Source organism: Amycolatopsis sp. NPDC051102, assembly GCF_040682815.1.
Lineage (GTDB): Bacteria > Actinomycetota > Actinomycetes > Mycobacteriales > Pseudonocardiaceae > Amycolatopsis.
The window spans coordinates 57672-113415 of record NZ_JBFBBT010000004.1 but is presented as its reverse complement, the minus strand read 5'-3'; the positions used below and the strand labels follow the sequence as shown (position 1 = coordinate 113415).

52 protein-coding genes and 1 pseudogene (2 of these 53 only partly in view) are annotated in these 55744 nt (G+C 71.4%); 29 read left to right on the top strand and 24 right to left on the bottom strand.

What is annotated here, in order from left to right; genetic code table 11:
• Positions 1 to 1314 carry the 5' portion of an alpha-glucan family phosphorylase gene (glgP, locus tag AB0M93_RS14900; protein WP_364273186.1) on the bottom strand. The gene continues 1215 nt to the left of window position 1, outside the view, so 1314 of the gene's 2529 nt are visible here — the first part of the coding sequence; it begins with the start codon at positions 1312 to 1314; the stop codon falls past the left edge of the window.
• Positions 1315 to 1447: 133 nt separating this feature from the next.
• On the opposite strand from glgP, the gene AB0M93_RS14895 reads away from it, so the two are divergent.
• Positions 1448 to 2881, top strand: coding sequence for a neutral zinc metallopeptidase (locus AB0M93_RS14895; RefSeq protein WP_364273184.1), 1434 nt, complete (start codon positions 1448 to 1450; stop codon positions 2879 to 2881).
• A 53-nt stretch (positions 2882 to 2934) separates the two neighbouring features.
• On the opposite strand, the gene AB0M93_RS14890 is transcribed toward AB0M93_RS14895, so the two are convergent.
• Complete coding sequence (locus AB0M93_RS14890) at positions 2935 to 3909, bottom strand: tetratricopeptide repeat protein (protein WP_364273181.1); 975 nt, start codon at positions 3907 to 3909, stop codon at positions 2935 to 2937.
• 342 nt (positions 3910 to 4251) lie between these two features.
• Here AB0M93_RS14890 and AB0M93_RS14885 point away from each other — a divergent pair, with 342 nt between their 5' ends.
• Complete coding sequence (locus AB0M93_RS14885) at positions 4252 to 4659, top strand: hypothetical protein (protein WP_364273178.1); 408 nt, start codon at positions 4252 to 4254, stop codon at positions 4657 to 4659.
• A gap of 43 nt (positions 4660 to 4702) precedes the next feature.
• Here the strand turns inward: AB0M93_RS14885 and AB0M93_RS14880 are convergent, their stop codons facing one another.
• Positions 4703 to 5011, bottom strand: a complete 309-nt coding sequence (locus tag AB0M93_RS14880) for a thiamine-binding protein (RefSeq protein ID WP_364273175.1) — start codon at positions 5009 to 5011, stop codon at positions 4703 to 4705.
• A 79-nt stretch (positions 5012 to 5090) separates the two neighbouring features.
• Between AB0M93_RS14880 and AB0M93_RS14875 the strand changes: the two genes are divergently transcribed.
• Complete coding sequence (locus AB0M93_RS14875; protein WP_004562932.1) at positions 5091 to 5591, top strand: MarR family transcriptional regulator; 501 nt, start codon at positions 5091 to 5093, stop codon at positions 5589 to 5591.
• 71 nt (positions 5592 to 5662) lie between these two features.
• Here AB0M93_RS14875 and AB0M93_RS14870 read toward each other — a convergent pair whose 3' ends face one another.
• The 3 genes from AB0M93_RS14870 to AB0M93_RS14860 all read right to left on the bottom strand — a co-directional run bounded on the left by AB0M93_RS14870 (position 5663) and on the right by AB0M93_RS14860 (position 11922).
• Positions 5663 to 6028 carry a DUF3817 domain-containing protein gene (locus AB0M93_RS14870; RefSeq protein WP_103350428.1) on the bottom strand — a complete coding sequence of 122 codons (366 nt, stop codon included), beginning with the start codon at positions 6026 to 6028 and terminating at the stop codon, positions 5663 to 5665.
• Between the two features lie 215 nt (positions 6029 to 6243).
• Positions 6244 to 8628 (bottom strand): GH92 family glycosyl hydrolase, encoded by a 2385-nt coding sequence (locus AB0M93_RS14865; protein ID WP_364273172.1) that lies wholly within the window; start codon positions 8626 to 8628, stop codon positions 6244 to 6246.
• Positions 8629 to 8697: 69 nt separating this feature from the next.
• Positions 8698 to 11922: a GH92 family glycosyl hydrolase gene (locus AB0M93_RS14860; protein WP_364274331.1), complete on the bottom strand. Its 3225-nt coding sequence runs from the start codon at positions 11920 to 11922 to the stop codon at positions 8698 to 8700.
• Positions 11923 to 12236: 314 nt separating this feature from the next.
• On the opposite strand from AB0M93_RS14860, the gene AB0M93_RS14855 reads away from it, so the two are divergent.
• The 12 genes from AB0M93_RS14855 to AB0M93_RS14800 all read left to right on the top strand — a co-directional run bounded on the left by AB0M93_RS14855 (position 12237) and on the right by AB0M93_RS14800 (position 23978).
• The gene (locus AB0M93_RS14855) at positions 12237 to 13220 is read left to right on the top strand and encodes a LacI family DNA-binding transcriptional regulator (protein WP_364274328.1); all 984 of its coding nucleotides are present in this window, start codon (positions 12237 to 12239) and stop codon (positions 13218 to 13220) included.
• Positions 13217 to 14254 (top strand): class I mannose-6-phosphate isomerase, encoded by a 1038-nt coding sequence (locus AB0M93_RS14850; RefSeq protein WP_364273169.1) that lies wholly within the window; start codon positions 13217 to 13219, stop codon positions 14252 to 14254. Before AB0M93_RS14855 ends, AB0M93_RS14850 begins: the two co-directional genes overlap by 4 nt.
• Entirely contained in the window at positions 14251 to 15015 is a 765-nt protein-coding gene (locus tag AB0M93_RS14845) for an ATP-binding cassette domain-containing protein (protein ID WP_364273167.1), read from the top strand. Before AB0M93_RS14850 ends, AB0M93_RS14845 begins: the two co-directional genes overlap by 4 nt.
• Positions 15012 to 16064, top strand: coding sequence for an ABC transporter permease (locus AB0M93_RS14840; protein ID WP_364273164.1), 1053 nt, complete (start codon positions 15012 to 15014; stop codon positions 16062 to 16064). The genes AB0M93_RS14845 and AB0M93_RS14840 overlap by 4 nt, the downstream gene beginning before the upstream one ends.
• A 40-nt stretch (positions 16065 to 16104) precedes the next feature.
• The gene (locus AB0M93_RS14835; protein WP_364273162.1) at positions 16105 to 17100 is read left to right on the top strand and encodes an ABC transporter substrate-binding protein; all 996 of its coding nucleotides are present in this window, start codon (positions 16105 to 16107) and stop codon (positions 17098 to 17100) included.
• 199 nt (positions 17101 to 17299) lie between these two features.
• A complete protein-coding gene (locus AB0M93_RS14830; protein WP_364273160.1) occupies positions 17300 to 17992 on the top strand; it encodes a hypothetical protein in 693 nt (230 codons plus the stop codon).
• A gap of 44 nt (positions 17993 to 18036) precedes the next feature.
• Positions 18037 to 19089 carry a histidine kinase gene (locus tag AB0M93_RS14825; RefSeq protein ID WP_364273158.1) on the top strand — a complete coding sequence of 351 codons (1053 nt, stop codon included), beginning with the start codon at positions 18037 to 18039 and terminating at the stop codon, positions 19087 to 19089.
• Positions 19086 to 19841, top strand: coding sequence for a LytTR family DNA-binding domain-containing protein (locus AB0M93_RS14820; protein ID WP_364273155.1), 756 nt, complete (start codon positions 19086 to 19088; stop codon positions 19839 to 19841). The genes AB0M93_RS14825 and AB0M93_RS14820 overlap by 4 nt, the downstream gene beginning before the upstream one ends.
• A gap of 31 nt (positions 19842 to 19872) precedes the next feature.
• Positions 19873 to 20220 (top strand): hypothetical protein, encoded by a 348-nt coding sequence (locus tag AB0M93_RS14815; protein WP_364273152.1) that lies wholly within the window; start codon positions 19873 to 19875, stop codon positions 20218 to 20220.
• Positions 20220 to 21944 (top strand): cation acetate symporter, encoded by a 1725-nt coding sequence (locus tag AB0M93_RS14810; RefSeq protein ID WP_364273149.1) that lies wholly within the window; start codon positions 20220 to 20222, stop codon positions 21942 to 21944. Before AB0M93_RS14815 ends, AB0M93_RS14810 begins: the two co-directional genes overlap by 1 nt.
• 70 nt (positions 21945 to 22014) lie before the next feature.
• Positions 22015 to 22374 carry a DUF485 domain-containing protein gene (locus AB0M93_RS14805; RefSeq protein ID WP_364273147.1) on the top strand — a complete coding sequence of 120 codons (360 nt, stop codon included), beginning with the start codon at positions 22015 to 22017 and terminating at the stop codon, positions 22372 to 22374.
• Positions 22371 to 23978 carry a cation acetate symporter gene (locus AB0M93_RS14800; protein ID WP_364273145.1) on the top strand — a complete coding sequence of 536 codons (1608 nt, stop codon included), beginning with the start codon at positions 22371 to 22373 and terminating at the stop codon, positions 23976 to 23978. The genes AB0M93_RS14805 and AB0M93_RS14800 overlap by 4 nt, the downstream gene beginning before the upstream one ends.
• 75 nt (positions 23979 to 24053) lie before the next feature.
• On the opposite strand, the gene AB0M93_RS14795 is transcribed toward AB0M93_RS14800, so the two are convergent.
• Positions 24054 to 24791, bottom strand: a complete 738-nt coding sequence (locus AB0M93_RS14795) for an isocitrate lyase/phosphoenolpyruvate mutase family protein (protein WP_364273142.1) — start codon at positions 24789 to 24791, stop codon at positions 24054 to 24056.
• Positions 24788 to 25249 (bottom strand): carboxymuconolactone decarboxylase family protein, encoded by a 462-nt coding sequence (locus tag AB0M93_RS14790; protein WP_364273139.1) that lies wholly within the window; start codon positions 25247 to 25249, stop codon positions 24788 to 24790. Before AB0M93_RS14790 ends, AB0M93_RS14795 begins: the two co-directional genes overlap by 4 nt.
• 46 nt (positions 25250 to 25295) lie before the next feature.
• On the opposite strand from AB0M93_RS14790, the pseudogene AB0M93_RS14785 reads away from it, so the two are divergent.
• Positions 25296 to 26680: pseudogene (locus tag AB0M93_RS14785) on the top strand (PLP-dependent aminotransferase family protein).
• A 200-nt stretch (positions 26681 to 26880) separates the two neighbouring features.
• Here AB0M93_RS14785 and AB0M93_RS14780 read toward each other — a convergent pair.
• The 3 genes from AB0M93_RS14780 to AB0M93_RS14770 form a co-directional block, all read right to left on the bottom strand.
• The gene (locus AB0M93_RS14780; RefSeq protein ID WP_364273136.1) at positions 26881 to 27606 is read right to left on the bottom strand and encodes a peptidylprolyl isomerase; all 726 of its coding nucleotides are present in this window, start codon (positions 27604 to 27606) and stop codon (positions 26881 to 26883) included.
• 260 nt (positions 27607 to 27866) lie between these two features.
• Entirely contained in the window at positions 27867 to 28832 is a 966-nt protein-coding gene (gene meaB, locus AB0M93_RS14775) for a methylmalonyl Co-A mutase-associated GTPase MeaB (protein WP_364273133.1), read from the bottom strand.
• Positions 28833 to 30020: an acetyl-CoA C-acetyltransferase gene (locus tag AB0M93_RS14770; protein WP_364273130.1), complete on the bottom strand. Its 1188-nt coding sequence runs from the start codon at positions 30018 to 30020 to the stop codon at positions 28833 to 28835.
• A 137-nt stretch (positions 30021 to 30157) separates the two neighbouring features.
• Between AB0M93_RS14770 and mce the strand changes: the two genes are divergently transcribed.
• The gene (gene mce / locus AB0M93_RS14765) at positions 30158 to 30613 is read left to right on the top strand and encodes a methylmalonyl-CoA epimerase (protein WP_354808123.1); all 456 of its coding nucleotides are present in this window, start codon (positions 30158 to 30160) and stop codon (positions 30611 to 30613) included.
• A 321-nt stretch (positions 30614 to 30934) separates the two neighbouring features.
• Here the strand turns inward: mce and AB0M93_RS14760 are convergent, their stop codons facing one another.
• A complete protein-coding gene (locus AB0M93_RS14760) occupies positions 30935 to 31507 on the bottom strand; it encodes a TetR/AcrR family transcriptional regulator (RefSeq protein WP_364273126.1) in 573 nt (190 codons plus the stop codon).
• Between the two features lie 17 nt (positions 31508 to 31524).
• Positions 31525 to 31893, bottom strand: a complete 369-nt coding sequence (locus AB0M93_RS14755; RefSeq protein ID WP_364273123.1) for an SPW repeat protein — start codon at positions 31891 to 31893, stop codon at positions 31525 to 31527.
• A 194-nt stretch (positions 31894 to 32087) separates the two neighbouring features.
• On the opposite strand from AB0M93_RS14755, the gene ccrA reads away from it, so the two are divergent.
• The 5 genes from ccrA (at position 32088) to AB0M93_RS14730 (ending at position 38598) form a co-directional block, all read left to right on the top strand.
• Complete coding sequence (gene ccrA, locus AB0M93_RS14750) at positions 32088 to 33428, top strand: crotonyl-CoA carboxylase/reductase (RefSeq protein WP_364273120.1); 1341 nt, start codon at positions 32088 to 32090, stop codon at positions 33426 to 33428.
• A 155-nt stretch (positions 33429 to 33583) separates the two neighbouring features.
• Positions 33584 to 34804: a chromosome segregation protein gene (locus tag AB0M93_RS14745; protein WP_364273118.1), complete on the top strand. Its 1221-nt coding sequence runs from the start codon at positions 33584 to 33586 to the stop codon at positions 34802 to 34804.
• Between the two features lie 90 nt (positions 34805 to 34894).
• Entirely contained in the window at positions 34895 to 35347 is a 453-nt protein-coding gene (locus AB0M93_RS14740; protein WP_086838234.1) for a universal stress protein, read from the top strand.
• 3 nt (positions 35348 to 35350) lie between these two features.
• A complete protein-coding gene (locus AB0M93_RS14735; RefSeq protein ID WP_364273115.1) occupies positions 35351 to 36487 on the top strand; it encodes an adenylate/guanylate cyclase domain-containing protein in 1137 nt (378 codons plus the stop codon).
• A gap of 344 nt (positions 36488 to 36831) precedes the next feature.
• A complete protein-coding gene (locus AB0M93_RS14730) occupies positions 36832 to 38598 on the top strand; it encodes a toll/interleukin-1 receptor domain-containing protein (RefSeq protein ID WP_364273112.1) in 1767 nt (588 codons plus the stop codon).
• A 2-nt stretch (positions 38599 to 38600) separates the two neighbouring features.
• Here the strand turns inward: AB0M93_RS14730 and paaE are convergent, their stop codons facing one another.
• From paaE to paaZ, 6 genes are all read right to left on the bottom strand, one after another.
• Positions 38601 to 39653, bottom strand: a complete 1053-nt coding sequence (gene paaE, locus AB0M93_RS14725; protein WP_364273109.1) for a 1,2-phenylacetyl-CoA epoxidase subunit PaaE — start codon at positions 39651 to 39653, stop codon at positions 38601 to 38603.
• Position 39654: 1 nt separating this feature from the next.
• Entirely contained in the window at positions 39655 to 40143 is a 489-nt protein-coding gene (gene paaD / locus AB0M93_RS14720) for a 1,2-phenylacetyl-CoA epoxidase subunit PaaD (RefSeq protein WP_364273106.1), read from the bottom strand.
• Positions 40137 to 40994, bottom strand: a complete 858-nt coding sequence (paaC, locus tag AB0M93_RS14715) for a 1,2-phenylacetyl-CoA epoxidase subunit PaaC (RefSeq protein WP_364273103.1) — start codon at positions 40992 to 40994, stop codon at positions 40137 to 40139. The genes paaD and paaC overlap by 7 nt, the downstream gene beginning before the upstream one ends.
• On the bottom strand, positions 40991 to 41275 hold the full coding sequence (paaB, locus tag AB0M93_RS14710; RefSeq protein WP_167384962.1) for a 1,2-phenylacetyl-CoA epoxidase subunit PaaB: 285 nt from the start codon (positions 41273 to 41275) through the stop codon (positions 40991 to 40993). Before paaB ends, paaC begins: the two co-directional genes overlap by 4 nt.
• Positions 41276 to 41343: 68 nt before the next feature.
• Positions 41344 to 42276 (bottom strand): 1,2-phenylacetyl-CoA epoxidase subunit PaaA, encoded by a 933-nt coding sequence (gene paaA / locus AB0M93_RS14705; protein ID WP_364273100.1) that lies wholly within the window; start codon positions 42274 to 42276, stop codon positions 41344 to 41346.
• Positions 42273 to 44303: a phenylacetic acid degradation bifunctional protein PaaZ gene (paaZ, locus tag AB0M93_RS14700; RefSeq protein ID WP_364273098.1), complete on the bottom strand. Its 2031-nt coding sequence runs from the start codon at positions 44301 to 44303 to the stop codon at positions 42273 to 42275. The genes paaA and paaZ overlap by 4 nt, the downstream gene beginning before the upstream one ends.
• Positions 44304 to 44469: 166 nt before the next feature.
• On the opposite strand from paaZ, the gene paaI reads away from it, so the two are divergent.
• The 3 genes from paaI to AB0M93_RS14685 are packed head-to-tail and all read left to right on the top strand — an operon-like array spanning position 44470 to position 46750.
• Positions 44470 to 44886, top strand: a complete 417-nt coding sequence (gene paaI / locus AB0M93_RS14695) for a hydroxyphenylacetyl-CoA thioesterase PaaI (RefSeq protein WP_364273095.1) — start codon at positions 44470 to 44472, stop codon at positions 44884 to 44886.
• Positions 44883 to 46160 carry a phenylacetate--CoA ligase PaaK gene (paaK, locus tag AB0M93_RS14690; protein WP_364273092.1) on the top strand — a complete coding sequence of 426 codons (1278 nt, stop codon included), beginning with the start codon at positions 44883 to 44885 and terminating at the stop codon, positions 46158 to 46160. Before paaI ends, paaK begins: the two co-directional genes overlap by 4 nt.
• Complete coding sequence (locus AB0M93_RS14685; RefSeq protein WP_364273089.1) at positions 46157 to 46750, top strand: TetR/AcrR family transcriptional regulator; 594 nt, start codon at positions 46157 to 46159, stop codon at positions 46748 to 46750. The genes paaK and AB0M93_RS14685 overlap by 4 nt, the downstream gene beginning before the upstream one ends.
• Before the next feature lie 42 nt (positions 46751 to 46792).
• Here AB0M93_RS14685 and AB0M93_RS14680 read toward each other — a convergent pair whose 3' ends face one another.
• Positions 46793 to 47356 carry a TlpA disulfide reductase family protein gene (locus AB0M93_RS14680; RefSeq protein ID WP_364273086.1) on the bottom strand — a complete coding sequence of 188 codons (564 nt, stop codon included), beginning with the start codon at positions 47354 to 47356 and terminating at the stop codon, positions 46793 to 46795.
• A gap of 20 nt (positions 47357 to 47376) precedes the next feature.
• Positions 47377 to 47688 (bottom strand): hypothetical protein, encoded by a 312-nt coding sequence (locus AB0M93_RS14675; RefSeq protein WP_364273084.1) that lies wholly within the window; start codon positions 47686 to 47688, stop codon positions 47377 to 47379.
• 192 nt (positions 47689 to 47880) lie between these two features.
• Here AB0M93_RS14675 and AB0M93_RS14670 point away from each other — a divergent pair, with 192 nt between their 5' ends.
• The gene (locus AB0M93_RS14670) at positions 47881 to 48552 is read left to right on the top strand and encodes a helix-turn-helix domain-containing protein (RefSeq protein ID WP_364273081.1); all 672 of its coding nucleotides are present in this window, start codon (positions 47881 to 47883) and stop codon (positions 48550 to 48552) included.
• Here AB0M93_RS14670 and AB0M93_RS14665 read toward each other — a convergent pair.
• On the bottom strand, positions 48473 to 49528 hold the full coding sequence (locus AB0M93_RS14665) for an AraC family transcriptional regulator (protein WP_364273078.1): 1056 nt from the start codon (positions 49526 to 49528) through the stop codon (positions 48473 to 48475). The two genes, AB0M93_RS14670 and AB0M93_RS14665, sit on opposite strands and share 80 nt — an antisense overlap.
• Positions 49529 to 49608: 80 nt before the next feature.
• On the opposite strand from AB0M93_RS14665, the gene AB0M93_RS14660 reads away from it, so the two are divergent.
• Entirely contained in the window at positions 49609 to 50703 is a 1095-nt protein-coding gene (locus AB0M93_RS14660) for a winged helix DNA-binding domain-containing protein (RefSeq protein ID WP_364273075.1), read from the top strand.
• On the opposite strand, the gene AB0M93_RS14655 is transcribed toward AB0M93_RS14660, so the two are convergent.
• Entirely contained in the window at positions 50681 to 51364 is a 684-nt protein-coding gene (locus AB0M93_RS14655; RefSeq protein ID WP_364273072.1) for a barstar family protein, read from the bottom strand. The two genes, AB0M93_RS14660 and AB0M93_RS14655, sit on opposite strands and share 23 nt — an antisense overlap.
• Positions 51365 to 51451: 87 nt before the next feature.
• Here AB0M93_RS14655 and AB0M93_RS14650 point away from each other — a divergent pair, with 87 nt between their 5' ends.
• Together AB0M93_RS14650 and AB0M93_RS14645 are read left to right on the top strand one after the other, a co-directional pair.
• Complete coding sequence (locus AB0M93_RS14650) at positions 51452 to 52915, top strand: NAD(P)/FAD-dependent oxidoreductase (protein ID WP_364273069.1); 1464 nt, start codon at positions 51452 to 51454, stop codon at positions 52913 to 52915.
• Positions 52915 to 54576 carry a GMC family oxidoreductase gene (locus AB0M93_RS14645; protein ID WP_364273066.1) on the top strand — a complete coding sequence of 554 codons (1662 nt, stop codon included), beginning with the start codon at positions 52915 to 52917 and terminating at the stop codon, positions 54574 to 54576. Before AB0M93_RS14650 ends, AB0M93_RS14645 begins: the two co-directional genes overlap by 1 nt.
• Before the next feature lie 49 nt (positions 54577 to 54625).
• On the opposite strand, the gene AB0M93_RS14640 is transcribed toward AB0M93_RS14645, so the two are convergent.
• On the bottom strand, positions 54626 to 55744 hold the 3' portion of the coding sequence (locus AB0M93_RS14640; protein ID WP_364273063.1) for a glycosyl hydrolase family 18 protein. The gene runs 366 nt beyond the window's last position; the window shows 1119 of its 1485 coding nt (coding positions 367–1485); its start codon lies beyond the right edge, outside the window; it ends in the stop codon at positions 54626 to 54628.

Below are 55744 nucleotides of genomic sequence, written 5' to 3'. Positions count from 1 at the left end.
CGGCCCCTCGCCGACGTCGAGCCCCCACTCGCGTCCAAGCAGCGTGCTCAGCTCGCGCGCCACCCACGTCGGGCCGTGGACGCCGTTGGTGACCGACGAGATCGGCACCTCGTCGTGGTCGAACCCCGGCCACAGGCGGGAGAACATCTTGCGCGTGACGCGCCCGTGCAGCTGGGACACACCGTTCGCGCGCTGCGCCAGCCGCAGGCCCATGTGCGCCATGTTGAACAGGCCCGGGTTGTCCTCGGCGCCGAGCGCGAGGACGCGGCGCGGGTCGATGTCCGGGACGAGCCTGCCGTCGGCGAAGTAGCGCTGGACCAGGTCCACCGGGAACCGGTCGATGCCCGCGCTGACCGGGGTGTGCGTGGTGAACAGCGTCCCGGCGCGGACCGCGGGCATGGCCTCGTCGAACGCGAGGCCGTCGGCCTGGACGATCTCGCGGGCGCGCTCGAGGCCGAGGAACCCCGCGTGCCCCTCGTTCGTGTGAAACACCATGGGCTGGGGGTGGCCGGTCAGCTCGCAGTACTTCCGCACCGCGCGGAACCCGCCGATGCCGGCCAGGATCTCCTGCCGCAGCCGGTGGTCGGCGTCGCCGCCGTAGAGCCGGTCGGTGACGCCGCGCAGGTCTTCGTCGTTGGCTTCCAGGTCGGTGTCGAGCAGCAGCAGCGGCACCCGCCCGACGCGGGCCTGCCAGATCTGCGCGCACAGGTCGCGCCCGCCCGGCATCGCGACGCCGATCAGCACCGGCCGGCCGCCGGCCGTCAGCAGCTCCAGGGGGAACGCGTTCGGGTCGATCACCGGGTAGTGCTCGACCTGCCAGCCGTCCAGCGACAGCGACTGCCGGAAGTAGCCGTTGCGGTAGAGCAGCCCGACGCCGACCATCGGCACGCCCAGGTCGGACGCGGCCTTGAGGTGGTCGCCGGCCAGCACGCCGAGGCCGCCGGAGTAGTTCGGCAGCGCTTCGGTGACGCCGAACTCCATCGAGAAGTAGGCGACCGCCGACGGCAGGTCGTCGTCTTCGCGGCGCTGGTACCAGCGCGGCTCGGACAGGTACTTCTCCAGGTCCTCGGCCGCGGTTCTCGCGCGCTCGAGGAAGTCGTCGTCGACGGCGAGCTCGTCCAGGCGGGCCGGCGGCAACGCGGTGAGCATCCGCAGCGGGTCGCGTACGGCGTTGAACAGCTCGGCGTCCATCGACGCGAACAGGTCCCGGGTCGGCGGGTGCCACGTCCAGCGCAGGTTGGTGGCCAGCGCACCCAGGCCGGCGAGGGAGTCCGGGAGGCTGGCGCGGACGGTGAACCGGCGGACTGCACGCATGGGAAGCGACGATATCGGGCCGCGGTCCGCGATGCGCAGGGAGGAGTTGAGGGATTACGTGCACATCCCGCGTATGCCCTGGGTAGGGTCCTGCGCGTCGGGTACCGGGTGGGCACGAGAGCGAGTTGGACAGATGATCCCAGGGGGAGGACGGCGGGCGCTGGTCGCGCTGCTGGCCGTCGCGGCGGTCGCCGTGAGCGGGTGCAACAGCAAGGGCGGTGCGAACGGGGACCCGGCCAAGGACACCGGCGCGGGCTCGGTCTCCGGGCTGCCGGTGACGCACTTCGAGAGCGGCCTCAAGCCGGGCGCGCCGTCGCCGGACCTGAACGTCCGCAACGCCGACGGCGGGGAGGACGACAAGCTCGCCACCGCCGCGATCGCCGACGTCCAGGCGTACTGGAGCGAGATGCTCCCGGCGAACTTCGGCCAGCAGTTCGAGCCGGTCAAGTCGCTGCTGTCCTACGACGCGCAGACCGACACCGAGCAGACCGGCTGCGGCAGCGTGAAGAAGCTCGTGAACGCGTTCTACTGCCCGAACGACGACTCGGTGGCCTGGGACCGCGGCGTGCTGCTGCCGATGCTGCGCCAGCGGTTCGGCCCGATGTCGGTGGTCGTCGTGCTCGCGCACGAGTTCGGCCACGCCGTCCAGTACCGGCTCGGCGACAAGGCGGGGGTGAGCAAGAGCACGCCCACCGTGGTCAAGGAGCAGCAGGCCGACTGCTTCGCCGGCGGCTACTTCCGCTGGGTCGCCGAGGACAAGAGCAAGTTCTACCGCGTGTCGACGTCCGAGGGCCTGAACCAGGTGATGGCGTCGATGTTCCTGATCCGCGACCAGGCCGGCACCAGCGCCGCCGACAAGGGCGCGCACGGCACGGCGTTCGACCGCACCTACGCGTTCCAGGCCGGGTTCGAGAAGGGCCCCAAGGAGTGCGCCGGGATGACCGCGGAGAACGTCAAGGCACGGCTCACCGAGCGCCCGTTCGACAAGGGCGACAAGGGCAAGGGCGACGCGAAGTTCAACGCCCAGGCCGTCGAGCTGCTGAAGAAGAGCCTCGACGAGGCGTTCAAGGGCGCCGGGGTGGCCGCGCCGGAAATCTCCGACAGCGGCAGCTGCCAGACCACGCCGCCGGCGTCCTACTGCGCGGGCGACAACACGGTGAGCATCGACCTGGCCAAGCTGGCGCAGCTGGCCCAGCCGATCGACCGCGAGGCCGAGATGAAGGGCCAGGACCCGGGCGGCATGGGCGACTTCGCGGCGTTCTCCGAGGTCGCGTCGCGGTACGCGCTGGGCATCCAGAAGGGCGTCGGCGCGTCGATCGACAACGCGAACGCGGGCCTGCGCACGGCTTGCCTGGTCGGCGCGTGGGCGGCGTTCACCAACCGCCCGGGCGACCTGCGGCTGTCGGCGGGCGACCTCGACGAGGCCATCGCGGACCTGCTGCAGCCGGAGAGCCTCGTCTCGGCGGACGTCAACGGCAAGCGCCCGGACAGCGGTTTCGACCGGGTCGAGGCGCTGCGCCGCGGGTACCTCGAGGGCTCGTCGGTCTGCTCGAAGCAGTACGCCTGATCACGGCGTGAAAAGGGGCCCTCACCGCGGTGGGGGCCCCTTTTCGCCTGCGGTCAGAACAGGGCGCTCGCGAGGTCGCGGCGGGCCTTCATGACCCGGTCGTCGGCCGGATCGAACAGGTCGAACAGGGCCACCAGGTGCTCGCGCACCTTGTTGCGGTCCTCGCCCGCCGTGCGGCGGACGGTGTCGATCAGGCGCTTGAAGCCCGCCTCGACGTCGTTCTCCGCGATGTCCAGGTCGGCCGCGTCGAGCTGGGCCGCCAGGTCCGACGGGTCCGCGTCGGCCTTGGCGCGCGCGTCCGGGTCGGCGCTTTCCGCGCGGGCGGTGAACTTGACCTGGGCCAGGGCGTTCTTCGCCAGTTCGTTGGCCGGTTCGACGTCGAGGATGCGCTCGTACGCGGCCTGCGCGGCCGCGAAGTCACCCCGTTCGAAGGCCTCTTCCGCCTCGGTGAAGCGCGGGTCCTCCGGCTCCTCGACCGGGCCGCCGGCCGCCTCCGCGTCGCGGATGCCCGGCAGCTTGTCGCGCAGGGCGTCCAGGAGCGCGTTGATCCACTTGCGGATCTCGGGCTCGGGCAGCGCGCCGGAGAACGCGTCGACCGGCTGGCCACCGGCGATCGCGACGATCGTCGGGATCGACTGCGCGCCGAACAGCTGCGCGATCCGCGGGTTGGCGTCGACGTCGACCTTCGCCACGACCCACGCGCCGCCGGACTCGGCGGCCATCCGCTCCAGCACCGGGGACAGCTGCTTGCACGGGCCGCACCACTCGGCCCACAGGTCGACGACCACGAGCTGGTGCAGGGACCGCTCCACGACCTCGGCCTGGAAGGTGGCCTCGGTGACATCGATCACGGCGTCGCCCGGCGCCGGCCGCGGCGGGCCGTCGCCCCCGGCCGGGCCGGCTGGCGGGGCCGCCGGCTGCCTCTGCGCCGCTTCGGCGCGGGCCTTGAGCGCGGACAGGTCGACCGCGCCGGAAAGGGCGGCGGACAAGGCCGCTGACTTCGCTGCAGATCCGCGTGGTTGTGTCACGGTTCCATCCTGGCACGCGCACCGGAGAAGTTTCACGGGGTGCCCGGCCCGTCCACGGTGTGGCCGGTCCGGGCGCCGACGACGGCTGCGGCGCGGGTTCGAAAGCCACGGGCGGGTCGCGGGCGGCGAGCTGGTGCCGGCCTCCGGCCCCCGGTGTCCAGCTTACCGACCGGCACCGACGATTCCGGGCCGCGCGCGCAGCCCCGGGGAACTGTCGGTGGTCACCGGTAGCGTGGAAACGGGGCTTGCTCAGCGGGGTGACCGGGCCGATCCGCGGGGTTTCCGCACGCTCCCCGGCCCGTCCGCTTGGCAGGACGGCACCGCTGGGGCAGGCTCGGCCGGGTGCACATCCGGCGTGACGTGAAGGTGGGCCTGTCGGTCGCGGCCGCCGTCGTCTGGATCGGCGCGGTGACGCTGCTCATCGTGCACGAACCGGACCCGGGCGCGACCAGCCCGGCGGAGCTGCGCGACCGGCTCGCCTCGGCGCTCTCCGGCCACGACGCCGACGCCTTCGCCGACCTCCTCGACTACCCCGGTTCGGGCGGCGGCGACTTCGCGAAGGACTACGTCTCGGTGCTGGCCGACCGCGGTGCCCACGACGTGCACGTGGACCTGGGCCCGGACGCGGCCGCCCCGACCCGCGCCACGGTCACCGGCGCCCTCGGCGACGGCCGGCCGTTCAGCTACCCGCTGACGGTGACGAGCGAAGACGGCCGCTGGACGATCGCCTTCACCCCGCCGCTGCCCTGACCCCCTCGTGAGTGGCAAGGCGAGTTAGAACTCGCCTTGCCACTCACGACCCGTCGCGGAGGTGGGCTTCCACCCGGTCCACCTTGGCCGCCAGCTGGCCGGAGAAGCCCGGCCGGATGTCCGCTTTCAGGACCAGGCTGACGCGGGACGAGCCTTCGCCAGCGGCCTCGACCGCGCGCTTGACCACGTCCATCACCTCGTCCCAGGACTCGCCCTCGATGTTGGTGAACATCGCGTTGGTCGAATTGGGCAGCCCGGAGTCGCGGACCACCTTCACCGCGCGGGCCACGGCTTCGCTCACCCCGCCGTCGGGGTCCCCGCCGGACGGGCTCACGCTGAACGCGACGATCATGCTCGGAAGTCCCTTCTTCGGTGGTCATTTCCGCCAGTCGTGCGACACCCGCCGGTACCCGCTGGTAACTTCGCGTGTCATGAACCGTCCGCTGCCGTTCGACCCGATCGCCCGCGCGGCCCGGATCTGGGAGGACCGCATCGGGCCCTCCGGGACCATGGCCGCGGTGACCGGGGTGATGCGGGTCCAGCAGATCATCCAGTCCGCGGTGGACGGCGCGCTCAAGCCGCACGGCTTGACCTTCGCCCGGTACGAAGCACTGGTGCTGCTCACCTTCGCCCGCAGCGCCAGCCTGCCGATGCGGGTGATGGGCGAACGGCTCCAGCTGCACCCCACCAGTGTCACCAACATAGTGGACCGGCTGGAGCGCGACGGGCTCGTGAAGCGCGTGCCGCACCCGACCGACCGCCGGACGACGCTGGTGGAGATCACCGACGAGGGCCGCAAGCGCCGCGAGGCCGCGACGGAGGCCGTCACCGCGATCGACTTCGGGCTGAGCGGGCTGACCGAGCGGCAGACCGAGCAGCTGACGGACCTGCTGACGAAGGTGCGCCGCGCCGCCGGGGACTTCAGCGAGTAAACGCCCGGCCGCGCACTGTCCAAAGCAGAAAGGCCCGCGCCGGAGCGCGGGCCTTTCTCACGTTCTGGGAATCAGGCGGCGACGGGTTCCTTCACCTGGAACAGGCCGACACCGCCGTGGGACAGCCGCTGCGGGCCGTCGAGCTTGCCGTTGCGCAGCGCCCACTTCTCGAACAGCCACGTGAACAGCGGCGGGATGCTCGCGAGCAGGGCCAGGACCAGCGTCTTCGGGCGCCAGCCGAGCGGCTTCGCCACGGACAGGGAGACGACCACGTAGAGGACGAAGATCACGCCGTGCACCATGCCGATGACGGGCACGCCGCCCTCGCCGGAGGAGTGGACGACGTACTTGAGGAACATCCCGACCAGCAGCGCGGCCCAGGACAGGGCTTCGGCTACTGCGGCCACGCGGAACACTAGAGCGGCCTTGCTGGACACTGCTTCCTCCTGTGGGGTCTCACCACGTTCGTACTGGCACGAGAAAACGCCCGACACACCGTCCAAGACGGACTCGTCTCGGACGTCAACGGCGCTGTCGGACGTACTGATACCCAGTGTGAGGCGTGACGGCGCTCACCGGAACACCGGGGCCCGTGACCCTGCTCACGACCGTGGTCCATTGTGGTCTGGACCACGGCCGTGAGCGTGCGCGTCTACTCCGCGCAGGGAGAAACCGGCGCGGACGAGGGTGACGTCCCCCACTTCGCCGTGGCGTCGGCGGTCAGCCCGAAGTCGAGCGTCGTGCCCCGCTTCAGCTGGTCCACGTTGACGTACACGCGATCACTGGCGCGCGAGTCCACCTTCAGGCCCGAGACGTACTGCAGCTTCGAGCCGTCGGCGCCGGGCGCCTTGATCGTGATGTCGCGCCCGTTCTCCAGGTGCAGGACGGACTTCGCGAAGCGCGGCGCGTTGAGCACGAAGTTCCCAGTCCCTGGGACGGCGGGGTACAGGCCCAGCGCGCTGAAGACGTACCAGGCCGACATGGTGCCGAGGTCGTCGTTCCCGGTGACGCCGTTGGGCGCGTTGGTGAACAGCGTGTGCGCCGCCCGCACGACCGCCGACGTCTTCGCCGGCTGCCCGGTGAGCGCGTACATCCACGGCGAGTGCAGGTCGGGCTCGTTGTTCGGGTTGTAGCGGAACTGGTCGTAGTAGTCGTACGGGCCGACGACCCAGTTCTCGCGCACCGCCGTTGCCGGGTCCTTCACCAGTTCGTCGTAGGCGAAGAAGTCGTCCAGGCGCTTCCCGGTGGCCGCCGGGCCGCCCATCCGCTGCACCAGGCCGGGCACGTCCTGCTGAACGAGCCACTGGTACTGCCAGGCCGTGCCCTCGTGGAAGCCGTCCTGGCTCTGCGGGCTGTAGGGCTTGTCGGCCGGCGAGAACCACGCGCCGCCGAGGACCTTCGGCCGGAAGAAGCCGGTGAAGCCCCGGTCGGCCTGGGTGGTGTCCCACAGCGTCCGGTAGGTCCGGCCCTTCTGCCGCAGAGCGGCGGCGTCGGCCTTCTTGCCGAGGGCCGCGGCCATGACCGACAGCGAACAGTCACCGAGCGCGTACTCCAGGGTGGCCGACGCGCCGTGGTTCGGGTCGGTGTCCTGGCCCTTCTTCGGGAAGTCCGGGTCGTACTGGACGAACCCGTCCCGCTGGTAGCTGGCGTTGCCGGAGCGGCCCTGGAACGGCGACGCGGCGGGCGGGATCTCGCGCGAGTTCTGCAGGAGCGCCTGGTAGGCGTGCACTTCTTCGCCGGACAGCGCGCCGAAGCGCCACAGGTCGACCAGGAACGGCGTGACCGGGTCGCCGGTCATCGTGTTCGTCTCCTGGCTCGCGTACGCCCACCGCGGCAGCCAGCCACCCTGGTCGTGGATGGCGAGGATGCTCTTCGCGATGTCCCGCGCCCGGTCCGGCCGCAGCAGCGCGAGGAGCTGGTTCTGGCTGCGGTAGGTGTCCCACAGCGAGAAGAAGTCGTAGTACGTCCAGCCGATCGCGCGGTGGATCTTCTTGTCGAAGCCGTAGTAGCGGCCGTCGGCGTCGTCGGCCGTCAGCGGCTGCAGCAGGGCGTGGTACAGCGAGGTGTAGAACACCGTCCGGTCGTCCGGTGTGCCACCCTTGATGTCCACAGTGGACAGTTCGTGGCGCCAGGTGCGCTGCACCGCGTCCTTGGCGGCGTCGAACGACCGGATGCGCTCCGAGGCCAGGTTGCCCCGCGCGCCGGCCGCGTCCACCTGGGAGATCGCCGTGGTGGCGGTGACCTGGCCGCCACCGGCGAAGGTCAGCCACGCGCCGCGCAGGCCCGCGCCGCCTTCGGAGGACCGCGAGCCGGGCGTGCCGCCGGTCGGCGACCACGTGCCGAACGCCTTGAACGGCTTGTCGAACTTCGTGGTGAAGTACGTCGTGTACGCCTTGCCGCCGCAGAACGCCTGCGACTCCACGGTTCCTTCGACGGTCCGGTCGTCGACGACGCGGATGCTGCTGCCGGTCACCGGTTCCTTGTCGTTGGCCTGCCCGACGTTGACGAAGACGTTGGCATCAACCGGCTTCGTGAACGTGTACCGCTCGGCACCCGCGCGCGTGGCGGCGGTCGTCTCGACGTCGACGCCGCCGTAGCCGGTCAGGTGCACCTTGTAGTAGCCGGGCTTGCCGACTTCGCCGTCGTGGGTGAACGGCGCCGCGTACTGCTTCTGGTCGAACGTGGCCGGCTTGGTCGTGTCGAACGCCTTGCCGGGACCCACTTCGCCGGTGGTCGGCAGGGTCGAAACGAGGCCGCCCTGCTCCCAGCAGCCCGCGCCCGACAGGAAGAAGTGCCCGAACCCGCGGATCGCGGTGTCGGTGTAGCGGTAGCCGGCGTAGTGCGAGGTGATCGGGCTGACCTGCGTCATCCCGAACGGCGCCGAGGCACCGGGGAAGGTGTTCCCCTCGTCCTGCGTGCCGATGAACGTGTTGACGGCGTCGAGGGCGTCCCCGCCGGACGCCTGGGCCGCGGCGGGACTCACCCCCGTCGCCACCACGGCGAGCGTCAACGCGCCCGCCAGGACCTTGCTCTTCACTGAACAGCCCTCCGGAGAACAGGAAAGGCCGCCCGCGCGGAACGCGGGCGGCCTTTCAGGGTCGGATCGTCACGCGCCGATACCGATGGCGAACACGTGCAGGGCACCGCCGCTGACGTTGCCCGGCAGCGTCACGCTCGCCACGGTCTTGCCCGCGTCGAGGGTGATCGGGCTGGTGCCGAACACCATCGTGCGGATCTGCTGCGGGTCGCCGCCCGAGGCGTTGCGGTACGGCGTGGACAGCACGATCCGGTTGCCGAACGCCGGCTGCGCGCCGCCGCCGCCGAGGGTCCAGTCGGAGAACCCGATGGTGGCGGTGGACTTGCTGCCGTCGGTGTAGGTGACGGTCAGCGTGCCGGACGCGTTGCCGTTGGACGCCGAGCCGAGCAGCGCCAGCCGCCCGGACCCGGTCACGTTCACCGTCTGGCCGCCGGCCACGACGTTGTCCGGGTCGCCCGCCGGGAACGACGGCCAGGTGAACTTGATGCCGTCGCTGGTCACAGTGCTGCCCGGAGTCGCCCCGGCCGCAGCGAGGGCGTCGGCCGAGTAGCTCCAGCCGCCGCCGTCGAAGTTGGCCGCGCCCGAGTTCGAATCCGGGGAGATGCCGGCGTTGTTCACGGTGGCCAGCCAGCTGTTCGGCTGGGCCACCAGCACCGTCAGGACGGCCTGCGAGGAAGCCACGCCCGGCGCGGAGAACGTCACCGGGATCCGGCGAGCGCCGTCGGCCAGCCCCGCCGGTACCGAGACCGTCAGCTCCGCGCTCGCCTTGCCCGCGGCGGGCACCGTGATGGTGCCCGTCGCCGGGGTCAGCGTGATCCCGTCGACGCTGCCCGCGCTGTAGGTCCAGGTCCGGGCGGTGCCGGAGAGGTCCTGGACCCCCACGGACGCCTTCGACGTCGACCCCGCGGGCGTCACCGCGCGTGCCGGGTCCACGAAGGACAGGCTCGGCTTCTCCTGCTCGCGGAACGACGGCGGCGCGTCGGCCGTCGCGCTGCCCCACGAGGTCGCCGTGGCGGAGCGCGTGTAGTCGAGCGTGCCGCCGCTGGAGATCAGCGCCTCCGGCAGCCACGCCTTGGCCGCCGCGCCGCCGTTGACCTTCAGGCTGCCCACGTAGTCGCCGGTGCCCGGCGCGTTGATGGTGATCGTCTTGCCCGAGCCGGTGGTGAGCACGGCGTGCTCGAAGCGCGGCGTCACGAGCAGCGTCTCGGCGCGGCCCGGGATCTCCGGGTAGATGCCGAGCGCCGACCAGACGTACCAGGCCGACATCTGACCGAGGTCGTCGTTGCCGATCAGGCCTTCGGGACGCGGGTTGTACAGCTCGTCCATCGAGCGGTGCACGATCGCCTGGGTCTTGGCCGGGGCACCCGCGTACGAGTACACGTACGGCGCGTTGGAGTTCGGCTCGTTGCCCATGAACGCGTACGGGAGCTGCGTGCCCGCGTTCAGCTGGGTGAAGAAGGTGTCCAGCCGCGACTGCGTCGCGGTGTTCCCGCCGAACGCCGTCACGACGCCGCCCAGGTCGTAGGGCACCATCCACTCGTACTGCGCGCCGTTGCCCTCGACCCAGCCCTGCGAGCTGGCGGGGTCGTAGGTGCCGGCGAACGAACCGTCCGCGTTGCGCGGCTGCAGGTGCCCGGTGCCCGGGTTGTAGAGGTTCTGCCAGTTCTGCGCGCGCTTCATGAACGTCGTGTACGTCGCGCTGTCTCCGAGCCGCTTCGCGAACTGGGCGATGGAGAAGTCGGCGCTGGTGTACTCGAGCGTGTCCGCGCCGGCACCCGGCACGTACCCCAGCTTCTGGTAGTCGTCCAGGCCCGGCCGTTCGGTGTAGCCCTGCGTCGGCTGGGTGGCGCCCTTGATCATGAGCAGCAACGCCTTCTGGGCGTCGAAGTCACGGGCACCGAAGGCGTAAGCGCTGGAGACGATGATGTGGTACGGGTCGCCGTTCATGACGCCGGTGTAGTCGTTGGCCACCGTCCAGCGGTCCCACGAGCCGCCCTGCTCGGCGTAGGCCATCATCGACCGGACGATGTCCGACGTCTCGTGCGGCGCGATCGTCGCCAGCAGCGGGGCTTCGGAGCGGTAGATGTCCCAGCCGGAGAAGTTCGTGTACATCGCGTGGCCCTTGTCGGCCGTGTGGATCCGCCCGTCGAAGCCGGGGTACTGGCCGTTGACGTCGGAGAACACGTTCGGCTGGATCAGCGAGTGGTACAGCGAGGTGTAGAACGTCGTCATGTCGGCGTCCGAGCCGCCGGTGACGGCGATCTTGCCGAGCTGCGCGTTCCACGCCTTGCGCGCGTTCGCCGCCACGGTGTCGAACGACTTCCCGGTGTTTTCGGCCTTCAGGTTGGCCTTCGCGCCGTCGACGGACACAAAGGACAGTCCGACCTGGACGTTCACCTGTGCGCCGTTGAGGTTGGCGAAGGTGACGTACCCGCCGCTGCCCGGGCCGCTGACGGTGGTGTTCTGCGTCGCCGCCTTGGCCGGGCGCGCGATCGAGGCGTTCACGCCGTTGGGCTGCGCGACCTTCGCCTTGGCGCCCCCGGTTTCGGCGGCCTTGTTCGGCGTCACGGCGCCGTTCTTCCAGGTGCCGATCGACGCGAACGGCGTGTCGAACTTGGCCGAGAAGTAGACGCGGTAGCTGTTGCGCGCGCCGCAGAAGCGGCCGCTGGTGGCCCAGCCGCTGATGGTGTCCTTGCCGATGGTGATGGACGCGTCGTCGGTGCCGTTGACCGAGCCGGAGGTGTTGACCAGCAGTGTCGAGGACGCGCCGGCCGGGTAGGTCAGCCGCGCGGAGCCGGTGCGCTGGGTCGCGCTGAGCTCGACCTTCGCGCCGCTGTCGAGGGTGACGTCGTAGGCGCCCGCGGTCGCGTGTTCGTTGGCGTGCGAGAACTTCGACGTGTAGTGGGCCGGGTCGGTCGCCGGGGAAGTCGTCACCTCGCCGACGTACGGGATGAAGGGGATGTCCTGGTAGGTCGAGCAGCCGGCGCCGGAAAGGTGCGTCAGGCTGAACCCGGTCAGCGCGTTGTCGTCGTAGAAGTAGCCGCCGGGCTGGGATTTGACCGTGTCCGGGCTCCACTGGACCATGCCGAACGGCGCGACCGCGCCCGGGAACGTGTTGCCGGCACCGCCCCCGGTGCCGTGGTCGGCCCCGCCGGGCCGGGTGCCCACGAAGGGGTTGACCCACTTCGCGTAGTCAGTACTGGTAGCCGCCGCAGCGGGGACAGCGGGAGCCACCGCTGCGGTCACCGCCAATGTCAAGAAAGCTAAACCGGCTCTGAAGCGCACACGCGCCATTGCCATCGCCTCTCCACCTCATCAGCGCGACCGGAAACGGTGCCATGACAACCTTGTCGCGCAGTCGGTCGAACCGGGCCACCTTGGGCAGCGGCTCACCGGACAGTCAAGGGTCCCGTCAAGACCTGTCCGGTTCCGGACAGCGTGATCAGCCGTCTGTCCTACGCCGTCGGTAGCCGAATCGGCACAATCCCCGTCCGGGGCGTTGACAAGCACCGGGCGCGTGGCGTTCAATCCCGGTCACTATGACAACGTTGTCTCCTCCGGGCCGGGACTCCGGCGGCAGCACGCGCACCGCGAGCAGGCGGGCCACGATGAGCGACGTGGCCCGGCTGGCGGGCGTGAGCATCAAGACCGTCTCGCGCGTCGTCAACGACGAACCGGCCGTGCACCCGGACACCGCCGAGCGGGTCATGGCGGCCATCGAGCAGCTGGGTTTCCGGCGCAACCTGGGCGCGCGGAACCTGCGCCGCGGGTCGACCACCGGCACCATCGGGCTGATCGTCGAGGACGTCGGCAACCCCTTCTACTCCGAGCTGAACCGTGCGGTCGAGCGTATCGCGACCTCCTTCGGGCGTCAGGTGCTCACCGGCTCGTCCGAGGAGAACTCCGACCGCGAACGCGAGCTCGTCCTCGAGTTCTGCGCGCGGCGGGTGGACGGCATCCTCGTCGTCCCGGCCGGCCTCCAGCACGGCTACCTCGTGCCGGAGATGCGCGCGGGCACGCCGGTGGTGTTCATCGACCGCCCGGCCGGCGACATCGTGGCCGACACCGTGCTGGTCGACAACCTCGGCGGCACCATCGAAGCCGTCACGCACCTGGCGCAGCACGGGCACCGGCGGATCGCGTTCCTCGGCGACAGCCCGGACATCTTCACCGCGGCCGAGCGCCTGCGCGGGTTCCGCGAGGGCTGTGTCCGCAACGGGATCTCCTACGACGAGTCGCTGGTCTCGATGGGCACGCCGACGCCGGAGTCGATCGGCAGCGCCGTCAAGCGGCTGCTCGACGGCCCGGACGCGGCCACCGCGGTGATCGCCGGCAACAACCGGGTTGCCGTGCACCTGCTGCGCGCGCTGGCCCACGCCGAGCGCCGCCCGGCGATGGTCGGGTTCGACGACTTCGAACTGGCGGACCTGCTGGACCCGCCGGTCACCGTGGTCGCGCACGACGTGAGCGCGCTGGGCCACGCCGCGGCCGAGCTGCTCTTCGCCCGAGTACAGGGAGATCAGTCCCCGCCGAGAAAGGTAGTCCTGCCCGTGCATCTCGTCGCCCGTGGTTCCGGTGAGGTCGCCCCGTGACCCTCGAACCGATCCGGCTCCCCGCCAACCAGCCGCCGCAGTTCTACCGCGGGGGCGACGCCATCGCGGCGCTGCGCGGGGCCTCGCCGGACAAGAAGTTCGGCCCGGAGGACTGGGTCGCGTCGGTGAGCACCATGTTCGGCCAGGACACCAACGGCCTCACCCGGCTCCCGGACGGCGCCTGGCTGCGCGACGCCGTCGTGGCGAACCCGAACGGCTGGCTCGGCGCGAAGCACGTCGAAGCGCTCGGGACGTCGACCGGCCTGCTGGTCAAGCTCCTCGACGCGGGCCAGCGGCTGCCCGTGCACTTCCACCCGGACGACACCTTCGCCAAGCAGCACTTCGACTCCCACTTCGGCAAGACCGAGGCGTGGATCGTGGTCGGCACCTACGGCGACGACCCGCGCGTCTACCCGGGCTTCAAGGAGACGCTGCCGAAGGCGACGGTGTCCGAGTGGACGCGGGAGCAGGACGTGCCGTCGATGCTGGGCGCGCTCAACAGCATCCCGGTGTCGGCGGGAGACACCGTCTACATCCCGGCCGGGCTGCCGCACGCGATCGGCGAGGGCGTGTTCGTCGTCGAGCTGCAGCAGCCGACGGACTTCTCGCTCACCATCGAGTGGCGTGACTTCCTGGCGTCACCGGAGAAGGGCCACCTCGGCCTGGGCTTCGACACCGCCATCGAGGCGCTGGACACCTCCGGCTGGGACGCCGAGCGCCTCGAAACCATCATCAGGCGCACCGCGGGCGATTCTTCGTCCACTGTGGACCTGCTGGCCGGCGGATCGGAGCGGTTCTTCCGAGCCGACCAGTTGCGCACCGACAAGGCGACAACGTTGTCACTCGATCCGTCGTTCGCGGTCCTGGTCGTCCTCGACGGCGAAGGCACCCTCCGCACCGAACACGGCGGCGAGCACGCGCTGGCGAAGGGTGACACCTACGTCGTCCCGTTCGACGCCGGCCAGACCGAGCTGTCCGGTACGGCGACGGTGATCCGCTGCCGCCCGCCGGCGCCGGAAGAGAGGCACGGATGAGCGAAATCCTGCTGGACGCGATCGACCTCACGAAGCACTACGGCTCGGTCGAAGCCCTGCGCGGCGCGTCGTTCCAGGCGCGCGCGGGCGAGGTGACGGCGCTGATCGGCGACAACGGCGCCGGCAAGTCGACGCTGGTCAAGTGCCTCTCCGGGGCGGAGCAGCCGACGTCGGGGAAAATCGTCCTGGACGGCACGGAGGTCCACTTCGATTCGCCGACCACCGCGCGGCGCCTCGGCATCGAGACCGTCTACCAGGATCTCGCGGTCGCGCCCGAGCTCGACCCGGCGGCCAACCTGTTCCTCGGCCGCGAAATCCACCGCAAGGGCCTCCTCGGCAAGCTGGGGATGCTCGACAAGGCCGAGATGCGGCGGCAGGCCGTCGAGGAGTTCCAGCGCCTGGGCGTGACACTGCAGAGCACCGACGTCCCGATCGGCTCACTCTCGGGCGGCCAGCGGCAGAGCGTCGCCGTGGCGCGCTCGGTCGTGTGGGCGTCGAAGGTCGTGTTCATGGACGAGCCGACGGCCGCCCTCGGTGTCGTCCAGCGCGAACGCGTCCTCGACGTCATCAAGAAGGTGCGCGACAAGGGCATCGCCGTCGTGCTGATCAGCCACAACATGCCCGAGGTGCTGTCGGTCGCCGACCGCGTCGAGGTGCTGCGGCTCGGCAAGCGCGTCGCCCGGTTCACCGGGGCGGACACGAAGCTCGAAGACCTCGTCGCCGCGATGACCGGCGCCCTCGTGCAGGAGGAGGCCGCATGAGCGTGTCGACACCCCCGAAGAAGGACATCCAGCAATCCCCCGAGGCCGGGTTCGGCAAGCGGCCGCTGGGCAAACGCCTGATCGAGGCCAACACGTTCTGGATCGGGCTGGTCCTGCTGGCGCTGGTCATCATGTTCAGCGTGATCGCGCCGGACAGCTTCCCGACGCTGTTCACCTTCCAGACGCTGTTCATCGAGTCCTCGGTCCTGCTCATCCTTTCAGTGGGCATGACGTTCGTGATCATCACCTCGGGCATCGACCTCTCGGTCGGCTCGGTGCTGATCCTCGCGGGCATGGTCGCGGGCAAGGTCATGGAGGGGATGTCCGGCGGCGACGCGTCGAAAGCGGGCTGGGGCGTGATCCTCGTCGGGTTCGTCGTCGCCGTGGTCACCGGCACGATCTGGGGCGTGATCAACGGCGTGCTCGTGGCGAAGGCGAAGATCCCGGCGCTGATCGTCACGCTCGGCACGATGGGCGCCGCGCTGGCCACCGCCTACCTGCTCAACGGCGGCTCGGACCTGCGGACCGTGCCCGCCGCTTTGACGCAGACCCTCGGGTACGGCACCTCCTTCGGCGTGGTGCCCAACCTGGTCATCGTCGCCATCGTGATCACCGTGATCGGCGCCTGGCTGCTGCGGACGACGAAGTTCGGGCGGTACACGTTCGCGGTCGGCTCCAACGCCGAGGGCGCGCGGCGCGCGGGCATCGGCGTCACCGCGCACCTGCTGAAGGTGTACACGCTGACCGGCTTCCTGGCCGGCATCGCCGGGTTCCTCTCGCTGGCCTACTACAACTCGACCACCATCTCCGGGCACACCACCGACAACCTCAACGCCATCGCCGCGGTCGTGATGGGCGGGACGAGCCTCTTCGGCGGCGTCGGCACGATCCTGGGCACGGTGATCGGGGTCTTCATCCCCGCCGTGCTGCGCAAGGGTTTCAACATCATCCACGTCCAGGACTTCTGGCAGATGTTCATCGTCAGCTGGGTCCTGGTCGCCGCGGTCTGGTTCGACCAGCGCCGCCGCCGTCGCCGCAACTCCCGCTGAGTTTCCCCGAGTACAGTCCCCCAAGTACAACGAGGTGCTTATGAAACTGACCAAGACTCTCACCGCCATGGGTGCCGTGGTCTCCGCCGCCGCCCTGCTGTCCGCATGCGGCTCCGGCACGGTCGGGCAGAGCGGGTCCGGCAACACGGCCACGCCGGTCGGCGGCAAGAAGCTCGCGCTGATCCCGGGCGTGCAGGCCGAGCCGTTCTACATCTCTTTGCAGTGCGGTGCCGAAGCCGAGGCGAAGAAGCTCGGCTACGAACTGACCACCCAGGCGCCGCAGAAGTTCGACGCTCCCCTGCAGACCCAGCTGGTCAACGCCCTCGGCGCGAACCCGCCGGCGGCGCTGCTCATCGCCCCGACCGACGACACCGCGATGCTCGCGCCGATCCAGCAGGTCAAGGCGCGCGGGACGAAGATCGTCGAGGTCGACACCGCGCTGAAGGACACGGGCGTGGCTGCGTCGTCGATCTCGTCGGACAACTCCGCGGGCGGCAAGCTCGCCGCCCAGACGATGGCGAAGCTCGCGGGCGGCAAGAGCGGCTCGGTGCTGGTGCTCGACACGATCGCCGGCACGTCCACAACCGCCGCGCGCGCCAAGGGCTTCGAGGACGAGCTGAAGAACACCCCGAACCTGAAGTCGATCGGCGTCCAGTTCACCCAGAACGAGCCGGAGCAGGCCGCGGCCAAGGTGACGGCGGCCCTGTCGTCGACCCCGGACCTGATCGGCGTCTTCGCGACCAACCTGAACACCGGTGAGGGCGCGGCGACCGGCCTGCGCAACGCCGGCAAGGTCGGCGCGGTCAACCTGATCGGCTTCGACGCCAGCCCGTCCGAGGTCGAAGGCCTGAAGAACGGCCAGTACCAGGCCCTGATCGCCCAGGACCCGGCCGCGATCGGCACCCAGGGCGTCCAGCAGGCGGTCGCGGCGATCGAGGGCAAGCCGGTGACGCGGAACCTCACCGCGCAGCTGCACTCGATCACGAAGGCCGACATGGACGCCAACTCTCAGTACTTCTACAAGCAGAGCTGCTGAGCCGTCCGTCAGGGTCCTGCGGGTGGTGTGCGCACCGCCCGCAGTGCCCTGACCAGCGTGTTCACCGGCAGTGAACAGCAGGTGCCGGTCACCGCGGTGAGAGAACCGCTCACCGCTTGACCCGTTCCCCCGCGCGGGTGTGCCCCGTCACACTCACTTGCACATGCATCGGCACATGCATGATCGCAGGGAGGGTGCGATGAGGTACCGGCCGGCCGTGCATCGCACGGTCTTCGCGGTCGACGTCGAGGGCTACGGCGACCAGCGCAGAACCACGCCCGACCGCCTGCTGCTGCGCGCGGGACTGTACCGCGCGCTGGACCGGGCGTTCGACGACGCCGGCGTCCCGTGGCGGGACTGCCGGCCCGAGGACTGCGGCGACGGCGTGTTCGTCCTCGCCCCGCCGGAGGTCCCGAAGGGGCTCTTCGTCGAGTTCCTGCCCGCCGCGCTCGCCGTCGCGCTGCACCGGCACAACCGCACGCACGACCCCGGGGCCCGGATCCGGCTCCGGATGGCGCTGCACGCGGGCGAGATCGCCTACGACGACCACGGCGTCACCGCGCCGGCGATCAACCAGACGTTCCGGCTGCTGGAGGCGAAACCGCTGAAGGAGGCGCTCAGGTCCTCGCGCGGTGTGCTGGCGCTGATCACCTCGGCGTGGTTCTTCGACGAGGTCGTCCGGCACAGCGACGGCCTCGACCCGACGACGTTCCGGCCGGTGCCGGTGGCCGTCAAGGAAACGCGCACGACCGGCTGGATCTCGCTGCCGGACCGGCCCTACCCGGCGAACTCGAGCTTGCTGGGCAACGCCACGGCGATCGACCACTACCGGAACTGGCGCCGCTTCCGCCGCCACGCCCAGGTGCTGGCCGACCGCGACGGGCGCGCGTAGCCGTAGGATCTTTGCCCTGGACACCGCCGCCGAGGGGAGGCCCGATGACCGTGCACCTGCGCCCGGCGTCCCGCGCCGACCCGCTGCCGGTGCTCGCCGCGGCCCGGCGCGTCTCCGACGACCTGCGCGACGGCCTGTCCGGCACCCGCGCCCGCCGCGCCGCGCACGGCCTGCGCCGGCTCTTCGGGTTCCCCGGCCTCGGCCTCACCGACCTGTCCGGCTCGCTGCTGTGGTCGGGCCGGCCCGGGCCGGACGCGGTCGTCGCGACGGTGCTCGACAGCGTCCTCCACAGCGAAGAACCCGGTTCGGCACCGGACGTCCTGGTGCTGCCGCTGCACGTCCACGACGAGCTCGCCGGGGCGCTGCTGGTGGTCGGGGACGTCCGGGACGCGGTCGCGGCCCAGGCCGCCGACCTCGTGGTGCAGGCGCTGGAGCGGTGGCGGCTCGAGGCGTCGGCGGAACAGGCGGCGCAGGCCGAGCTGCGCGCGCTGCGGGCGGAGATGTCGCCGCACTTCGTCTACAACGCGCTGACGGTCATCGCGTCGCTGGTGCGTTCGGACCCCGACCGGGCCCGTGACCTCATGCTCGACTTCGCCGACTACACGCGCTACAGCCTGGCTCGCCACGGCGAGTACACCGTCGTCGCCGAGGAGTTCCGCGCGATCGAGACGTACCTGGCGCTGCAGCGGGCGGTGCTCGGCGAACGGCTGCGCGTGCAGGTGCGGGTCGCGCCGGAGATCCTCGCCGTCGCGGTGCCGTACCTGGTGCTGGAGCCGCTGGTGGAGAACGCGATCCGGCACGGCATCGAGCCGCGGTCGGGCACCGGGCTGGTCCAGGTGCACGGCCAGGCGGAAGGGAACGACTGCGTGATCTTCGTCGAGGACGACGGGGTCGGCATGGACCCGCACCGGGCGGCGGACATCCTCGCCGGGCGCACCGGTGAGGACGATGCCGCCGGGATGGGATTGGCCAATGTGGACAGACGGCTGCGGGACGTCTACGGCGCCTGGTACGGCCTGACCGTGGAGACCGAGATCGGCGCGGGCACCCGGGTGATCGTGCGGGTACCGCGGTTCCAGCCGGGGGTGCTGCCGTGACGGGCCTGCGTGTCCTCGCCGTCGACGACCTCCCGCCGGCGCTGGACGAGCTCTGCCGCATGTTGCGCGAAGCGCCCGAAGTCGGCGAAGTCGTCGGCGCGGGTGACGCGCTGAAGGCGTTGAAGCTGCTTCAGGCGGACCGGTTCGACGCGGTGTTCCTCGACATCTCGATGCCGGGTCTCGACGGCTTGGAACTGGCGTCGCTGCTGGCGAAGCTGAGCGAGCCACCGGTGATCGTGTTCGTCACGGCGCACGACGGCCACGCGGTGACGGCGTACGGCATCGGCGCGGTCGACTACCTGCTCAAGCCGGTCCGCACCGAACGGCTGTCGACGGCGCTGGAGAAGGTGACTCGGATGGCAACGCCCGATTCGCGCACTACGCCGGACGCGATGGCAGCGCTGCCGGTGGAGTCGGGCGGGCGGACGCGGTACGTCCGGCGCGACGACGTCCTGTTCGTGGAGGCCCACGGCGACTACGTCCGCCTGCACACGCGCGGCGGCGTCCACCTGGTGCGGATGCCGATCTCGCGGCTGGAGGAGTACTGGGAGGGCACCGGGTTCAGCCGGGTGCACCGCGGGTTCCTGCTGGCCGTCGGAGCAGTGCTGGAGCTGCGCAGCGACACGGCGGGCGGGCTGCTGGCCCACACGGAGGCCGGCGACGTCCCGGTGAGCCGCCGGCACGCGCGGGATCTGCGCGACCGGCTGCTGGAAGCCGCCCAGCGCGGCCAGCTCGGAGCCGATCCGCGATGAGCCGCGACGCACCGCTCCGGCCGGCCCCGCGATGAGCAAGATCCGCCGGGTCGCCGTCACCAGCCCGCAGACCCGCCTCGCCCACGCGCGCCGCCGGTCGCGTCACCGCTGGCGCCAGCCCCGCCTCCCCGCCGGTGACACCCAGCGCGCCACCGCCCTCTACACCGCCCAGCGCCGTCGCGGCATCCCCGCGCTGGTCCTCATGTTCGCCCTCCTCCTCGGCCTGCCGGGCGTCTTCGCGCTCTTCCCGGGCCTGGACGCCGTGCGGCTGCTGGGAATTCCGCTCTCCTGGCTGATGCTCGCGGTCCTCCCCTACCCGGCGATGGCCCTGCTGGCCCGCTGGCAGCTGCGCCGCGCCGAGCGCATCGAGGACAGGTAGTGGGTGTCGCGCTGGCCGTCGCGCCGGTCGTGCTCGTGACGCTGCTGATCGGCGTCCGCGGGGTCGCCGCCATGCGCACGACGTCGGACTTCCTCGTCGCCTCGCGCCGGATCTCGCCGCTGGTGAACTCGGCCGCCGTCTCCGGTGAATACCTGTCCGCCGCCTCCTTCCTCGGCGTCGCCGGGCTCGTCGTCAAGGACGGCATCGGGGCGCTCTGGTACCCGGTCGGCTTCACCGCCGGCTACATCGCGATGCTCGTGCTCGTCGCCGCGCCGATGCGGCGGTCGGGCGCGCTGACCGTCCCCGACTTCGCCGAAGCCCGGCTCAACTCCCCCGCGCTGCGCCGGCTGGCCGCCGTCGTCGTGCTGGTCATCGGCACGATCTACGTCGTCCCGCAGTTCCGCACCGCCGGCCTGGTGCTCGCCGCGGTCGGCGGCACGCAGTACTGGGTCGGCGTGGTGCTGGCCGGGGTCGCGGTCAGCGTCACCCTGGCGCTGGGCGGCATGCGCGCGGCGACCTACGTGCAGGCGTTCCAGTTCGTCCTCAAGCTGCTGCTGTTCCTCGTCCCGGCGATCTGGCTGGTGCTGCAGGCCGGCGCGGTCAACCGGACCGACGCGCTCAACCCGGTCGAGTTCACCCACTTCGCCCGCGAGACGCCGGTGCGGTTCGAAGTCGACGTCACCATGGAGATCCGCGAACCGACGCCGGTGCGGCGCAACGGCGTCGTCGAGATGCTGCAGCCGGGCGAGTTCACCGCGCACAGCCAGGACGAGGTCGTGTTCGGCACGGGCGCGGCCGTCCCGGCGGTCCGCGGCGGCGCCGCGCTCGGCGGCCCCGACTGGCGGCGCCCGCTGCTCGACCTCGGCGACCAGGGCTACCCGCTCCTCGGCACCTGGGCCGTGCTCATCGCGACCATGCTGGGCACGATGGGCCTGCCGCACGTCCTGATGCGCTTCCACACCAGCCCGGACGGCCGCGCCGCGCGCCGCACCGCCGCGATCACGGTCGCGCTGCTCGGCGTCTTCTACCTCTTCCCCGGCATCTACGGCGTCCTCGGCCGGGTGCTCGTCCCCGGGCTCTACCTCTCCGGCGCGACCGACACCGTGGTCGTCGCGCTGCCGTACCAGGTGGACAGCGGCTGGGCCGGCGGGCTGTTCACGGCGTTGCTCACCGCGGGCGCGTTCGCCGCGTTCCTGGCGACGTCGCTCGGGCTGCTGCTGGTGATGTCCGGCGCGATCGCGCACGACCTCGTCCCCGGCGGCCTGCGGCGGCTGCGGATCGCGGTGTTCGGCGTCGCCGGGATCATGGTGCTGCTGGCGCTGCGCTCGGCCGAGCTCGACGCCGGGGTGCTGGTCACGTGGGGCTTCACGGTCGCCGCGTCGACGTTCTGCCCGCTGCTCGTGCTCGGCATCTGGTGGCCGCGGCTGACCGCGACCGGCGGCATCGCCGGCGTGCTGACCGGGCTGGTCGCCTCCTCCGGCTCGATCCTGTTCGCCCTCGCCGGGCCGCCGCTGCACGGCTGGGTGGCGATCCTGGTGCAGCAACCGGCACCCTGGTCGGTGCCGCTGGCGTTCGGCGCAATGGCGCTGGTCTCGTTGCGGGGCAGGCCACCCGCCTGGTCCACCGCGGCGATGCTCCGCCTCCACCTGGACGAACCCCGTTCGGCCGGGCCGCGCGACCGTTCGTCAACCGTTCGTCGTCTCGCTCGGCTGTTGAACCGCTGAATCTTCACGCGAGACTCACACGTCCCTACGGTGTCGCACGTCACTTTCCGCAGCGTCGCAGGGAGCAGCGATGAGCACGACCGACACCGGCGGCCCCCCGGACACGTCAGAAACCATCTGGGACCGAGCACACGAAAGCACGGAGTTCCGCGAGCTGCGCAGCCGCCTGCGCCGGTTCGTCTTCCCGATGACGGCGGTCTTCCTCCTCTGGTACCTGCTGTACGTGCTCCTCGCGGACTACGCGCACGGCTTCATGAGCACCAAGGTGTTCGGCAACATCAACGTCGGCCTGATCTTCGGCCTGCTGCAGTTCGTCTCGACGTTCGTCATCACCGGCCTCTACGTCCGGTACGCCAACCGGAAGCTGGACCCGGTCGCCGAGAAGATCCGCGAGGACATCGAAGGCGACGCTGCGAAGGAGCAGGCATGACGAACATCGCCGCGGGTGTGGAAGGCAGCAACCCGCTCCTCAACATCTGCATCTTCGCCGCGTTCGTGATCATCACGCTGGTGATCGTGTTCCGGGCCAGCCGCAACACGAAGACGGCGTCGGACTACTACGCCGCCGGCCGCGCGTTCACCGGCCCGCAGAACGGCATCGCCATTTCGGGTGACTACCTGTCGGCGGCGTCGTTCCTCGGCATCGCCGGCGCCATCGCGATCAACGGCTACGACGGCTTCCTCTACTCCATCGGCTTCCTGGTGGCGTGGCTGGTCGCGCTGCTGCTGGTCGCGGAACTGCTGCGCAACACCGGCAAGTTCACGATGGGCGACGTCCTCGCGTTCCGGATGAAGCAGCGTCCGGTGCGGGCCGCGGCCGCGACGTCGACGCTGATCGTGTCGTTCTTCTACCTGCTCGCCCAGATGGCGGGCGCGGGCGGCCTCGTCGCGCTCCTGCTCGGCGTCGAAGGCAAGGGCGCGCAGGCACTGGTGATCGCCGTGGTCGGCGTGATCATGATCGCCTACGTCCTGATCGGCGGCATGAAGGGCACCACCTGGGTGCAGATCATCAAGGCCGCGCTGCTCATCGTCGGCGCGCTCGTGATCACGCTCTGGGTCCTCGGCAAGTACGGCTTCAACTTCTCCCAGCTGCTGCAGGCCGCCGTCGACAAGGCGGGCAAGGCCGGGCAGACGCTGCTCGGCCCGGGCAAGCAGTACGGCGCCACCGGGACCTCGAAGCTGGACTTCCTCTCCCTCGGCATCGCGCTGGTGCTGGGCACCGCGGGCCTGCCGCACGTCCTGATGCGCTTCTACACCGTGCCGACCGCGCGCGACGCGCGTCGCTCGGTGGTCTGGGCGATCGTCCTGATCGGCGTGTTCTACCTGTTCACGCTGGTGCTCGGCTACGGCGCCGGTGCGCTCGTCGGGCCGGACACGATCAAGAAGGCACCGGGCGGGGTCAACTCCGCGGCCCCGCTGCTCGCTTTGGAGCTGGGCGGGCCGGTACTGCTGGGCCTGATCTCCGCGGTCGCCTTCGCGACGATCCTCGCGGTGGTCGCCGGCCTGACGATCACGGCGTCGGCGTCCTTCGCGCACGACGTCTACGCGAACGTCGTCAAGCGGGGCAAGACGTCGCCGGACGCGGAGGTCAAGGTCGCCCGGATCACCGCGGTGGTCATCGGCGCCCTCGCCATCGGCGGCGGCATCCTGGCCAACGGGCAGAACGTCGCCTTCCTGGTCGCGCTGGCCTTCGCGGTCGCGGCCTCGGCGAACCTGCCGACGATCCTCTACTCGCTGTTCTGGAAGCGGTTCAACACCCAGGGCGCGCTGTGGTCGATCTACGGCGGCCTGGCCATCACGATCGTGCTGATCGTGTTCTCGCCGGCGGTGTCCGGGAAGAGCACGTCGATGATCAAGAGCGTCGACTTCGCCTGGTTCCCGCTGAGCAACCCGGGCATCGTCTCGATCCCGGCGGCGTTCATCCTGGGCTGGCTGGGCACGGTCCTGTCCAAGGAGCACAACGAGAAGAAGTACGCCGAGATGGAGGTCCGCTCCCTGACCGGCGCGGGCGCCGAGAAGGCCGTCGTCCACTAGCTTTCCGGCCGGCACCGACCCCGAAGGCCGTCGCGAGGGTGTTCCCGATCCCCTCGCGACGGCCTTCGGCCAGTTTCAGTACGGCAGCTTGCCCTCGGCGACGCTCTCGAGAGTGGTTTCCAGCTGCTTCCGCACGTACTGCCACAGCCCGCCGCCCAGCGAAATCCTCGCCACCCCCAGCCGGGCGAGGCCTTCGAGGCCCGGGCTGCCCGGCCACGCGGGTGCGTTGACCGCACCGCCGGTCCCCTGCACGAACTCCGCGATCAGCTCCGGCGTGCGCAGGTGGATCGGGTAGACGCAGTCGGCACCCGCTTCGAGGTACGCCTTCGCCCTCGCGACGCCGTCGGCGAGCGCCTCCTTCGCATCGACCCCGCGGAAGGAGTCGACCCGGGCGTTGATCACCAGCCCGTCCCCCGCCGCCTCGCGCAGCGCGGCGATCCGGTCCGCCTGCTCGGCGACGGGCCGGACGCCGCCGGTGGCGTGGTCGGTGTCCTCGAAGTTGCAGCCGACGGCCCCCGCATCGAGCAGCCGGGCCGCCAGCTCGGCGCCGGACAGGCCGTAGCCGGCCTCGGCGTCGACGCTCACCGGGACGTTCACGGCGTTCGCGATGCGTCTTGCGGCAGCGAACATCTCGTCGGCAGGCGCCTTTTCGCCGTCGGCGAACCCGAGCGCGGCCGCGACGGCGACCGAACTGGTCGCCACGGCAGGGAAGCCGGCGGCCTCGACGAGCTTCGCGGTGTCGGCGTCCCAGGCGTTCGGCAGGATCAGCGGCTTGCCGGGGACGTGCAGCGCCTTCAGCGCGGCGGCGGTCACGAGTCGCGCTTGGGGAGCGGGGTGTGGCTGGTGATGGTCATCCGGTTCCAGCTGTTGATCGCGATGACCTCCCAGGCCACCGCGCGGTACTGGTCCTCGGTGAACACCTTCGCCGCCTGCTCGTAGACGTCGTCGGGCACGGTCTGGGTGGCGGACAGCTTCGTCATCGCCTCGGTGAGGGCGAGGGCGGCCTGCTCCTGCTCGGTGAACAGGTCGGTCTCGCGCCAGCCGTCGAGCACGAACAGCCGGCGCGGCGATTCGCCCAGCTCGAGCGCGTCGCGGGAGTGCATGTCGAGGCAGTACGCGCAGCCGTTGATCTGCGACGCGCGGGTCTTCACCAATTCCAGCAGTTTCGGGTCGAGCCCCGCGTTGGCACCGGCCTTGTTCACCTCGGCCTGCAGGTTCGACATCGCCTGGTAGAGCTCGGGAGCGCCCCCGAGCGCGATTCGCTTGGTCATGCCGTCCACGCTAGCCGGAACTGGACCACGGGTATGGTCCAGTCACATGACGGATTCGTGGTCCAGTTCCGGGCTCGACGTCCACCTCGGCTGGCAGCCCGCTTCCGGCCGCGCCGGGCTCGCGGCGGCGATCCGCGCGGCCATCCGGGACGGCCGGTGGCAGGCGGGTGCGGCGGTGCCCTCGACCCGCGCGCTGGCCCACGACCTCGGCGTCGCCCGCGGCACGGTCACCCGGGTGTACGCCGATCTGGCCGCGGAAGGCTACCTGCACACGGCCCAGGGCGCGCCGACCCGCGTGGCGACGGCGGGGTCCGCTCCCCCAGTCCGCGCCGCGGCAGGTGCCGCGCGACCCGGCGCCGCGCTGGGACCTGCGCCCGGGCCGCCCGGACCTGACGGCGTTCCCCCGGCAGGCGTGGATCACCGCCACCCGGCGAGCCCTGCTGCGGACCCCGGCGTCGGCGTTCGGCTACGAGTCGGAGCTGGGCGCGCCGGAGCTGCGCGACACCCTGGCCGGCTACCTGGCCCGGGCCCGCGGGGTGGTCGCCGATCCGGCGCGGATCGTCGTGTGCCACGGGTTTTCGCACGCCATCGCGGTGCTGGCCCGGGCGCTGTCGGGCCTGGGCGTCGGCGAGCTGGCGTTCGAGAACCCGTCACTGGAGATGTACCGCTCGATCGCGGCGGCGCAGGGCCCGCGGATCGTCGGCGTGGACGTCGACGGGCACGGCATCGACGTGTCCGCTTTGGACAGTCCGGCGGTGGTCGTCACCCCCGCGCACCAGTACCCCACCGGCGTCACGCTGGCCCCACCCCGGCGCGCGGCGCTGGCCCGCTGGGCGAGCGACTCGGGCGCGTTCGTGCTGGAGGACGACTACGACGGCGAGTTCCGCTTCGACCGCCAGCAGGTCGGGGCGCTGCAGGCCCTGGCGCCGGAGCGGGTGGTGTACGCGGGCACGGCCAGCAAGACGCTCGCCCCGGCCCTCCGGCTGGCCTGGCTGGTGCTGCCGCGGTCCCTGGTGGAGCCGGTCCGCGCGGCGATGGCGGACAGCGGCTCGCGGCCGGCGCTGCTCAACCAGCTGGCCCTGGCCGAGCTGATCGACTCGGGCGCGTACGACCGGCACGTCCGCCGCAGCCGCGCGGAGTACCGTTCCCGCCGCGCGCGGTTGCTGGCGGCGCTGCCGGACTCGGTGCGCCCGCAGGGCATCGCGGCGGGCCTGCACCCTGATGCTGACCCTCCCGCCGGACGGCCCCACGGAGACCCAGGCCCTGGCGGCCTGCCGCCGCCGCGCAATCGGCATCGAGGGCCTCTCCAGCCACTGGATGACCCCCAACGGCCCCGGCGGCCTCATAGTCGGCTACGCCGCAACCCCGAAACACGCCTTCGCCGGCGCAACCCAAACCCTGATGGACGCCCTCCAAGAAATAGCCACCTGACCCCACCCCCACCCGACCCTCCAGATACGCGAGTCGACCTTCCAATCACGCGAGTCGACCTTCCAATCACGCGAGTCGACCTTCCAATCACGCGAGTCGACCTTCCAATCACGAGTGATGCCCCTCCAATCACGCGTGATGCCCCTCCCGTCACACCGGATGCCCGCGGGCCGCCCCGCCGGAGCGGCCCGCGACCACCGTCAGGACCAGCAGTCCGGCCGGACGCGGAGCAGTTCCGTCCGCAGCACCGGCGTGCCGTCGACCGGCGCCGGGTCGTCCGCGGTCGGCTGGATCCCGCCCGCCGCGACCTTGTCCAGCGTCTTCAGCCCTTCCGCACCGACCGTGCCGAACACCGTGTAGTTCGGCCGCAGCGCGGAATCGCCGTACACGACGAAGAACTGCGAGCCGTTCGTGTCCGGGCCCGCGTTCGCCATCGCGAGCAGGCCACGCGCGTAGACGCGGCGGGCGCCGGTCGGGTCGGTCGGCGCCGGCGGCAGGTCGACCGGCAGCTCGTCCTTGTACTTGTAACCCGGCCCGCCTTCGCCGGTCGCCGTCGGGTCGCCGCACTGCAGCACCTTCAGCGTCGGGTAGGCCGTGAGCCGGTGGCACACCGTGTGGTCGTAGAACCGGTGCCGCGCCAGGTGCAGGAAACTCTGCACGGTGCACGGTGCCTTCGCGCGGTCGAGCCGCAGCGGCAGCGCACCCTGGCTGGTCGGGACCGCGACGTCGACCTTGCCGTGGCTCGGCGTGTGCCGCGGGTCGGGCGGCAGCGGCACCGGCCGCGCGGCCGGTTCGTCCGGGGTTTCGGTGTACTGGCAAGGCCCGTGGGTCGTCTTCGGCGGCGGGGCGTCGGCCGCCGCGGCGACGCCGTTCCCGGCCACGAACAACGCGCCTGCCGCCAGCGCGGTGACGAGTGTCTTCTTCATTCGCACGCCCTCCCAGTGATCGCCCGGTTCCGGAGCGCCCCGCAGTCTAGGGCCCGGCACCGACAGCCAGAACCGGCGAAAGTCGCCCTCGTCAGCCCATCGGGTGAACCTCGGCGCCCGCACCCCGGAAATTGTCGGACCCCCGGCGCACGATGGTCAGCACGCGGCAAACCCGCCGCGCACGGAGGGAGGGCACCATGAGGTTCCGGCGAAGACCCGTTGCGGTGGCACGGTTTCTGTTCGCCAGGCTCGCGTCCGCGCTAGCCTCGAAGATCCGCGATCAGTTCCTCGGCCGCCGCGAAGGGATCGAGTTCCCGCGCCACGACCCGCTCGGCGACGCCGGCGAGCCGCCCCCCGCCGCGCAGATCGACCAGCTCGGCGCGCAACCGGCGGAGCGCGATGGCCTCGACCTCATCGCGCGCCCGGGCCACCCGGCGCCGGGCCAGCTCGTCGTGCTCCACGAGCCAGTCGTGGTGCGCGGCCAGCGCTTGCACGACTTCGTCGATGCCCTCGCCCTTCGCCGCGACGGTCCGCACGATCGGCTGCCGCCAGCTCGGCCCCCGGATTTCCCGGCGGGCCAGCGAGATCATCTGCTTGAGGTCGTGCACGGTGGCGTCGGCGCCGTCGCGGTCGGCCTTGTTCACGACGAAGACGTCGGCGATCTCCAGCACGCCGGCCTTCGCGGCCTGGATGCCGTCGCCCATCCCGGGCGCGAGCAGTACCACCGTGGTGTCGGCCAGTTTCACGACGTCCACTTCGGACTGACCGACCCCGACGGTCTCGATGAGCACGACGTCGAAGCCGGCGGCGTCGAGCACGCGCACGGCCTGCGGGGTCGCCCACGAGAGCCCGCCGAGGTGGCCTCGCGTGGCCATCGAGCGGATGAACACGCCCGGGTCGGTGGCGTGCTCGGTCATCCGGATGCGGTCGCCGAGCAGCGCGCCGCCGGAAAACGGCGAAGACGGGTCGACGGCGAGGACCCCGACCCGCTTGCCCTGCGCGCGCAACGCGGTGAGCAGGGCCGACGTCGAAGTCGACTTGCCGACGCCGGGTGGTCCGGTGAGGCCGACGACCCGGGCCCGCCCGGTGTGCGGGGTCAGCGCCTGCGCGATCTCGGCGACGCGGGGGTGGGCGTCCTCGACGAGCGACAGCAGCCGCGCGACGGCACGGGGTTGCCCGTCCCGCGCGCGGCCGACGAGGTCGTCGAGGTCGAGTGGTCCGGTCACTTACGCCGACGGCACCCGCAGCAGCAGGGCGTCGCCCTGGCCGCCGCCACCGCACAGCGCGGCCGCGCCGAGCCCGCCGCCGCGGCGGCGCAGTTCGTGGATCAGGTGCACGGCGAGCCGGGCGCCGGAGGCGCCGATCGGGTGGCCGAGGGCGATGGCGCCGCCGTTGACGTTGACCTTCTCCGGGTCGAGGCCGAGCTTCTCGGTCGACACGAGCCCGACGGCGGCGAACGCCTCGTTGATCTCGACGAGGTCGAGCGCGTCGGCGGTGAGGTTCGCCTTGGCCAGCGCGGCGAGGATGGCGTTCGACGGCTGCTCGTGCAGGCTCGCGTCGGGCCCGGCGACGACACCGTGCGCGCCGATCTCGGCGAGCGGCGTGATGCCGAGTTCCTCGGCCTTCGCCCGGCTCGCCACGACGACCGCGGCGGCGCCGTCGGAGATCTGCGAGGCCGAGCCCGCGGTGATGGTGCCGTCGGAGGCGAAGGCGGGGCGCAGCTTGGCGAGGCCGTCGGCGGTGGTGTCGGCGCGGACGCCCTCGTCGGTGTCGAAGACGACCGGGTCGCCCTTGCGCTGCGGGATGGAGACCGGCGCGATCTCGTCGGCGAGGTAGCCGTTCTTGATGGCTTCGGCGGCGCGCTGGTGGGAGCGGGCGGAGAACGCGTCCTGCTGCTCGCGGGTGACGCCGTAGCGGGCGTTGTACTTCTCCGTCGAGGCGCCCATGGCGACCTGGTCGAAGGCGCAGAAGAGACCGTCGTAGGCCATGTGGTCGACGAGGGTGGTGTCGCCGTACTTGAAGCCGGAGCGCGACTTGGGCAGCAGGTGCGGTGCCTGGGTCATCGACTCCTGGCCGCCGGCGACGACGAGGTCGAACTCGCCGGCGCGGATCAGCTGGTCGGCGAGCGCGATGGCGTCGAGGCCGGAGAGGCAGACCTTGTTGATCGTCAGCGCGGGCACGCTCATCGGGATGCCCGCGGCCACGGCGGCCTGACGGGCCGGGATCTGGCCGGCACCGGCGGTCAGCACCTGGCCCATGATCGTGTACTGCACCGCTTCCGGGGAGACGCCGGCGCGTTCGAGGGCCGCCTTGATCGCAACCCCGCCCAGCTGAGCCCCCGTGAAGTCCTTGAGGGAGCCCAGCAGGCGCCCGATCGGCGTACGGGCGGCACCCAGGATCACGGAACCGGACACGGCGTCCTCCAAGCATCGGCGCATGGGCAGTTTTCCCGACCATACCCGGGAGCAGGGCTTCTTGATGGAGCCAGTGTGAGGCGGGGCACGCGACGATTCCCCCTCGCGGCGGCGCGCGGGCCCCCTATCCTGCCTCCATGAATGACGCCCTGCGGCCGTTCGTGACGGCCATCGACCACGTCGGCATCGCGGTCCCGGACCTGGACGCGGCCATCGAGTTCCACCGCGAGCACTTCGGCCTGGAACTCACGCACGAGGAGGTGAGCGAAGAGCAGGGGGTACGGGAGGCGATGCTGCGCGCCCCCGGCGCGGCGGGCACGGAGACGCAGGTCCAGCTGCTGGCCCCGATCCGCGAAGACTCACCGATCGGCAAGTTCCTGAGCAAGAGCGGCCCGGGCCTGCAGCAGCTGGCGTACCGCGTGTCCGATGTGGACGCGGCAGCGGCGGCCCTGCGCGCAAAGGGCCTGCGCGTGCTGTACGAGGAGGCGAAGAGGGGCACGTCCAACAGCAGGGTGAACTTCGTCCACCCGAAGGACACGGGCGGAGTGCTGGTGGAGCTGGTCGAGCCGGCCAAGGACACCACGGCGCACTGACAGCGCCCAACCCGTTCCGGCGCAAGCATTCCGCCGCCGCGCGGCCGCACGCCCGTGACAGAAACGGGCGCGCGGCCGGCACACCGGCGATCACCGGGCCGGGCCACGCCCGCGACAGCCGAGCGGGCTCAGAGGCGACACCGGGCAGGCGCCGCACGTCGGCGACAACAAACCCGGCGTCAGCGACGGACGGACGGGTGCGGCACGTCGGCGACAACAAGCCTGACGTCAGCGACAGCCGGACGGGGGCGGCACGTCGGCCAAAGCCAGCTGGCCCGACCGCCGGCCACAGCCGACCGCCCCGACGACGGCCCAGCGCGCCTACGCCGGCGCGGCCTTCGACACCAGGGCGTCGGCGATGAACGTCAGCTCGCCGTCGAACTCCGCCGGGAGGTCGTCCTCCGAGTGGCGGGCCGTGGCGTGGCGGTGGCTGACCGCCCGGGCCAGCAGCCCTGATGCCCGGTCGACGTCCGCCGGGGGGAGGCCGCCGCCCGTTGCGGCCTGGATCACCGCTCGGACCTGGCGGACCAGGACCTGGAAGCGGTCGTGGAGGGCGTCGCGGACCACGTGGTGCGTGTCGGCCTCGCGCCACAACAGGTGGGAGAGCCCCAGCGAGCGGCTGAACCGGTGGTCCAGTTCGCGGACCAGGCGCCGCAGGCTGCCGGCCAGGTCGCCCGGGACCACGACCACCGCCGGCTCGATGCGCTCGTCCGGGAGGCGCTCGACCAGGGCCGTGAGCAGGTCCGCCTTGTGGCGGAAGTAGTAGTGCACCAGCCCCTTCGGCACCCCGGCCCGCTCCGCTATCCGGGAGGTCGGGGTGGCGTCGAAGCCGGACTCGGCGAAGAGCGCCTCGGCGGCGCAGAGGATGCGCTCCTTCGCCGAATCCTCGGTCATTCGTGCCTCCTACGGCGTCAGTGCTGGCCGGCGGTGCGGTGCGCGGCGTTCGCCACCGGCATCGCTGCCGCGCCGGCGATGACCGTCAGCACCCCGGCGATCCAGGACGTCCAGGAAGCGCCGTTGAACTCCGTGTACCCCATCACCCACGGCGCGATGAACAGCAGCACGCCGAGCGCGATCTGGACGCCTTCGCCGTAGACCATGCCCGGCATCGCCAGCGAGACCAGGCCGTCGAGGGCGATCAGGGCACCCAGGACGACCATCGTCCACATTGCGGTCGTATCCGTGCTCAGCCAAAGGGGTGAAAGAGCGGCGACCACCCCGATCACGACCTCGGCCCAGTCGTGGGGCCGGGACCACGCGCGCGCAGAGACTTCACTCATTTCGTGCTCACCTCCGTCTGGTGGAACTGCTGGCTACCATCGATGGTCCGCTTGACTGGCCGGCCGGTCAAGATGGGTCGATCACACTTGAGGATGTAATCGTGCTGTCGGTCTCGTACAGTTGTGGGCGCGTGTTACCGGCGAGTAATTTCTGCCGCCAACGCCGTTGAACCCCCATCTCCGCGGAGGAACCGATGACGCAGCTCGGCGAGATCCAGCAGGCCATCCTGACCGGCGAGTCCGCCGCGGTCGGCTCGTTGCCCGTGCCCGAGAGCTACCGCGGGGTGACCGTGCACGCCGACGAGGTCGACATGTTCGAGGGCCTCGAAAGCCGGGACAAGGACCCCCGCAAGTCGCTGCACGTCGACGACGTGCCCGTGCCCGAGCTGGGTCCGGGCGAGGCGCTGGTCGCGGTGATGGCGAGCGCCATCAACTACAACACCGTCTGGACGTCGATCTTCGAGCCGATCCCGACGTTCAAGTTCCTCAAGAAGTACGGGAAGCTCTCGCCGCTGGCGAAGCGGCACGACCTGCCCTACCACGTCGTCGGCTCCGACCTGTCCGGCGTCGTGCTGCGCACCGGTGCCGGCGTGCACAACTGGAAGCCGGGCGACGAGGTGGTCGCGCACTGCCTGAACGTCGAGCTCGAAAGCCCCGACGGGCACAACGACACGATGCTCGACACCGAGCAGCGGATCTGGGGCTTCGAGACCAACTTCGGCGGCCTCGCCGAGCTCGCGCTGGTCAAGGCCAACCAGCTGATGCCGAAGCCGGATCACCTGACCTGGGAAGAGGCCGCCTCCCCCGGGCTGGTCAACTCCACCGCCTACCGTCAGCTCGTCTCGCGCAACGGCGCGGACATGAAGCAGGGCGACGTCGTCCTGATCTGGGGCGCTTCGGGCGGCCTCGGCTCCTACGCGACGCAGTACGCGCTGAACGGCGGCGCCATCCCGGTGTGCGTCGTGTCGAGTCCCGAGAAGGCCGCGATCTGCCGGAAGCTCGGCGCCGAGCTCATCATCGACCGCAGCGCCGAGGGCTACCGGTTCTGGAAGGACGAGCACGAGCAGGACCCGAAGGAATGGCAGCGCTTCGGCGCGAAGATCCGGGAGCTGACCGGCGGGGAGGACCCGGACATCGTGTTCGAGCACCCGGGCCGGGAAACCTTCGGCGCGTCGGTCTACGCCGCGCGCAAGGGCGGCACGATCGTCACGTGCGCGTCGACGTCCGGGTACATGCACCAGTACGACAACCGCTACCTGTGGATGAACCTGAAGCGGATCATCGGCTCCCACTTCGCCAACTACCGCGAGTCGTGGGAGGCGAACCGGCTGATCGCGAAGGGTCTGATCCACCCGACGCTCTCCAAGACCTACTCGCTCGAGGAGACCGGTCAGGCCGCGCTGGACGTGCACCGCAACGCCCACCAGGGCAAGGTCGGCGTGCTCGCGCTGGCGCCGCAGGAGGGTCTCGGCGTCCGTGACGAGGAGAAGCGCGCGAAGCACATCGAGGGGATCAACGCGTTCCGCGGCGCGTGAGCCGTGACGACGCCGGGGGCGGCACGCTCCCGGCGTCGGAAACCGCCGAAGATCCGCTGGAACACGCCAGTTCCCTTCACCGCGGCAGACCGCGCGTTCGGCGCACGGTACGGGTGCTCACCCTTCCGTGACCGGACTGCGACTACGGTAGGCGCATGAGCCTTGGCGATGAACGGGAGCTTGTGCCGCTGGGAGCCGGCTTCGACGTGGCGAAGCGCGGGTACAGCCGAGCACAGGTCGACGAGCACCTCGAACGGCTGGACGCCGACCTCAAGATGCTCACCGCGGATCGGGACGCCGCCATCGCGCAGGCGGGTGACCTGGCCCGCCAGCTGGAGATCGCGCGCGGCGAGATCGCGGACCTGCGCGGGCAGGTCGACCGGCTGGCCCAGCCGCCGACGAGCGTCGAAGGCCTGTCCGAGCGCCTCCAGCGGATGCTGCGCCTGGCGCAGGACGAGTCCGCCGACACGCGCGCCCGCGCCGAAGCCGAGGCCGGGCACATCCGGGCCAAGGCCGAGACGGACGCGAGCGCCATGCGCGCCCGCTACGAGCAGCTGCTCACCGAGCTCGATCTGCGGCGCAAGGAGATGGAAGCCGAGCACCGCAGGGTTCTCGAGGACGCCCGCGCGGAGGCCAAGAAGATCACCGACGAGGCCGAGGCGGAGCGCAAGCGGCTCGACACCGAGTCGCAGGAGCGCCGCACCAAGGTCGAAGAGGACTTCGAGATCGCGATGGCCTCGCGCCGCACCGAGGCGATGCGGGTGCTGGCCGAGCAGGAAGCGGCGAGCAAGGCCGAAGCCGCGCGCCGCGTCCAGGAGGCGACGCAGGACGCCGCCGACATCCGCGCGAAGATCCTCGAAGAGGAGAAGGCGGCGAAGGCCGAGATCGACCGCCGCCAGCGGGAGTCGGTCGCGGAGGCGAACAAGCGCCGTCAGGACTCGATCACCGAGGCCAACGCGCGGCTCGCGGAGGCCGCCGACGAGGCGCGGCGCCGTGTGACGTCGGCCACCGAAGAGTCGAACCGGCGGATCACCCAGGCCAACGAGCGGGTCGACGCGCTGCGCAAGGTGCGCGGCGGGCTGGCCGAGCAGGTGCGCGCGGCGCGGGCGGTGCTGGCCGAGGCGCACACCGTCCTCGGCGACGAGGTCAAGGTGCCCGCGGACGTCAAGGCCGACCTCACACCGGGCCAGGACGCCGCCGCCGACGAGACCGAGCAGACCGTCCGCGTGCCCGACGTCGAGGAGACGATCCGGATCCGCGCCAGCGACGTGCCGAAGCCGAAGCCCGGAGCCAAACCCGCCGCCAAACCCGCGGTGAAGCCCGCCCCCAAGCCGGCTCCGCGGCCGAGCGGAGCGCAGAAAGCGACTGGCGAGTAACCTTCCACCCGACACGGGCGCGGACGAGCCTGCTGGTCGGTCACGACCGGCTATCGTCCCTGCTCACAGGGATCACCTGGAGGTTTGCGCATGGGTGCGGCATATCGGACCGTGGTGGTGGGCACGGACGGCTCGGAGTCCTCGTTCGCGGCGGTGGACCGCGCGGCGGCGGTGGCCGGCGACGCGGGCGCCACGCTCGTCATCGCGTGTGCGTTCTACCCGGCGAGCCAATCCGACGTCGACAAGGCGCAGGACGTCCTCGGCGAGGAGGCGTACCAGGTCGTGGGCTCGGCACCGGCCGAGGACACCCTGCAGTCGGCCCGGGACCGCGCCGCGCGCGCGGGCGCCGAGAAGATCGACACGGTCGCGGTGAAGGGCGACCCGGTCGACTCGCTGCGCAAGGTGGTCAAGGAGCGCGAGGCCGACCTGCTCGTGGTCGGCAACCGCGGCCTGAACACGATCGCCGGCCGGATCCTGGGCTCGGTGCCGTCCGAAGTGGCCCGCAAGTCCGGCGTGGACGTGCTGATCGTCCACACGACCTGAGCCGTGACCGATTCGAGCGAGGAGCTTCAGCAGCGGCTCGAACGCGTCCTGCTCGGCGGCAGGCGGAAGTACACCCGGCTCGAAGTGGCGGAGAAGGCCGGCGTGCCCGACGAGCGGTCACGCCGGCTCTGGCGCGCGCTGGGCTTCGCGACCGTGCGCGACGACGAGGTGGTCTTCACCGACGCGGACGTCGAGGCGATGCGGACCGCCGACCAGCTGGTGCAGTCCGGGCTGATCGACCCGAGCATCGAGGTGCCGGTGACGCGCGCGCTCGGCCAGCACCTGTCGCGGCTGGCCGAGTGGCAGGTCGACATGCTGTGGGAGCTCATCCGGGAGCAGCCGGAGCTGGGCCGCAGCGAGCGCCAGGTGACCCGCCTGGTCGACCGGCTGCTGCCCGAGCTGGAGCGGGTGCAGAACTTCGTCTGGCGCCGGCACCTGGCTGCGTACGCGGGCCGCGCTTTCGCGGCGGCGGGCGACAACGTCGAGGCCCGCACGGAGGTGGTCGGGTTCGTCGACATGGTCGGCTACACGCGCCTGACGCGCCAGATCGGCGAGGACGAGCTGAGCCGGGTGCTCGACGCGTTCGAGACCCTGGCCACGGAGGTGATCGCCGAGCACCACGGCCGGGTGGTGAAGATGATCGGCGACGAGGTGCTGTTCGTGGCGGACTCGCCGGTCGACGCGGCGGAGATCGCCCTGACACTGACCGAACGCACGTCGGCGGACGAGACGCTGCCGGCGGTCCGCGCGGGCATGGCCTCGGGCCGGATCCTGTCGCGGTTCGGCGACGTCTACGGCTCGGTGGTCAACCTGGCGGCCCGCCTGACGTCGGTGGCCCGCCCGGGCACGATCCTGGTCGACCGCGAGCTGGCGGCGCAGCTCGACGGACAGGACGCGTACGAACTCCGGGTCCGCAGGCCGGTGACGGTCCGCGGCTACAACCGCCTCCGCCCGGCGGCCCTGCGCCGTGCCCAGGAAGCGCCGACGGGGATGTTCGCGAGCTCGCAGCAGCTGGCGGCGGAGATGCTGGGGCTCACGAACCCGGCCACCGGCGAGCCTGCCGGGAGGGAGCCGGAGGAGGCCGCCGAGGCGACCCCCTCACCGCGCCCACGCCGCCGTCGGCGGGGACGCCTGCTCTGACCGGACCCCCGGCCACCGGACGGCGGGGCGGGGGTCCCACCGCTGCGAACCTGCCGCCGCCGAGGCGCACCGTCGACACCGGCGAGCCGGCGCTCTCCCGCCGCCGACGAGCCTGGCGGGAATGAGCAGGAGGAAGCCGCCGAGGCGACCCCTCGCCGGCTGCCGACAAGGCCGCCTCCGCCTACCGGACCGCACGCCGGTCACCCAGGAGCCGCCCGCGCCGCCGGCGAGCGACCCTTCGCCGCGCCAGCGCCGCCGCCGGGCGGGGGTGTCACCTCTTATCAACCGGCGCCGCTCCTCCGGTGAGTAGAATCCTTGCTTTCGCGTGACGGTGGGAGGTGCGCGTGGCAGGACAGTACGTCGATGTCGGCGAGCCGGCGGAAACCGGACCGCAGCCGGCTGCCGTGTTCCTCTCCTACGCCCGGGAGCCCGGCGATCCCGCCCACGAGGAGGCCGTGCTCCGGCTGTGGGCTTTACTGCGGTCCTGTGGGGTCGACGCGCGGCTCGATCGGGGTGAGGCGCAGCAGCGCCGGGACTGGGCGCTGTGGCGGGGTCAGCAGATCCGGGACGCCGGCCACGTGCTGGTGATCGCTTCGCCCGCGTACCGCCGCAGTGCCGAGGGCCGCGGTGACTCCGCCGAGGAGCGCGGTGTCCAGTGGGAAGCCCGGCTGATCCGCGACACCTTCTTCGCCGACCCCCGCGCCGTGAACCGGTTCGTGCCCGTCGTCCTGCCCGGTCAGAGCAAGGACGGCGTGCCGGACTTCCTGGGGCCCGACACCGCGGACGTGTACACCGTCTCGGACTTCACCGTCGAAGGCGCGGAGCCGCTCCTGCGGCTGCTCACCAACCAGCCCGAGATCCTCGAGCCGCCGCTGGGGCCCGTGCCGGAACTGAAGCCGCGGCCGGTGCCGCCGGCCACGTCCGCGAAACCGGCGCGGCGACCGGGTGGCGGCGTCTGGAACGAGATCTCCGGCACCGTCCACGGAACCGTGTTCCAGGTCGGAAACGTCGGCTCGATGAACGTCCCCGCCGCCCCCGCCGTCCCGGTCGGCGACGGGGCTGATCCGCGAACGAAACGAGCCTTCCAGGACGCCTACCGGCGGGCCGCAGGCCGGTTGGGCGAGCCGGCCGGACCGGCCCTTCGGGAGGGACCCGGCTTCGTCCAGCACTTCACCGGCGACGCCGTGATCTGCGCCGTCGACGGCAAGCGGGCGGTCGCGGTCGCCGGGCCTGTGTGGGACGACCTGTCGGCCCTGCCGGATTTCCCGGCCGGTCCGGGATTCCCGACCACGGACTACGTCAACGGCGCCGCCCAGGTGGTCGACCTCGGCGGCGGGACGTGGAAAGCCGGTGTCCTGCTCCGCGATCCCGAACCGCGGTGGCATCCCCAGCCGCGGCTGAGCATGGAAGCGCGGCGAGCCTTCCAGCTGCCGGTGGCCGGGCCGGCGAAGCTGACCGTGCGGGCCATCGCGACTCTGCCGTGGCAGCTGGACGACGACCTCGAAATCACGGGCCTTACCCGGAAACTGCTCAAATCGGCGCTGCCCCAGGCCGAGATCACCGCGCAGATACCAACGCTGTGCCGGCGGCGGGGGCTTCCGCTTTCCTCGCTCCAGTGGGAGCGGGCGAGCGGGCCGGACGTCCGCCAGACCGGCCGTGACGCCCGGTACGACCAGGCGGCCGGCGACAGCATGCGCGCGGTCGCGCGGATCATGCTGCCCAACAGCTTGACGTCGGCGATCACAGTGACGGTCGAGTTCCAATCGAACCTGCCGATCACCGCGAACGAGGTCGTGGAACTGTGGACGGCGGCGTGGGACACCGCGGCCGTCGTGGTGCCCCGCGCGCTCGTCCCCGATCCCGCGAACGCCGTGCTGCTCGCTCCGCCGGCGGTGGAACTACAGGTCAAGACCGATGGCACCCTGACCGACGTGATCGACCTGTCAGTGTTCGGCAACTCGGTCGGCCGGCCGGGCCCCCAGGGTGCGGTGACCGTGGTCGCCCCCGTCGGGCTCGGCCGCGACGAGCGGCGGGCCTGGGCCGCGAAAGCCCTGACCCGCCTGGCCCGCGACTGGGGCTTCGTCAACGCCGAGGAATCCGACCTGCGCTGAGCTCAGGCGTCGAAGTCCACCGTCAGCGTCTCCGACACCGGGTACGACTGGCACGTCAGCACGAACCCCGCCTCGACCTCCGCCTTCTCCAGCGCGAAGTTGCGCCGCAGGTCGACCTTCCCCTCCGTCACCTTCGCGCGGCACGTCCCGCACACCCCGCCCTTGCACGCGAACGGCAGGTCCGGGCGGAACTTCTGGGCCCCGTCGAGCACCGACGACGAGCGCGGCAGCGTCATGGTCGTGGACCGGCTGTCCAGCACCACGGACACCTCCGACGACTCGCCCGCCACCGCCGGGTCGAGGTGCTCCACCGGCGCCGGCGGCGTGTCCACGTAGAACAGCTCCTGGTGGATCCGCTCGTCCGGCACGCCCAGCGACGCCAGCAGTTCCTGCGCGCCCGACACCATCTCGTACGGGCCGCACAGCCACCAGTGGTCCACGGAACCGACCGGCACCAACGTGGCGAACAGCGTGCGCAGCTTCGGGACGTCCAGGCGGCCGGTGAACAGCTCGGCCTCGCGGGGCTCGCGCGACAGCACGTGGATCAGTTCCAGCCGCGACGGCGCCCGGTCCTTCAGGTCCGCCAGCTCGTCCGCGAACATCACCGTGTCCGTGCGCCGGTTGCCGTAGAGCACCGTCACCGTCGCGTCCGGGGTGTCCAGCAGGGACGCCACGATCGACAGCACCGGCGTGATGCCCGAGCCCGCCGCGATCAGCACGTGGTGGCCGCCCGCGGTGAGGTCCGGCGTGAACGAACCCGTCGGCGGCGCCACCTCGACCGTGTCACCCGGGCGGACTTCGTTCACCAGCCACGACGAGAAGAAGCCGTCCGGCACCAGGCGCACGCCGACACGCGGCGGCGCGCCCGCCGGGGCGCAGATCGAGTACGACCGGCGCTCGTCACGACCGTCGATCGAGCGCCGCAACGTCAGCGACTGGCCCGGCTTGAACGCGTACTCCGAAGCCAGCGACGAAGGCACGTCGAACGTCACCGCGACCGCGTCGTCACACAACCGCTCGACGCCGGCGACCTTGAGCTCGTGAAACCGGGCCACCTCAGATCTCCTTGACGTGTTCGAACGGCTCCAGGCACGCGCGGCAGCGCCGCAGCGCCTTGCACGCCGTCGCGCCGAAACGGGACTGCTCTTCGGTGTCCGGGGAACCGCAGTGCGGGCAGGTCACCCGCGACACCGGCGCCGTCAAGGTCAGCGGAATCGGGCCCGACCGCCGCGGCGCCGCGCCGGGGGGCGCAATGCCGGCCGAGGCCAACTTCTCCCGCCCGGCCGCCGAAATCCAGTCCGACGACCACGCCGGCGACAGCTGCGTCCGGATCTCGACGTCCGGGTAGCCCGCCGAAACCAGCGCGTGCTCCAGGTCGTCGCGCATGGTGTCCATCGCCGGGCAGCCCGTGTACGTCGGCGTGATCGCGACGACCACGCGGCCGTCCTCCTCGGACACCGAGCGCAGCACGCCCAGGTCCGCCAGCGTCAGCATCGGCAGCTCCGGGTCGGTGACCGTGGCGGCCACCGCGGCGGCGGTCACCACTTCGCGTCCGGCATCGCCCGGGCGACGCTCTGCAGCTCCGCCAGCACGTACCCCAGCTGCTCGGTGTGGACGCCGTCGCGGCCGGTCCGGCCCGAAACCCCGGCGAGCTCGCCGGCCGACGGCCGCACCAAGGTCGCCGCGGCGAGGGCCTGGTCCAGCACCGCGTCGAACTCGGGCCGCAGCGAAGCCGCGTCCACGAACTCCAGCGGGTGCGTGCGGAACAGCTCCCCCACGTACGGCCAGACGGCGTCGAGGCCCTCCTGCATCCGCTCGTGCGACAACGGCGTGCCGTCGCCGAGGCGGACGAGCCACTGCGCGGCGTAGTCGCGGTGGTAGGTCAGTTCCTTGACGCCCTTGTCCGCGATGGCCGCCAGCACCGGGTCCACCGACGACTCGAGCCGCTGGAACAGGGCCAGCCGCCACGTGGAGAACACGAACAGCCGCGCGATCAGGTGCCCGAAGTGCCCGCCGCCCAGCTCGGCGAGCCGGACGTGGCGGAACTCGTTCTCCGCACGAAGAAAAGCCAGTGAGTCCTCGGTACGCGAAGAGCCGTCGGCCTTGCCGGCCCGCGCGAGCAGCAGCCGCGCTTGACCCAGGAGGTCGAGGGCGATGTTCGCGATGGCGACCTCGTCCTCCAGCTCCGGCGCGTTCGTGCACCACTCCTGCAGCCGGTGGGAGAAGATCAGCGCGTCGTCGCCCAGCATCAGGCAGTACGCGGCCAGCGTCGCACCGTCCACACCGGACGGTACCGAGGTGTCCACTCCGGACAGCGGGTCCTCGAAGCCGGTGCCGAACGCCCAGCGGGCGTCGTTCTCCTCGGTCAGCGACTCGTAGACGTTGTCGAAACTCATATGTGCGGCACCTCCTCGGGGATGTCGTAGAACGTCGGGTGCCGGTAGACCTTGTCGCCGCTGGGCGCGAAGAACGGGTCCTTCTCGTCCGGCGACGACGCCGTGATGTCCGCCGCGCGCACGACCCAGATCGACACGCCTTCGTTGCGGCGGGTGTAGAGGTCGCGCGCGTGGTGCAGGGCCATCTGGTCGTCGGCCGCGTGCAGCGACCCGACGTGCACGTGGTTCAGGCCGCGCTTGCCGCGGACGAACACCTCGTACAGCGGCCAGTCGTGCTTGATCGGGCCCGGAGCGGCGGGGACGCCGTCCAGGGGGACGGCGCCGTGGCCGCCTTCGGCCGTCAGGTCGGTCACTTGCGCTCCTTCTTCCCGGCGTGGGCGACGGCGGCTTCGCGGACCCAGGCGCCGTCCTCGTGGGCCCGGCGCCGGTGCGCGATCCGCTGCGCGTTGCACGGGCCGTTGCCCTTCAGCACGTTCTTGAACTCGTCCCAGTCCACCGCGCCGAAGTCGTAGTGGCCGCGTTCGGAATTCCACTTCAGGTCCGGGTCCGGGAACGTGACGCCGAGGGCTTCGGCCTGCGGCACCGACATGTCGACGAACCGCTGCCGCAGCTCGTCGTTGGTGTGCCGCTTGACCTTCCACGCCATCGACTGCGCGGTGTTCGGCGAGTCGGCGTCCGGCGGCCCGAACATCATCAGCGACGGCCACCACCAGCGGTTCACGGCCTCCTGGACCATCTCCCGCTGCTGCCCGGTGCCCTTCATCATCGTCATCAGCAGCTCGTAGCCCTGCCGCTGGTGGAAGGACTCCTCCTTGCAGATCCGGATCATCGCCCGCGCGTACGGCCCGTAGGACGACCGGCACAGCGGCACCTGGTTGCAGATGGCGGCGCCGTCGACCAGCCAGCCGATCACGCCGACGTCGGCGAAGGTCAGTGTCGGGTAGTTGAAGATCGAGGAGTACTTCTGCCTGCCGGTGATCAGCTTGTCGGTCAGGTCGGCCCGGTCCGCGCCCAGCGTCGCCGCCGCCGAGTACAGGTAGAGCCCGTGGCCGGCCTCGTCCTGGACCTTGGCCAGCAGGATCGCTTTGCGCCGCAGCGACGGCGCCCGCGTGATCCAGTTGCCCTCCGGTTGCATGCCGATGATCTCCGAGTGCGCGTGCTGCGCGATCTGCCGGATCATCGTCTTGCGGTAGCCCTCGGGTACCCAGTCGCGCGGCTCGATCCGCTGGTCGCGCTCGATGGTGTGCTCGAAATGCTGTTCCAGTGAGACAGTGGCCGTCACGGCTGCTCCTTCGAAACCAGCGTCAGGACGTCGTACTTCGCCACGGACTCGCCTTCGGCGTTGGTGACGTCGGCGTCCCAGCGGACCTCGCCGTAGTCCTGGTCGATCCGCGGGGTGATCTGCTTCGCGGTCAGCGTCACCGTGAGCGAGTCGCCGACCTTGACCGGCGTGAGGAAGCGGAGGTTCTCCAGGCCGTAGTTGGCCAGCACCGGGCCGGGCTCGGGCGAGACGAACAGCCCCGCGGCGAACGAGACGACCAGGTACCCGTGGGCGACGATCCCGCCGAACAGCGGGTTCGCGGCCGCCGCTTCGGGGTCGGTGTGGGCGTAGAACGTGTCGCCGGTGAACTCGGCGAAGTGGTCGACGTCTTCCTGGGAAACCACCCGCGGCCCGGCGACGACGGAGTCGCCGATCTTCAGCTCGGCCAGGGACTTCCGGAACGGGTGGACGTCGCCTTCGGTGCGCGGGGCGCCGGTGACCCAGCGACCGGTGACCGCGGAAAGCACCGCGGGCGAACCCTGCACCGCGGTGCGCTGCATGTGGTGCAGCACCCCCCGGATGCCGCCCATCTCCTCGCCGCCGCCCGCACGGCCCGGGCCGCCGTGGACCAGCTGCGGCATCGGCGAGCCGTGCCCGGTGGACTCCTTCGCGTCCTCGGCGTCCAGCACCAGCAGCCGGCCGTGGAACGGCGCCGCGCCGAGGACGACCTCGCGGACGAACTCCTTGTCCGCGCTGACGATCGAACCGGCGAGGCTGCCGCCGCCGCGGGCGGCGAAGCCGACGACCTGCTCGGTGGACGTGTACGGCATGAGCGTCGAGACCGGCCCGAACGCCTCGACCTCATGCGGCTCGGAGCGCTCGGGGTCGGCCTTGAGCAGCACCGGCGAGATGAAGGCGCCACGCTCGGCGTCGGCGTCCACGACGTCGACCTTCTCCGGGTCACCGAACACGACGCTGCCGGCGTCCAGCAGGGCCTTCAGCGACCGCCGGACCTCCTCGCGCTGTTCCAGGCTGGCCAGCGCGCCCATCCGGACGCCCTCGGACGCCGGGTTGCCGACGGTCACCTTCGCGAGCCGCTCGGAAGCCGCCGCGGCGACGTCGTCGAGCAGCGAATCGGGGACGAACGCGCGGCGGATCGCGGTGCACTTCTGGCCCGCCTTGACCGTCATCTCCGTGGTCAGCTGCTTGACGAAAAGGTCGAACTCGGTGGTCCCGCGCACCGCGTCCGGGCCGAGGATCGAGCAGTTCAGCGAGTCGGCCTCGGCGTTGAACCGGACCGCGTTGCGCACGATCGCCGGGTGGGTCCGCAGCTTCTGCGCCGTCGACGCCGACCCCGTGAACGACACCAGGTCCTGCGCGGTGACGTGGTCGAGCAGGTCGCCGACGCTGCCCGCGACGAACTGCAGCGAGCCCTCCGGCAGGATGCCCGACTCGATGATCAGCTCGACGAGCCGCGCGGTCAGGTAGGCCGTCGAACTCGCCGGCTTGACCAGGCTCGGGACACCGGCCAGGAACGCGGGCGCGAACTTCTCCAGCGGACCCCACACCGGGAAGTTGAACGCGTTGATCTGCACGGCGACGCCCCGCAGCGGGGTCGCGATGTGCTGCGCGACGAACGTGCCCCCGCGCGAAAGCGGCTCGACGTTTCCCTCGACGTAGACGGTGTCGTTCGGCAGCTCGCGCTTGCCCTTCGAGCCGTAGCTGAACAGGACGCCGATGCCGCCGTCGATGTCGAACTTCGAGTCACCGAGCGTGGCTCCGGTGCGCGCGGAGAGCGCGTACAGCTCTTCGCGGTGCTCGCGCAGGTGCGAGGCGAGGGCCTTGAGCAGGGCCGCACGCTGGTGGAACGTCAGCTCCCGGAGGGCGGGCCCGCCGACGCGGCGGCCGTACTCGAGCGCGGCCCCGAAGTCGACGCCCGCCGACGAGATCCGGGCGACCTCCTCGCCGGTGGCCGCGTCGTGCAGCGGGACGCCCTCGTCCGCCGCCGTGTGCCAGCTCCCGGAGACGTAGCTGCGCAGCAGTGCCATCAGGTCCCTCTCGCCGAATTACTTACCGGACGTTCAGTTAATCGCATGGTAGCCGCCGCACCCGAAGATCGGAAGGGCCGGACGCTTGACACCGGTGCCGGCCCCTGCCTTTACTGAGCGGCACCGCGAGGTGACCGTCCATTCGGTCGGTGGGGACGGAGGGTTGATGACCAACGCCGCGCACGCGATGTTCGCCGCCGACGAGGCGTCGCGCGCGCTGGGGATCGAACTGGTCGAAGCGAGCGAAGGCCGGGCCGTCGCGACCATGACGATCACGCGCGCGATGGTCAACGGCCACGACATCGCCCACGGCGGGTACGTCTTCCTGCTGGCCGACACGGCGTTCGCCTGCGCCTGCAACACCCACGGCCCGGTCACGGTCGCCGCGGGCGCGGAGATCTCCTTCGTCGCGGCCGGCCGGCTGGGCGACCACCTCGTCGCGACGGCCGCCGAGCGCACCCGCTACGGCCGCAACGGCATCTACGACGTCACCGTGCACCGGGAGACCCCCGCCGGGCCCGAGGTCGTCGCCGAATTCCGCGGCCGCAGCCGCGTCCTCTCCGCGAAACGGGACCGACCATGATCGAGACGGACATCGGCGCGGACGAGCTGGCCGCCCTCCAGCTGGAACGTCTGCAGTGGACACTGCGGCACGCCTACGCGAACGTGCCCGCGTACACGCGGAAGTTCGACGACGCCGGCGTCCACCCGGACGACTGCAAGGAACTGGCCGACCTGGCGAAGTTCCCGTTCACGACCAAGCAGGACCTGCGCGAGAACTACCCGTTCGGGATGTTCGCCGTGCCGCAGGAGCAGGTGCGGCGCATCCACTCCTCCAGCGGCACCACCGGCAAGGCCACCGTCGTCGGGTACACCGAGCGCGACATCGACACCTGGGCGACGGTGATGGCCCGCTCGATCCACGCGGCGGGCGGCCGTCCGGGGCACAAGGTGCACGTCGCCTACGGCTACGGCCTGTTCACCGGCGGTCTCGGCGCGCACTACGGCGCCGAGAAGCTCGGCTGCACGGTGATCCCGGCGTCGGGCGGGATGACCGCGCGCCAGGTGCAGCTGATCACCGACTTCCGGCCCGAGATCATCATGGTGACGCCGTCGTACATGCTGACGCTGCTCGACGAGTTCGAACGGCAGGGCATCGACCCGCGTACTTCGTCCCTGAAGGTGGGCATCTTCGGCGCCGAGCCGTGGACCGAGCAGATGCGCGCCGAGATCGAGGAGCGGTTCGCGCTCGACGCCGTCGACATCTACGGGCTGTCGGAGGTGATGGGCCCGGGCGTCGCGCAGGAGTGCGTCGAGACGAAGGACGGCCTGCACATCTGGGAGGACCACTTCTACCCCGAGGTGATCGACCCGTACTCCGAAGAGGTCCTGGGCGGCGGCGAGACCGGCGAGCTGGTGTTCACGTCGCTGACCAAGGAGGCGCTGCCGATCATCCGCTACCGCACCCGCGACCTGACGGCGTTGTCGCCGGGCACCGCGCGGCCGGCGTTCCGGCGGATGGCCAAGGTCACCGGCCGCACCGACGACCTGATCATCCTGCGCGGGGTCAACGTCTTCCCGACGCAGATCGAGGAGATCGTGCTGCGGACGCCCGCGCTGAGCCCGCACTTCCAGCTCGTCCGGTCCACGCGCGGGCGGCTCGACCACCTGACCGTGCGGGTCGAGGCCCGCCACGACGCTTCTTCCGCCGCTCGGGAGGACGCCGCCGCTTCGCTGGTTTCGCAGGTGAAGGACGGCGTCGGCGTGACGGTGTCGGTGGATGTCGTCGACCCGGACACCCTGGAGCGGTCCATGGGCAAGATGCGGCGGATCGTCGACCAGCGGGAGAAGCCGTGACGGCCCCCCGGCGCGGGCGGCCCGGCTACGACCTCGAATCGCTGCTGCAGGTGGCGGTGAAGCTGTTCAACGAACGCGGCTACGACGGCACGAGCATGGAGGACCTCTCCCGCAAGCTCGGCATCACGAAGTCGGCGATCTACCACCACGTCCCCAGCAAGGAGGAGCTGCTGCGGCTGGCGGTGGACCGCGCGCTGGACGGCCTGTTCGAGGTGGCGTCGGAGACGGCCCAGCTCGACGGGCGCGCGATCGACCGCCTGGAGCACCTGGTGCGCGGCAGCGTCCTGGTGCTGGCGGACCGGCTGCCGTTCGTGACGCTGCTGCTGCGCGTGCGCGGCAACACGAAGGTGGAGCGCGCGGCCCTGGCCCGGCGGCGCGAGTTCGACCGGTTGGTGACGGACCTGGTGAAGCAGGCGGAAGCGGAGGGCGACGTCCGGCCCGACGTCGACCCGGCGGTGACGGCCCGGCTTCTGTTCGGCATGGTCAATTCCCTGATCGAGTGGTACCGCCCGCGACGCGGGTCGTCGGCGGCGGAGGTCGCCGACGCGGTGTGCAAGGTGGCCTTCGAGGGCCTGCGCACCGGGTCGTGAGTGGTAAGGCGAGTTAGAACTCGCCTTACCACTCACGAGGGCTTACTCCGCGCGCACGCGGTCCAGGGCCGGGCGAAGGTCCTCTTCGAGGACTTCTCCGATGTAGACCGCCGCCACGCGCTGCCCCTTGTCGACGATCAGCGAGATCGGCACGGCGGCGAGCGGGAGTCCGCGCAGCCGCAGGGCGATCCGCCCGGAGTCGTCGTGGATCGACGGGTAGCCGAGCTCGAAGTTGCGGACGAAGTCGGCGGCGTACTGGCGGTTGTCGCGCACGTTGAGGCCGAGGACCTCGATGCCTTCGCTCTTCCCCCGCGCCGAAACGGCCTTCAGCGTGTGCGCCTCCGAGCGGCACGGCGGGCACCACGCGCCCCACAGGTTGAGCAGGACGACCTTCCCGGCGTAGTCACCCAGCGAGACCTGCCGGGCCGGGTCGGTGACGTCGGGGCCCGCCAAGTCGGCCACCCGCTTGCGCTCGCCGGGCTCGTAGAAGATCTGTGTCCGGCCGCCCGGCGAGACGAACTCGAAGGTGTCCGGCGCGGCGCGGCCCGTCGAGCAGGCGGCCGGCGCCAGCAGCGCCACGACGACCAGGAGGCGCGCGAGCAGCATGGCGTCACCCTAGCGGGGGGTCAGTCCTCCGCGTTCTGCGGCGGACGGCCCGCCTGCCACAGCAGGGCTTCGCGCAGCTGGCCGATGAGCCGCTCGTCGTCCGCTTCGGACGGGTCGACGCCCAGCGGGATCCACTGTTCGGACACTTTCTCGCCCTGGTCGTAACTGGTGATCACGATCCCCGAGTACGACAGGGACTCTTCGTCCGCGCAGTCGCCGTCGGGCACGGGCTCCTCGGCTTCGAAGCCGTCGTCGAAGCTGACGTGGCGATGCTGCAGGCGGACGCTCACCCAGCGTCCGGCCGGCCGGATCGGCGCGTCTTCTTCGTTCATCTGCTCCTACCCCGGTCGCGGGCCCCTGCCGTCTCGTCGCATCCGGACGCCGGGAAGTTACCGGCCGGTTGTTCCGGTTGCATAACGACAGAGGTTGGCGCGAAACACCACCCGCCCGCCACCGGAGCCACTCTTTTGACACCAGGTCAACTGCTTGTTGACAGCGTGCCGGTCCGCGGCGAGGCTGAGCGGATGACGAGTGGGACCCGGCCGCGGCGCCGCCGGCTCGAACCCGCCGAGCGGCGCGCCGAGATCCTCGCCGCCGCCCGGCACCTGTTCGGGGCGGGCAGCTACGCCTCGGTGTCCACTTCGGACATCGCCGAGGCGGCCGGGGTGGCGCGCCCGCTCATCAACCACTACTTCGGCGGGAAGCGCGAGCTGTACCTGGAAGTGGTGCGGCAGATGATGATCGTGCCCGCGCCGGTCACCGAAGCGCTGCCGGACACCACGATGGAGCAGCGGCTCGCGATCGGCGTCGAACGGTGGATCGAGGTCGTGGACCGCAACCGCGACGCGTGGCTGACCGTGATCGGGCCGGAGTCGGCCGGGCGTGATCCCGAGATCGAGCGCATCATGCGCGAGGCCGACGAGATCGCCGCCGACCGGGTCCTGGAGGCCGCGCTGATGACCGGCGTGACCGAGGGCCGCGAAGAGCTGCGCGCGATGATCCGGTCGTACGGCGGGATGCTGCGCGCGGCGTCGCGGGAGTGGCTGATCCGCGGCACGCTGGACCGCGCGGCCCTGCGCACCTTCCTCACCGACGCGCTGCTCAACCTGCTGAAGCTCACCTACCCGGCGGTGCTTGCCGAGCGGCGCGGAAGCGACGCGCGAACGCCGCCGGCGTCATCCCGGTCCAGCGCTTGAACGCGTGGATGAAGCTCGACGCCTCGGCGTACCCGAGGCGGTAGGCGACGTCCTCGACCGACAGCACGCCGGTGTCGAGCAGCTCTTCCGCGAGCGTTTGGCGGACCTCGTCGACCAGCGCCCGGTAGCTCGTGCCGGCTTCGGTCAGGCGGCGGCGCAGGGTGCGCGTGCTGAGCGTCAGCTGCCGGGCGATCTCGTCCATCCCGGCGTCGACGCCGCCGAGCCGGACCAGGCGTTCCCGCACCTGCTGCGAGACGCCCGAACGCTGCCGGCGGCGCGCGACGAGCGCTTCGCACTGCGCGGCGCACAGGGCGACGGTCTGGTCGTTGGCCTGCGGCAGCGGCCGGGTCAGCAGCGCCGGGTCGAGCGTGGCCCGGCAGGCGTCGGCGCCGAACCGCGGCCGCACGCCGAACGCGGCCAGGTACTCCTCCGGAGTGGACGTCTCGTGCCGGAAGGTCAGCTCGTCCAGCGCGATTTCGGGCAGCAGGTCGCGCATCACCGCGAAGATCGCCGCCAGGTCGCGCAGCACGAGGAAGCGGGCGACGTCGGCGGGCACGCGGCTGTCGTCGAGCTCCAGCGTCAGGCGGTCGCCGCCGAGGACGACGTGCGGGATGCAGAACGCGAAGCTCAGGTCGAAGTAGCGGAGGGCGAGCAGCATCGCGTCGCGCAGCGTCGGGCTGCTGATGCAGGCGAACCCGAAGATGCCGAAGGTGGTGACGCGGTAGCGGCGCCCGAGCGCCAGCGCGGCCGCGTCCGAACCGTCCAACGCGGCCAGTGCCCGGACGACGGCCAGCTCCTGGCGCGCGTCGACCTGGACGGCCGGGTCGGCGAGGAGTTCCGGCGTGAGCGTGGTCGCGGCCAGCAGGGTTTCCGACGGCAGGCCGCGGCCGGCGGCGAACCGGGTCATCAGCTCGATGCTCGCGGTGCCGCGGGGGAAGTCCCAGTCCCCGACGGCGGGCGCGGCGAGCTCGGCCATGGCCGGAATTCTGGATCACACGGCGAGAACGTGTCCAATCGAGGACCGGAACTGTCCGGAGTGATCGTTAGGGTGACGGCGTGGAGACCTTGAGCCGCCGCGCGCTCAACCGCGCGACCCTGGAGCGCCAGCTGCTGCTGAGCCGGGTGCAGATGACCGCGTTCGCAGCGGTGGAACACCTGGCCGGCCTCCAGGCGCAGGCGCCGTTCCCGCCGTACTACGGGCTGTGGTCGCGGCTGGCGGGGTTCCGGCCGTCGGAGCTGGCGGAGCTGCTCGAAAGCCGGCGCGTGGTGCGGATCGCGCTGATGCGCGGCACGGTCCACCTGGTGACGGCGGCGGACGCGCTGGCGTGGCGGCCGGTGGTGCAGCCGCTCTACGACCGCGACCTCAAGCAGAACACCCAGCACGCCGCCGCGCTGGCCGGGCTCGACCACGACGAGGTCGCCGAGGCGGCGCGGAAGCTGCTGCTCGGCGGCCCGCTGCCGGGCACCGCGCTGGGGGCCGAGCTGGCGCGCACCTGGGACGTCCCGGCGGCCTCCCTGACCCACCTGGCCCGGGGCCGCCTGCCCCTGGTGCAGACACCGCCCCGGGCGATCTGGGGCAAGGCCGGCCAAACGACGTACGCGTGCCTGGACGATTGGGTGGGCGCTCCCCTGTCGCCGCCTTCGCCCGCTTCGCTGATCTCGCGGTACCTGCGCGCGTTCGGCCCGGCCACGGTGGCGGACGTGCAGACGTGGGCAGGCATCACCCGCCTCGGCGAAGTGGCGGCCGGGATGGACCTGCGGCGCTACCGCGACCCGGACGGCCGCGAGCTGCTCGACCTGCCGGAGCTGACGGTGCCGGACGAGGACGTCCCGGCACCGCCGCGGCTGCTGGGGCCGTTCGACCAGACGATCCTGTCGTACGCGGACCGGACGCGGGTCGTCTCGGCCGCCTGCCGCAAGCGCGTGATCACGCAGAACGGCCTGGTCAAGGGCACCCTCCTGGTCGACGGGCAGGTGCGCGGCTGCTGGGAGATCAAGGCGTCGCGCAAGGCGGCGGTGATCGAGCTGTCCCCGTTCGAGAAGCTGCCGAAGCGAGACCTGGCGGCGTTGGAGAAGTCGGCGGCGGAGCTGCTCAGCTGGGCCGAGCCGCGCGCGGAGACGCACGACGTCAGGGTGCTGCCCGCAGCGTGACGCCGGCGCTCTCGAACACCTCGCGGACTCGCGGTACCTCGGGTCCCACGACGGTGAACGGCGGGGTCGCGCCGAAGCCGCCCCGGAGGCAGTCGGCGAGGGCGTCGAGGTTGCGGCCGAAGTACCAGCCCGGGCCGTTCACCGCTTCGCCGAGCGCGCAGTAGAAGCCGCTGACGTCGGTGACGTGCGTGGCATCGAGCCGGTAGACCACGCCGGGCGGCCGGTCGGGACCATCCGCACCGTGGTGCGCCAGCGCGGCTCGCAGCCATTCGCCGCGGTCGTACCCGGCCCAGAGGTTCTTCGCGGCCGGACGCCCGGCCGACCACAGGTCCCAGATCGGCCGCGCGGCCGGGCTCGGGGGGTCGTGCAGCGGTTCCCGCAACACCAGGTCGACCTGGTTGCCGCCGTGCGGGGACCACTCGGCGACGTCGAACCGGACCAGGCTCAGCTCCGTCCCGATCCCGAAGTCGTCGACGGCGACGAGGAAGAACAGCGCCGGCCGGATCGCCCGCCCGGCCCGCAGCCGTCCGGACAACTCGTCCGGCAGGGTGCAACCCCGCAGCCGGAGCGGCTCACCCTCCGGCCCCGTGAAGACACCCTGGACGTCCGCGCACGGGATGCACCGTTCTCCGTCGTCTTCGATCAGCGCGTACCGGGGCATGCCTGCACCCTACGGTGGCCGGAATTCTCGATTGTGTGACCGCTCGTGGCCTGTTGTCACAGGTGTCCGGTGCGTAGCTTTTTTCGCATGAGCAGTGCGGCGAAGGGGCCATCGGTGCTGATCGTGGGCACCGGATTCGGCGGCATCGGGACGGCGATCGAACTCAAGCGGGCCGGGTTCACCGACTTCACCATCCTGGAGAGCGCCGCCGAGCCCGGCGGCGTCTGGCGGGACAACACCTACCCGGGCGCCGCCTGCGACATCCCGTCGCCGCTCTACTCCTTCTCGTACGAGCCGAACCCGCGCTGGCCGAAGCGGTTCTCGCACCAGCCGGACATCCTCGCCTACCTGCGGCGCGTCATCGCCAAGTACGGGCTCGGGCCGCACATCCGGTACCGGACCGAAGTCACCGGGGCCGCGTTCGACGAAGACCGCGGGCTCTGGCGCGTCGAGACGAAGGGCGGCGAGACCTTCGAAGCGAACGTCTTCGTGCCCGCCGTCGGGCAGCTGTCGCGGCCGGTGCTGCCGGACATCCCGAACCGGGAGAGCTTCGCCGGCGACGCCTTCCACTCCGCGCGGTGGGACCACGGCGTCGACCTGACCGGGAAGCGCGTCGCCGTCATCGGGACCGGGGCCAGCGCCGTGCAGTTCGTGCCCGAGCTGCGCAAACGCGCCCAGCACGTCACCGTCTTCCAGCGCACGCCGCCGTACGTGATGGCGAAGTCCGACCCGAGCTACCGGCGGTGGCAGCACTGGCTGTTCGAGCACCTGCCGCCCACGCAGCTGCTCGGCCGGCTGCGGATCTTCCTGCTCGCCGAGTACGCCACCTACGCCATGACGCGCCACCCCGCGCTGGCGAAGATGTTCGAGCTGCGGACCGCGCAGCTGCGGCGCCGCCACATCAAGGACCGCGAGCTGCGCGCGAAGCTGACCCCGGCCTATCCCCTGGGATGCAAGCGAATCCTGTTCACCAACGAGTACCTGCCGGCGCTGGCCCAGCCGGACGTCGACGTCGAGACGCGGCGGATCCGCGAGCTCACCGAGAAGGGCGTGCGGGTCGAGGACGGGACGGAGATCGAGGCGGACGTCCTGATCTACGGCACCGGGTTCGCCGCCACGGAGTTCCTCCACCGCATGGCGGTGCGCGGGCTCGGCGGGCGGTCACTGCAGGAGGAGTGGTCCGGCGGCGCGCGGGCGTACCTCGGCATGACCGTGCCCGGGTTCCCGAACCTGTTCTGCGTCTACGGGCCCAACACGAACCTCGGCGCCGGGTCCATCATCTACATGATCGAGCGGCAGGCGCGGTACATCCGGCAGGCGGTGGAGCAGCTCGCGCGGCCCGGCGTGTCCTACCTGGACGTCCGGTCCGACGTCGAGGAGCGCTACGACCGGGAGGTGCAGCGGCGGCTGGGCCACAGCGTGTGGAGCGCCTGCACGAGCTGGTACCGCCAGGCCGACGGCCGCGTGACGACCAACTGGCCGGGCCTGGTCACCGAGTACGACCGCCGGACGCGGCGCCTCGACGTCGCGGACTTCCGGGTGGTGGCGTGATGGACTACGACGTCCTGGTGATCGGCTCGGGGTTCGGCGGCAGCGTCACGGCGCTGCGGCTGACCGAGAAGGGCTACCGCGTCGGCGTGCTGGAGACCGGCCGCCGGTTCGCCGACGACGAGTTCGCGAAGACGTCGTGGCGGCTGCGGAAGTACCTGTGGGCACCGGCGCTGGGCTGCTTCGGCATCCAGCGGCTGACCCTGCTGAAGAACACGTTCGTGATGAGCGGTTCCGGCGTCGGCGGCGGTTCGCTGGTGTACGCGAACACGCTGTACGAGCCGCCGGAGCAGTTCTACGCCGATCCGCAGTGGGCGCACATCACGGACTGGCAGGACGAGCTCGCGCCGTACTACGACCAGGCCAAGCGCATGCTCGGCGTGGTCGAGAACCCGGCGACGACGGCCGCGGACCGGGTGCTGCGTTCGGTGGCCGAGGACATGGGCATCGGGCACACGTACCGCCGCACGCCGGTCGGTGTCTACTTCGGACAGTCGGAGGTGGACCCGTTCTTCGGCGGCGCGGGCCCGGCGCGTTCCTCGTGCACGCTGTGCGGCGAGTGCATGACGGGGTGCCGCGTCGGGGCGAAGAACACGACGGTCAAGAACTACCTGTACCTGGCCGAGCAGGCGGGCGCGGTGGTGCACCCCCTGACGACCGCGGTGTCGGTGCGGCCGGTCGCCGGCGGGTACGCGGTGGACACGCGGCGGACCGGCGGCCGTTCCCGCCGGACGTTCACCGCGTCGCAGGTGGTGTTCGCCGCGGCTTCCCTGGGGACCCAGCGCCTGCTGCACCGGATGCGGGACACGGGCACGCTGCCGTCCGTGTCCCCGCGGCTCGGGCTCCTGTCCCGCACGAACTCGGAGGCGGTGCTGGCGGCACGCTCCCTGCGGGCGGACACGGACTACACGCGCGGGGTCGCGATCACGTCGTCGATCCACCCGGACGCGGTGACGCACGTGGAGCCGGTGCGGTACGGACGCGGCAGCAACCTGCTGGGCCTGCTGGCGACGGTGCTGGTGGACGGCTCGCCGGGCCGCCGGCGCTGGGTGCTGGGCCTGCGCGAGCTGTGGCGGTCCCGCCGGAACCTGCTGCGGATCCACAACCCGCGGCACTGGTCGGAGCGGATGATCGGGCTCCTGGTGATGCAGACCCTGGACAACTCGGTGACGACCTACACGAAGGGGCGGTTCTTCGGCCTGCTCGGCCGCCGCATGACGACCGGACAGGGAGCGGGAGCGCCGTCGCCGTCGTGGATCCCGGCGGGCCACGAGGTCACGCGCCGGGTCGCGGAGAAGATCGGCGGCCTCCCCCAGGGCGCGTGGACGGACCTGGCGAACATCCCGATCACGGGCCACTTCATCGGCGGCTGCGCGATCGGCGACTCCCCCGAGACCGGCGTGGTGGACCCGTACCAGCGGCTGTACGGACATCCGGGCCTGCACGTGGCGGACGGCTCGGCGATCTCGGCGAACCTGGGCGTGAACCCGTCGTTGACGATCACGGCCCAGGCGGAGCGGGCCATGGCGTTCTGGCCGAACCGCGGGGAGACCGATCCGCGGCCCCCACTTGGGGCGGAGTACCGGCGGGTGGCGGCGGTGGCGCCGAAGAACCCGGTGGTGCCGTCTGAAGCACCGGGAGCCCTTCGGCTGCCACTGGCGTGAAAAGGCCCTCCCGGACCGCGCCGTCCGGGAGGGCCGTCTCAACTCACAGTCACGGCAGGCCCGCGAGGCCGGCCGAAACCGTGTTGGCGAACGCGTACCCCTGCGACGCGTCCCAGTTGATCGACCACGTCATCGCGCCGCGGATCGACGGGTACGTCGCCGGCGGCTTGAAGCTGCCGCACGACGTTCCGCGGGCCAGGCAGTTCAGGGCCGACACCGTGTTGGCCGGGGCCTGGTAGCCGCCGCCCGCCGCCTGCGGGGACGCCGGGAGGCCGAGGCCGACCTGGTCCGCGCGCAGGCCGCCCTGCAGCTGGATGCAGGCCAGCGCCGTCAGGAAGTCGACCGTGCCCTGGGAGTAGACGTTGCCGTTGCAGCCGTTCATCGAGCCGGAGTTGTAGTACTGCATGTTGACGATCGTCAGGATGTCCTTGATGTTCAGCGCGAGCTGGAAGTAGCCGCCCTGCGTGGACTGCATGTCGATCGTCTGCGGCGCCATCGTGATGACCTTGCCGCCGCCGTTGTAGATGCTCCGCAGCGCCTGGCCCATGTAGGTGGCGTTGATGCCGTTCTCGAGGTCGATGTCGACGCCGTCGAAGCCGTAGCCGGCGATCAGTGTCTTGACGCTGTTCGCGAAGTTGTTCGCCGACGTCGAGTCGGCGACGCTGATCGTGCCGTTCTGGCCGCCGACCGAGATGATCACCTTCTGGCCGCGCGCCTGGACCGTCCGGATGTCGGCCTTGAATTGCGCGTCCGTGTAGCCACCGAGCTGCGAGGACAGGCCGGAGTCGAGCGTGAAGCTCACCGCGCCCGGCGTGCCCGTGGCGTCCGCGAACGACACGGCGATGATGTTGTACTTCGTCGGCACGTCGGCCAGCTTCAGTGCCTTGGCGCCGTTGTAGAAGTTCTGCCAGTAGCCCGTCAGGACGTGTTTGGGCAGGTCACCCTGGGTCGGCGGCGGGGTGGTCGTCGTCGGCGGGGTGGTCGTGGTGGGCGGCGTGGTCGGGGTCGTGGGCGTCGTCGGCGTGGTCGGCGTCGTCGTCGGCGGGGTGCCCGGGCCGTCGAGGCTGACGTCGTCGGCGTAGTACGCCGGCTGGCCGTACCAGCCGTGCAGGTAGACCGTCAGCGACGTGCTCGAGCCGGTCGTGAAACTCAGCGACAACTGCTGGTA

What these genes read in the sequence shown, in the direction of transcription:
- AB0M93_RS14895 (WP_364273184.1), top strand. Translation starts at nt 1,448, where the DNA reads ATGATCCCAGGGGGAGGACGGCGGGCGCTGGTCGCGCTGCTGGCCGTC.
- AB0M93_RS14880 (WP_364273175.1), bottom strand. Translation starts at nt 5,011, where the DNA reads ATGATCGTCGCGTTCAGCGTGAGCCCGTCCGGCGGGGACCCCGACGGC.
- AB0M93_RS14875 (WP_004562932.1), top strand. Translation starts at nt 5,091, where the DNA reads ATGAACCGTCCGCTGCCGTTCGACCCGATCGCCCGCGCGGCCCGGATC.
- AB0M93_RS14860 (WP_364274331.1), bottom strand. Translation starts at nt 11,922, where the DNA reads ATGGCGCGTGTGCGCTTCAGAGCCGGTTTAGCTTTCTTGACATTGGCG.
- AB0M93_RS14855 (WP_364274328.1), top strand. Translation starts at nt 12,237, where the DNA reads ATGAGCGACGTGGCCCGGCTGGCGGGCGTGAGCATCAAGACCGTCTCG.
- AB0M93_RS14845 (WP_364273167.1), top strand. Translation starts at nt 14,251, where the DNA reads ATGAGCGAAATCCTGCTGGACGCGATCGACCTCACGAAGCACTACGGC.
- AB0M93_RS14840 (WP_364273164.1), top strand. Translation starts at nt 15,012, where the DNA reads ATGAGCGTGTCGACACCCCCGAAGAAGGACATCCAGCAATCCCCCGAG.
- AB0M93_RS14835 (WP_364273162.1), top strand. Translation starts at nt 16,105, where the DNA reads ATGAAACTGACCAAGACTCTCACCGCCATGGGTGCCGTGGTCTCCGCC.
- AB0M93_RS14830 (WP_364273160.1), top strand. Translation starts at nt 17,300, where the DNA reads ATGAGGTACCGGCCGGCCGTGCATCGCACGGTCTTCGCGGTCGACGTC.
- AB0M93_RS14825 (WP_364273158.1), top strand. Translation starts at nt 18,037, where the DNA reads ATGACCGTGCACCTGCGCCCGGCGTCCCGCGCCGACCCGCTGCCGGTG.
- AB0M93_RS14815 (WP_364273152.1), top strand. Translation starts at nt 19,873, where the DNA reads ATGAGCAAGATCCGCCGGGTCGCCGTCACCAGCCCGCAGACCCGCCTC.
- AB0M93_RS14805 (WP_364273147.1), top strand. Translation starts at nt 22,015, where the DNA reads ATGAGCACGACCGACACCGGCGGCCCCCCGGACACGTCAGAAACCATC.
- AB0M93_RS14800 (WP_364273145.1), top strand. Translation starts at nt 22,371, where the DNA reads ATGACGAACATCGCCGCGGGTGTGGAAGGCAGCAACCCGCTCCTCAAC.
- AB0M93_RS14790 (WP_364273139.1), bottom strand. Translation starts at nt 25,249, where the DNA reads ATGACCAAGCGAATCGCGCTCGGGGGCGCTCCCGAGCTCTACCAGGCG.
- AB0M93_RS14780 (WP_364273136.1), bottom strand. Translation starts at nt 27,606, where the DNA reads ATGAAGAAGACACTCGTCACCGCGCTGGCGGCAGGCGCGTTGTTCGTG.
- mce (WP_354808123.1), top strand. Translation starts at nt 30,158, where the DNA reads ATGAATGACGCCCTGCGGCCGTTCGTGACGGCCATCGACCACGTCGGC.
- AB0M93_RS14760 (WP_364273126.1), bottom strand. Translation starts at nt 31,507, where the DNA reads ATGACCGAGGATTCGGCGAAGGAGCGCATCCTCTGCGCCGCCGAGGCG.
- AB0M93_RS14755 (WP_364273123.1), bottom strand. Translation starts at nt 31,893, where the DNA reads ATGAGTGAAGTCTCTGCGCGCGCGTGGTCCCGGCCCCACGACTGGGCC.
- ccrA (WP_364273120.1), top strand. Translation starts at nt 32,088, where the DNA reads ATGACGCAGCTCGGCGAGATCCAGCAGGCCATCCTGACCGGCGAGTCC.
- AB0M93_RS14745 (WP_364273118.1), top strand. Translation starts at nt 33,584, where the DNA reads ATGAGCCTTGGCGATGAACGGGAGCTTGTGCCGCTGGGAGCCGGCTTC.
- AB0M93_RS14740 (WP_086838234.1), top strand. Translation starts at nt 34,895, where the DNA reads ATGGGTGCGGCATATCGGACCGTGGTGGTGGGCACGGACGGCTCGGAG.
- paaC (WP_364273103.1), bottom strand. Translation starts at nt 40,994, where the DNA reads ATGAGTTTCGACAACGTCTACGAGTCGCTGACCGAGGAGAACGACGCC.
- paaZ (WP_364273098.1), bottom strand. Translation starts at nt 44,303, where the DNA reads ATGGCACTGCTGCGCAGCTACGTCTCCGGGAGCTGGCACACGGCGGCG.
- paaI (WP_364273095.1), top strand. Translation starts at nt 44,470, where the DNA reads ATGACCAACGCCGCGCACGCGATGTTCGCCGCCGACGAGGCGTCGCGC.
- paaK (WP_364273092.1), top strand. Translation starts at nt 44,883, where the DNA reads ATGATCGAGACGGACATCGGCGCGGACGAGCTGGCCGCCCTCCAGCTG.
- AB0M93_RS14680 (WP_364273086.1), bottom strand. Translation starts at nt 47,356, where the DNA reads ATGCTGCTCGCGCGCCTCCTGGTCGTCGTGGCGCTGCTGGCGCCGGCC.
- AB0M93_RS14675 (WP_364273084.1), bottom strand. Translation starts at nt 47,688, where the DNA reads ATGAACGAAGAAGACGCGCCGATCCGGCCGGCCGGACGCTGGGTGAGC.
- AB0M93_RS14670 (WP_364273081.1), top strand. Translation starts at nt 47,881, where the DNA reads ATGACGAGTGGGACCCGGCCGCGGCGCCGCCGGCTCGAACCCGCCGAG.
- AB0M93_RS14665 (WP_364273078.1), bottom strand. Translation starts at nt 49,528, where the DNA reads ATGGCCGAGCTCGCCGCGCCCGCCGTCGGGGACTGGGACTTCCCCCGC.
- AB0M93_RS14655 (WP_364273072.1), bottom strand. Translation starts at nt 51,364, where the DNA reads ATGCCCCGGTACGCGCTGATCGAAGACGACGGAGAACGGTGCATCCCG.
- AB0M93_RS14650 (WP_364273069.1), top strand. Translation starts at nt 51,452, where the DNA reads ATGAGCAGTGCGGCGAAGGGGCCATCGGTGCTGATCGTGGGCACCGGA.
- AB0M93_RS14645 (WP_364273066.1), top strand. Translation starts at nt 52,915, where the DNA reads ATGGACTACGACGTCCTGGTGATCGGCTCGGGGTTCGGCGGCAGCGTC.